The organism is Pseudomonas sp. EggHat1 (genome assembly GCF_014892995.1).
GTDB classification, from domain to species: domain Bacteria; phylum Pseudomonadota; class Gammaproteobacteria; order Pseudomonadales; family Pseudomonadaceae; genus Aquipseudomonas; species Aquipseudomonas chaetocerotis.
The window spans coordinates 1-57671 of sequence record NZ_JACKQK010000013.1; the positions used below are offsets into that span (position 1 = coordinate 1).

The 57671-nt window shown below is 62.9% G+C and carries 45 protein-coding genes and 1 tRNA gene (1 of these 46 running past the window's edge); 19 read left to right on the top strand and 27 right to left on the bottom strand.

The features are described 5' to 3' along the window. Window positions 1-364, bottom strand: a 364-nt coding sequence (locus INS93_RS18870; protein ID WP_192984843.1) for a PAAR domain-containing protein, incomplete at its 3' end; no start/stop codon positions are given. 294 nt (window positions 365-658) lie between these two features. Here INS93_RS18870 and INS93_RS18875 point away from each other — a divergent pair. Continuing rightward, window positions 659-931, top strand: coding sequence for an antitoxin of toxin-antitoxin stability system (locus INS93_RS18875; RefSeq protein ID WP_192984845.1), 273 nt, complete (start codon window positions 659-661; stop codon window positions 929-931). 326 nt (window positions 932-1257) lie between these two features. Here the strand turns inward: INS93_RS18875 and INS93_RS18880 are convergent. From INS93_RS18880 to dapA, 4 genes are all read right to left on the bottom strand, one after another. Further along, window positions 1258-1347: transfer RNA gene (locus INS93_RS18880), tRNA-Ser, on the bottom strand. Between the two features lie 118 nt (window positions 1348-1465). Beyond that, complete coding sequence (locus INS93_RS18885) at window positions 1466-2380, bottom strand: phosphoribosylaminoimidazolesuccinocarboxamide synthase (RefSeq protein ID WP_420707327.1); 915 nt, start codon at window positions 2378-2380, stop codon at window positions 1466-1468. 198 nt (window positions 2381-2578) lie between these two features. Then, window positions 2579-3700 (bottom strand): outer membrane protein assembly factor BamC, encoded by a 1122-nt coding sequence (gene bamC, locus INS93_RS18890; RefSeq protein ID WP_160017543.1) that lies wholly within the window; start codon window positions 3698-3700, stop codon window positions 2579-2581. Window positions 3701-3716: 16 nt separating this feature from the next. Continuing rightward, a complete protein-coding gene (dapA, locus tag INS93_RS18895; RefSeq protein ID WP_160017542.1) occupies window positions 3717-4595 on the bottom strand; it encodes a 4-hydroxy-tetrahydrodipicolinate synthase in 879 nt (292 codons plus the stop codon). Window positions 4596-4842: 247 nt separating this feature from the next. Between dapA and INS93_RS18900 the strand changes: the two genes are divergently transcribed. Beyond that, entirely contained in the window at window positions 4843-5400 is a 558-nt protein-coding gene (locus INS93_RS18900) for a glycine cleavage system protein R (protein ID WP_003460630.1), read from the top strand. Window positions 5401-5422: 22 nt separating this feature from the next. Beyond that, window positions 5423-5896, top strand: a complete 474-nt coding sequence (locus INS93_RS18905) for a peroxiredoxin (RefSeq protein WP_192984847.1) — start codon at window positions 5423-5425, stop codon at window positions 5894-5896. Window positions 5897-6028: 132 nt separating this feature from the next. Here INS93_RS18905 and INS93_RS18910 read toward each other — a convergent pair whose 3' ends face one another. Together INS93_RS18910 and INS93_RS18915 are read right to left on the bottom strand one after the other, a co-directional pair. Beyond that, on the bottom strand, window positions 6029-7084 hold the full coding sequence (locus tag INS93_RS18910) for an AI-2E family transporter (protein WP_160017539.1): 1056 nt from the start codon (window positions 7082-7084) through the stop codon (window positions 6029-6031). A gap of 169 nt (window positions 7085-7253) precedes the next feature. Further along, window positions 7254-7493: a sulfurtransferase TusA family protein gene (locus INS93_RS18915; RefSeq protein WP_160017538.1), complete on the bottom strand. Its 240-nt coding sequence runs from the start codon at window positions 7491-7493 to the stop codon at window positions 7254-7256. Between the two features lie 108 nt (window positions 7494-7601). Between INS93_RS18915 and INS93_RS18920 the strand changes: the two genes are divergently transcribed. Then, the gene (locus INS93_RS18920) at window positions 7602-9035 is read left to right on the top strand and encodes a M48 family metalloprotease (protein WP_160017537.1); all 1434 of its coding nucleotides are present in this window, start codon (window positions 7602-7604) and stop codon (window positions 9033-9035) included. 475 nt (window positions 9036-9510) lie between these two features. On the opposite strand, the gene INS93_RS18925 is transcribed toward INS93_RS18920, so the two are convergent. The 5 genes from INS93_RS18925 to INS93_RS18945 form a co-directional block, all read right to left on the bottom strand. After that, window positions 9511-14352 (bottom strand): NAD-glutamate dehydrogenase, encoded by a 4842-nt coding sequence (locus tag INS93_RS18925; RefSeq protein ID WP_192984849.1) that lies wholly within the window; start codon window positions 14350-14352, stop codon window positions 9511-9513. Between the two features lie 281 nt (window positions 14353-14633). After that, window positions 14634-15938, bottom strand: coding sequence for a TRAP transporter large permease (locus INS93_RS18930; RefSeq protein ID WP_192984851.1), 1305 nt, complete (start codon window positions 15936-15938; stop codon window positions 14634-14636). 58 nt (window positions 15939-15996) lie between these two features. Continuing rightward, complete coding sequence (locus INS93_RS18935; RefSeq protein WP_192984853.1) at window positions 15997-16503, bottom strand: TRAP transporter small permease; 507 nt, start codon at window positions 16501-16503, stop codon at window positions 15997-15999. Window positions 16504-16570: 67 nt separating this feature from the next. Next, window positions 16571-17548 carry a TRAP transporter substrate-binding protein gene (locus INS93_RS18940; protein WP_017679075.1) on the bottom strand — a complete coding sequence of 326 codons (978 nt, stop codon included), beginning with the start codon at window positions 17546-17548 and terminating at the stop codon, window positions 16571-16573. A 210-nt stretch (window positions 17549-17758) separates the two neighbouring features. Continuing rightward, window positions 17759-18703 (bottom strand): LysR family transcriptional regulator, encoded by a 945-nt coding sequence (locus tag INS93_RS18945; protein ID WP_072425356.1) that lies wholly within the window; start codon window positions 18701-18703, stop codon window positions 17759-17761. Window positions 18704-18974: 271 nt separating this feature from the next. Between INS93_RS18945 and INS93_RS18950 the strand changes: the two genes are divergently transcribed. The 11 genes from INS93_RS18950 to INS93_RS19000 all read left to right on the top strand — a co-directional run bounded on the left by INS93_RS18950 (window position 18975) and on the right by INS93_RS19000 (window position 31842). Next, window positions 18975-20198: an OprD family porin gene (locus INS93_RS18950; RefSeq protein ID WP_192984855.1), complete on the top strand. Its 1224-nt coding sequence runs from the start codon at window positions 18975-18977 to the stop codon at window positions 20196-20198. A 138-nt stretch (window positions 20199-20336) separates the two neighbouring features. Beyond that, window positions 20337-22220 (top strand): methyl-accepting chemotaxis protein, encoded by a 1884-nt coding sequence (locus tag INS93_RS18955; RefSeq protein WP_192984857.1) that lies wholly within the window; start codon window positions 20337-20339, stop codon window positions 22218-22220. Window positions 22221-22372: 152 nt separating this feature from the next. Next, window positions 22373-23125, top strand: coding sequence for a 5-oxoprolinase subunit PxpA (locus INS93_RS18960; protein ID WP_192984859.1), 753 nt, complete (start codon window positions 22373-22375; stop codon window positions 23123-23125). Further along, window positions 23122-23835: a 5-oxoprolinase subunit B family protein gene (locus INS93_RS18965; protein ID WP_192984861.1), complete on the top strand. Its 714-nt coding sequence runs from the start codon at window positions 23122-23124 to the stop codon at window positions 23833-23835. The genes INS93_RS18960 and INS93_RS18965 overlap by 4 nt, the downstream gene beginning before the upstream one ends. Then, window positions 23832-24761, top strand: a complete 930-nt coding sequence (locus INS93_RS18970) for a biotin-dependent carboxyltransferase family protein (RefSeq protein ID WP_192984863.1) — start codon at window positions 23832-23834, stop codon at window positions 24759-24761. The genes INS93_RS18965 and INS93_RS18970 overlap by 4 nt, the downstream gene beginning before the upstream one ends. Before the next feature lie 194 nt (window positions 24762-24955). Then, window positions 24956-25915 carry an AAA family ATPase gene (locus INS93_RS18975; RefSeq protein WP_160017528.1) on the top strand — a complete coding sequence of 320 codons (960 nt, stop codon included), beginning with the start codon at window positions 24956-24958 and terminating at the stop codon, window positions 25913-25915. Window positions 25916-26015: 100 nt separating this feature from the next. Then, window positions 26016-26963: a DUF58 domain-containing protein gene (locus INS93_RS18980; protein WP_192984865.1), complete on the top strand. Its 948-nt coding sequence runs from the start codon at window positions 26016-26018 to the stop codon at window positions 26961-26963. Beyond that, window positions 26960-27454, top strand: a complete 495-nt coding sequence (locus tag INS93_RS18985) for a DUF4381 domain-containing protein (RefSeq protein ID WP_192984867.1) — start codon at window positions 26960-26962, stop codon at window positions 27452-27454. The genes INS93_RS18980 and INS93_RS18985 overlap by 4 nt, the downstream gene beginning before the upstream one ends. Continuing rightward, the gene (locus tag INS93_RS18990) at window positions 27447-28451 is read left to right on the top strand and encodes a vWA domain-containing protein (protein WP_192984869.1); all 1005 of its coding nucleotides are present in this window, start codon (window positions 27447-27449) and stop codon (window positions 28449-28451) included. Before INS93_RS18985 ends, INS93_RS18990 begins: the two co-directional genes overlap by 8 nt. After that, complete coding sequence (locus tag INS93_RS18995; RefSeq protein WP_192984871.1) at window positions 28448-30205, top strand: VWA domain-containing protein; 1758 nt, start codon at window positions 28448-28450, stop codon at window positions 30203-30205. The genes INS93_RS18990 and INS93_RS18995 overlap by 4 nt, the downstream gene beginning before the upstream one ends. Further along, complete coding sequence (locus tag INS93_RS19000) at window positions 30202-31842, top strand: BatD family protein (protein ID WP_192984873.1); 1641 nt, start codon at window positions 30202-30204, stop codon at window positions 31840-31842. Before INS93_RS18995 ends, INS93_RS19000 begins: the two co-directional genes overlap by 4 nt. A gap of 419 nt (window positions 31843-32261) precedes the next feature. Here INS93_RS19000 and INS93_RS19005 read toward each other — a convergent pair whose 3' ends face one another. The 10 genes from INS93_RS19005 to INS93_RS19050 form a co-directional block, all read right to left on the bottom strand. Next, complete coding sequence (locus INS93_RS19005; protein ID WP_192984875.1) at window positions 32262-34616, bottom strand: efflux RND transporter permease subunit; 2355 nt, start codon at window positions 34614-34616, stop codon at window positions 32262-32264. Between the two features lie 18 nt (window positions 34617-34634). Then, window positions 34635-35729 carry a YCF48-related protein gene (locus INS93_RS19010; protein WP_420707330.1) on the bottom strand — a complete coding sequence of 365 codons (1095 nt, stop codon included), beginning with the start codon at window positions 35727-35729 and terminating at the stop codon, window positions 34635-34637. A 192-nt stretch (window positions 35730-35921) separates the two neighbouring features. Continuing rightward, complete coding sequence (locus tag INS93_RS19015) at window positions 35922-37292, bottom strand: DUF1329 domain-containing protein (RefSeq protein ID WP_192984877.1); 1371 nt, start codon at window positions 37290-37292, stop codon at window positions 35922-35924. Between the two features lie 208 nt (window positions 37293-37500). Then, window positions 37501-39510: a DUF1302 domain-containing protein gene (locus INS93_RS19020; protein ID WP_192984879.1), complete on the bottom strand. Its 2010-nt coding sequence runs from the start codon at window positions 39508-39510 to the stop codon at window positions 37501-37503. A gap of 626 nt (window positions 39511-40136) precedes the next feature. After that, the gene (gene pepN / locus INS93_RS19025) at window positions 40137-42794 is read right to left on the bottom strand and encodes an aminopeptidase N (RefSeq protein ID WP_192984881.1); all 2658 of its coding nucleotides are present in this window, start codon (window positions 42792-42794) and stop codon (window positions 40137-40139) included. Window positions 42795-42846: 52 nt separating this feature from the next. Continuing rightward, window positions 42847-43683, bottom strand: coding sequence for a DUF2797 domain-containing protein (locus INS93_RS19030; protein WP_192984883.1), 837 nt, complete (start codon window positions 43681-43683; stop codon window positions 42847-42849). Then, the gene (locus INS93_RS19035) at window positions 43683-43946 is read right to left on the bottom strand and encodes a YeaC family protein (RefSeq protein ID WP_074681470.1); all 264 of its coding nucleotides are present in this window, start codon (window positions 43944-43946) and stop codon (window positions 43683-43685) included. Before INS93_RS19035 ends, INS93_RS19030 begins: the two co-directional genes overlap by 1 nt. Before the next feature lie 89 nt (window positions 43947-44035). Continuing rightward, entirely contained in the window at window positions 44036-44896 is an 861-nt protein-coding gene (locus INS93_RS19040; protein WP_192984885.1) for a rhomboid family intramembrane serine protease, read from the bottom strand. After that, window positions 44893-45867, bottom strand: coding sequence for a metallophosphoesterase (locus tag INS93_RS19045; protein WP_192984887.1), 975 nt, complete (start codon window positions 45865-45867; stop codon window positions 44893-44895). Before INS93_RS19045 ends, INS93_RS19040 begins: the two co-directional genes overlap by 4 nt. After that, window positions 45868-46755, bottom strand: coding sequence for an NAD(+) kinase (locus INS93_RS19050; protein ID WP_160017516.1), 888 nt, complete (start codon window positions 46753-46755; stop codon window positions 45868-45870). A 96-nt stretch (window positions 46756-46851) separates the two neighbouring features. Between INS93_RS19050 and INS93_RS19055 the strand changes: the two genes are divergently transcribed. Continuing rightward, the gene (locus tag INS93_RS19055) at window positions 46852-47784 is read left to right on the top strand and encodes a DUF1853 family protein (RefSeq protein ID WP_192984891.1); all 933 of its coding nucleotides are present in this window, start codon (window positions 46852-46854) and stop codon (window positions 47782-47784) included. A 44-nt stretch (window positions 47785-47828) separates the two neighbouring features. Here the strand turns inward: INS93_RS19055 and INS93_RS19060 are convergent, their stop codons facing one another. The 3 genes from INS93_RS19060 to INS93_RS19070 are packed head-to-tail and all read right to left on the bottom strand — an operon-like array spanning window position 47829 to window position 51272. Then, the gene (locus INS93_RS19060) at window positions 47829-48938 is read right to left on the bottom strand and encodes a cyclic nucleotide-binding domain-containing protein (RefSeq protein ID WP_192984893.1); all 1110 of its coding nucleotides are present in this window, start codon (window positions 48936-48938) and stop codon (window positions 47829-47831) included. 22 nt (window positions 48939-48960) lie between these two features. Continuing rightward, on the bottom strand, window positions 48961-49902 hold the full coding sequence (locus tag INS93_RS19065; protein WP_192984895.1) for a 1-aminocyclopropane-1-carboxylate deaminase/D-cysteine desulfhydrase: 942 nt from the start codon (window positions 49900-49902) through the stop codon (window positions 48961-48963). A 2-nt stretch (window positions 49903-49904) separates the two neighbouring features. Beyond that, window positions 49905-51272 (bottom strand): chromosome partitioning protein ParA, encoded by a 1368-nt coding sequence (locus INS93_RS19070; RefSeq protein WP_160017512.1) that lies wholly within the window; start codon window positions 51270-51272, stop codon window positions 49905-49907. 584 nt (window positions 51273-51856) lie between these two features. Between INS93_RS19070 and INS93_RS19075 the strand changes: the two genes are divergently transcribed. Then, on the top strand, window positions 51857-52813 hold the full coding sequence (locus INS93_RS19075) for a TAXI family TRAP transporter solute-binding subunit (protein WP_160017511.1): 957 nt from the start codon (window positions 51857-51859) through the stop codon (window positions 52811-52813). An 8-nt stretch (window positions 52814-52821) separates the two neighbouring features. On the opposite strand, the gene INS93_RS19080 is transcribed toward INS93_RS19075, so the two are convergent. Then, on the bottom strand, window positions 52822-53253 hold the full coding sequence (locus INS93_RS19080; RefSeq protein WP_160017510.1) for a nuclear transport factor 2 family protein: 432 nt from the start codon (window positions 53251-53253) through the stop codon (window positions 52822-52824). A 286-nt stretch (window positions 53254-53539) separates the two neighbouring features. Continuing rightward, entirely contained in the window at window positions 53540-55573 is a 2034-nt protein-coding gene (locus tag INS93_RS19085) for an NADPH-dependent 2,4-dienoyl-CoA reductase (protein WP_192984898.1), read from the bottom strand. Window positions 55574-55774: 201 nt separating this feature from the next. On the opposite strand from INS93_RS19085, the gene INS93_RS19090 reads away from it, so the two are divergent. Beyond that, a complete protein-coding gene (locus INS93_RS19090; protein ID WP_192984900.1) occupies window positions 55775-56797 on the top strand; it encodes a carbon-nitrogen hydrolase family protein in 1023 nt (340 codons plus the stop codon). After that, a protein-coding gene (locus INS93_RS19095; RefSeq protein WP_192984902.1) for an AraC family transcriptional regulator crosses the window boundary here: on the top strand, window positions 56788-57671 show its 5' portion. 160 nt of this gene lie beyond the right edge of the window; only the first 884 of its 1044 coding nucleotides appear in the window; the start codon lies at window positions 56788-56790; its stop codon lies off the right edge, out of view. The genes INS93_RS19090 and INS93_RS19095 overlap by 10 nt, the downstream gene beginning before the upstream one ends.

The window sequence follows — 57671 nt, forward strand, 5'->3', positions numbered from 1 at the left end:
TTAAAGCGGGAGGGACAGTTGGTGCGGTAGGTGCCGGGCCTGAGGAGCGTAAGGAACTGCTTGCCGTTCCTGCCGCGTCTTGGTCGTCAGAGCCGTAACTAGCGGTGAATAGCGACGGTAGAAGCCTGGCTCGGCATGGACAACCACTGATGCTGTGCAGTGTTCCAGCCACGAACCTTCCATGACTGTCGATGAACGGAACACCGCCAAGAATCCGGTAAACCTGGCCATCCTTGCCGCAGGTGACGCGGTCACCTTCACGAGCATGAGCGATACCGAACATCATGACCCGTGAGTCGGCTTCCACCACCGATCCCCCGCACGTAGTTTTGTCACCTAATCGGATGAAATAACCAACTGCCATACCCTTTCCTTGGTTGTAGGAATTGAGCGGTAAGCATGTGCGCACACCACCACTTGGTGGCTATGGGACAAATCTGAATGTCAGGAAGGGCACTCCGTGCATCTGCCCAATCCCTTGCGACCCTTGCCCCAATAACTGCCTGACGCCCCTCCTGGGTCGGCATCATCAGCGCGGCAGATCACAATCACGGGGAGGTGGGTCAGAACCTCAGAAAGGACAAGGCGACAGATTCATTTTCAAGCCAGATATGCTCCAGCAAAGATCTGCCCCGTTTCTTGTCTGAGGTGAAGCAGCATGGCCAAGGAAGCCGTCTTCCACTTGAAGCTGGAGCCCGAGTTACTCGAAGAATTCATGGCTGCCGCTAAAGCAGTACGCCGGCCAGCCTCCCAGGTCATGCAGGACCTAATGGGCGATTTCATCCGCCAACAGCAACAGGCCAAAGAGCATGATGAGTTCGTGCAGCTAAAGGTCGCTGTTGCCAGGGCATCGGTAGAGGCTGGTCGTGGTCGATTCAACGATGACGTCGAAGCAGAATTCGTCGCTCGCCGCGCCAAGGGCTGGGAATGAAGGTTGCCTGGACGGCGAGCCCCTGCAGGATCGACTGGATATCTGATCGTCACCGACAGCCCTCTTAGAGCTCGAGGCACGGGCCAACAAGGAGAGGCTGCCAACTCTCGTGAACCGATCCCTCAGGAGCACTTCGGCCCTGCGTATCGGACCTGAGCGTGACGCCGTCTGGATTCTCGCCCTGGTGCACGTCGCCAGGATGTGGCCACCGGTTCAGAGCTAACTGCAGTCTCCAGCCGCTTTCGACACTTCTTCAACACCTTGCATGCCGCAGATAGCAAAAGCCCCCGAAACTCTAGGAATTTCAGGGGCTTAAGCTTGAGATATGGCGGGAAGATAGGGATTTGAACCCTAGGTGCCATTGCTGACACAACGGATTTCGAATCCGTCCCGTTCGACCACTCCGGCATCTTCCCAAGCGGCGCGAATCATAACAGCTGAATGCGCTTTGGCGAAGCTTATTTTGAAAATTTTTCGTGTTCTATCAGGCGCTTGTGAGAAAGCCGGGGGATGCCCGGCCTTCTCTCGCAAGGTTCAAGCGGTCAGGCGAGTAAGCGCTTCACGGTACTTGTCGGCGGTTTTCTGCGCGACGTCTGCCGGTACGGCCGGGGCCGGAGCTTGCTTGTTCCAGCCGGTGGATTCCAGCCAGTCGCGCACGAACTGCTTGTCGAAGCTCGGCGGGTTGCTGCCTTCGGCGTAGCTGTCGGCCGGCCAGAAGCGGCTGGAGTCCGGGGTCAGCACTTCGTCCATCAGGGTCAGGGTGCCGTCTTCGTCCAGGCCGAATTCGAACTTGGTGTCGGCGATGATGATGCCGCGGGTAGCGGCGTACTCGACAGCCGTGGTGTACAGCTTGATCGCGGTGTCACGCACCTGGGCAGCCAGTTCGGCGCCGATGATGGCCTCACACTGCGCGAAGCTGATGTTCTCGTCATGATCGCCCACAGCGGCCTTGGTCGAGGGGGTGAAGATCGGTTGCGGCAGTTTGGCCGCTTCTTTCAGGCCGGCCGGCAGGGCGATGCCGCAGACGGTGCCGCTCTTCTGGTACTCCTTCCAGCCGGAGCCGACGATGTAGCCACGCACGATGGCCTCAACGGCAACCGGCTTGAGGCGCTTGGCGACGACCGCGCGGCCCTCGACCAGTGGCAGCTCGGCGGCGGACACGACGTCTTCGACCTTGTCACCGGTGAAGTGATTCGGTACCACGCCAGCCAGCTTGTCGAACCAAAAGTTGGAGATGGCGGTGAGGATCTTGCCCTTCTCCGGAATCGGTTGTTCGAGAATGACGTCGAATGCCGACAGACGATCGGTGGCCACCATCAGCATGCGCTTGTCGTCGATTTCGTAGAGGTCGCGGACCTTGCCCGAGTAGATCTTCTTCAGGCTCAGGGTGGTGGGTGTGCTCATGTCGGCATTTCCGTTTCTGGCAAACGGGTATGCCGCGAGAGGCATCCCGAATGATGAAAGCCTTCGCGGCATGCCCTCCCTCATCCGGCGCTTCGCGCCACCTTCTCCCGGAGGGAGAAGGACTGAAGGAAGACGTCGCTGCGCGACTTTCACACTAACAAGGCGAAACCTTTGCGGGTTTCGCCCATCGATTAACGGCTGGAGCGCGCTGCAGGCCGCTTTTCAACGGCCTGCTGGCGCCGGTCAGCCGAGATTATCCTGGATCAGGCTCAGCACGCGGCGCGACACGTCGGCCGGGGCAATGGTGTTGAGGTCTTTTTCCACGGTGACCTGGACACCATCACCAACCGGCGTCAGGCGCACCTGGTAGCGCTCGGCACGGGCTTCGATCTCTTCCTTGCTCGGCTCACTGCCGAACATGCGACCGAAGAAGCCTGGCTTCTCTTCGTTGATCTGAGCGCCCTCGGCCATGTTGATGTAGTACAGGCCAAGGCTGCGGTTGAGGTCGTCGACGCGCACGTTGCCGAGCTCCAGCGAACGGCCGACGCCGGACCAGGCGCGGTCGAAATCGGCGCCGAGGTTGAGCACCGGGTTGCCGTTGCCGTCTTCGCTCAGGCTGACGCGGCTGGGCGCATCGTAGTCGCGCGCGGCGAGCAGCGATACCGAGCCGCCCTGCTCCACGCCACGGGTCATGCTCACCAGCATTTCGTCGAGCAGTGCAGCTTCGAGGCTGGCGTTGCCGCTACGGGCAGCGAAATCGACATCGGCGGTGCTGCCGGCAGGACGCTCGGCGCTGGTGACGAAGACTTCACTGGTGTTGCGCTGTACGCCCGGCTCGATGCGCACGCGCACGCGGGTTTCGGCGTCCGACGCAACGCCGGAAACGCGGCTGCTCAGGCTGCGCGCCATGCTCGTGGAGAGCTCATCGAAACGCTGCCAGGAGGTGATGAATTCGCCGGTTTGCGGACGCTCGCTGGCGATGCGAAAACCGTTGTCTTCGAAGAACTGACGCGCCAGCGGCCAGACTTCGGCCGGCACGCGCTGGGCCACGACCCAGCGCGAGTCGCCACTGCGCTGCAGGCTGAACTCGCGCTCGTCGGCACGTACCTGCAGGCCTTGCGGGCGCGGCACTTCGAATTCGGCCGGAGTCGCAGTGCTGCTGGCAACCTGGGCAGGTATCGGTAGCAACGGGTCGAGGCGCTTGGCCTGGACGTCGGCCGGCAATTGCATCGGTGCGGTCTGGCGTGCTTCCAGGTAATCGCTACCGCGATCACGGAAGTAGCCATTTTCACCCCAGAGCCAGCCACAACCGCTGGTGCTGGAGACGATCAGAGCAAGGGCGGAAAATCCGGCCAGTCGCTTCATGCGTAGAATCCTTGAGTTAAGCCAATACACCGCACTGGCGCATGGCCTGGCGCAGCGGTTCGTGACAGCGCGGGCTGAGCCAGGTCAGCGGCAGACGAATACCGTCGCTCATCAGACCCATTTCGTGCAGCGCCCATTTCACCGGAATCGGGTTGGATTCGAGGAACAGTGCCTTGTGCAGCGGCATCAGACGGTCGTTGATGGCGCGGGCGATGGCCGCCTCGCCACGCATGGCGGCGGCGCACAGGTCGCTCATGGCACGCGGCGCAACGTTGGCGGTGACGGAGATGTTGCCCTTGCCACCCAGCAGCATCAGCTCGACAGCAGTGGCGTCGTCACCGGAGTAGACGAGGAAGTCCTTGCTGACGCGATCCAGTACGTCCTGAGCGCGCTGCAGGTCGCCGGTGGCTTCCTTGATGCCGATGATGTTGTCGATCTTCGACAGGCGCTCGACGGTCTCCGGCAGCATGTCGCACACGGTACGGCCCGGCACGTTGTAGAGAATCTGCGGGATGGATACGGCTTCGGCGATGTGGCGGAAATGCAGGTACAGGCCTTCCTGGGTCGGCTTGTTGTAGTACGGGGTGACCAGCAGAGCGGCATCGGCGCCGACTTCCTGCGCGGCACGAGTCAGCTCGACCGATTCACGGGTGGAGTTGCCACCGGTGCCGGCGATCACCGGGATACGGCCGGCAACCTGCTTGACCACACGCTTGATCACTTCGATGTGCTCGGGCACTTCCAGCGTGGCGGACTCACCGGTGGTACCGACCGCGACGATGGCATTGGTGCCCTCTTGCAGGTGGAAATCCACCAATTTGCTCAGGGCTTCCCAATCCAGACCACCCTGCGCATCCATGGGCGTGACCAGTGCCACCATACTGCCCGCAATCATGCAACCGCTCCTGCCGGAAAAATTGAGCGGTAATGGTACTGGTGCCACCAATCCGGCACAAGCAACGGACACGGGCTTATCAGGTCGTTTGCACACTACCTGCGTTTTTCCACGGCCTGCCAGCGACGCTGGCCATCGTCCGATGCACAAGGCTTCGCCATTCCCCTCGGCGGTGCTTTTCGCTAACCTGCTGTCTTTGGTCTGCGGCTTCTCGTGCGTGGACCGTTCATCGCTTTAGGAAGGCTGCATGTCCACCCCCCTCGTTCGCGAACAATTCCTCGTCATCAGTGCTCTCGGCCGCGACGCCATGGCCCTGACCAATCTGCTCAGCCGCACCAGCCATGAGAACCGTTGTGCGGTTATCAGCACTCGCCTGAGCCGTCACGGTGAATTCAGCGCCCTGGTGCTGCAGGTGTCCGGTAGCTGGGATGCCCTGGCGCGCCTGGAGTCGAGCCTGCCGCTGCTGGCCAAGAAGCATGATTTCAGTGTGGACCTGGCGCGCAGCGCCGCCGCCGAAGTGCGCCCGCAGGCGCTGCCTTATGTGGCTTACGTTAGCGCCGTGTACCGCCCGGACATTCTCAACGAGCTGTGCCAGTTCTTCATCGACCACCGCGTCGAGCTGGAAGCCCTGACCTGCGACACCTACCAGGCGCCGCAGACCGGCGGCACCATGCTCAACGCCACCCTGACCGTGACACTGCCGGCCGGCACACAGATCAGCTGGCTGCGCGATCAGTTCCTGGATTTCGCCGATGCGCTGAATCTGGATGCGCTGATCGAACCTTGGCGCCCGCAGAATCCCTGATAGCCGCATGCAAGGAGTTTCCATGCCCGTAGAACTCGACAAACCCGTTGCCGACTTCCAGGCCGAGGCCACCAGTGGCCAGCAGATCAAGCTGTCCGACCTCAAGGGCCAGCAGGTCGTGCTGTATTTCTATCCGAAGGACGCGACCCCGGGCTGCACCACCGAGGGTATGGACTTCAGTGCTCGCTTCGAGCAGTTCAAGGCAGCCAACACGCTGATCTTCGGTGTGTCGATGGACAGCCTGAAGAAGCACGAAAGCTTCAAGTGCAAGCAAGCGTTCCCCTTCGAGCTGATCAGCGACGAAGAGCATCAGCTGTGCGATCTGTTCGGCGTGTACCAACTGAAGAAGAACTACGGCAAGGAATACATGGGCATCGTGCGCAGCACCTTCCTGATCGACAAGGATGGCGTGTTGCGTGAAGAGTGGCGCAACGTCAAGGTCGCCGGCCATGTAGACAAGGTGCTGGCAGCCGCCGAAGCGCTGCATAAGGGCTAAACGGCGCACCCTACGGCATCGCTGTCAAAGCCTCGTTGTCCTGAAAAAGGCCGCAAATGCGGCCTTTTTCATTGGGCTTGGGTAACTGGTCTTTTGCGTATTTCGCGGCTGAAGCCGCTCCCACAGGCCCGATCAGGCAGGTTCGATACGCGGCCAGGCGTTGATCACAGCCTTGAACAGGGTCGCCAGCGGAATGGCGAAGAACACGCCCCAGAAGCCCCAGAGCCCGCCGAACAGTAGCACCGCGCAAATGATCGCCACCGGATGCAGGTTGACCGCCTCGGAGAACAGCAGCGGTACCAGCACGTTACCGTCGAGCGCCTGGATGATGCCGTAGACCACCATCAGGTAGAGGAACTGATCACTCCAGCCCCACTGGAACAGCCCGATCAGCGCCACCGGCACGGTCACCACCACCGCGCCGATATAAGGCACCACCACCGACAGGCCGACCAGCAGGGCCAACAGGGCCGCGTAGTTGAGCCCCAGGTAGGCGAAGGCGATGTAGGTAACCACGCCGCAGATGATGATCTCGATGAACTTGCCACGGATGTAGTTGGCAATTTGCTGGTTCATCTCCTGCGCGACCTGGGTGATCAGCGCGCGCTCGCGCGGCAGGTAGCTGCGGAACCACTGGCCGATCTGCTCGCGGTCCTTGAGGAAGAAGAACACCAGGATCGGCACCAGCACCAGGTAGATCATCACGCTGACCAGCATCGGCAGGCTGGACAGGGAGAACGACAGTGCCCATTGGCCGAACTTGCCGGCCTCACCGCGCATGCTGTCGATCAGTTGCACGATCTGTGCATCGCTGATCAGGTTCGGATAACGCTCCGGCAGCAGGAGGAACACCGACTGCCACTCGGCCGCCATGCGCGGCAGTTCATTGAACAGCGTGCTCAACTGCTGCCAGAGCAGCGGCATCAACACCAGCATGAACACCGTCAGGCCGCCCATGAACAGGGTAAAAACCAGCCAGACCGCCAGCACCTGCGGCACCTTCAGGCGCTCCAGACCGTTGACCAGGCCCTGCATGAGAAAGGCCAGCACCAGACCGGTCAGCACCGGCGCGAGCATGCCGCCAAGCGTCAGTACCACGGCAAAGCCCAGCACCAGGAGCACTGCCAGCACTACAGCCTGTTCATCGGAGAAGTAGCGATGCAGCCAGTCGCGAATAACCTTGACCATCAATGATCCTTAATCTGCAAAAGAGGCGCGTCCGTAATGCCGATCAGAAACAGCTTTTCGTAGGAGCCAGCCCCGGGGCGCTGCTCCTGCCTATTCGCTGCATCGACGCTCAACTGGTTGACATTGGGCGCGTCCGTTATCTTTCTGGCCCGTCATGACGAGCCGTGGCTCAGGCCTTACGCAACCAGTAACGATAAATACCCGAGTCGACCTCTTCATGCAGCAGCGCATGGCCGGCCAGGCTGGCGAAGGCGCGAAAGTCGCGCTGCGAACCGGCGTCGGTAGCGCTGACCTTGAGCACGGCGCCGCTGGCCAGGCGATTGAGCTCGAGCTTGGCTTTGAGCAAGGGCAACGGGCAGTTCAGCCCGCAGGCGTCGAGTTCGGCATCGAAGGCCGGTACGTCTGTCATCATCTACTCCTGATAGGTCGGCTAGGATACCCAAGCCGCCGCAGCCCTGGCCAGCGCAGTAGCTGGCCGGCTACAGTAACCCCTTTGCCGCCCAAGAGCCCTGAGTGCATGACTTTTCTGCGCCCCACCCTGCTGACGCTGGCCTGCCTGTTCGCCGCCCACACGGGTGCCAGTGATCTGCCGTCGCTAGGCGACGCCAGCTCCTCGATCGTCTCGCCACAACAAGAACACCAGCTCGGCCGTGCCTGGCTCGGCCTGCTGCGTGGCCAGGTTTCGCAACTGGACGACCCGCAACTGAAGGATTTCGTCGAGTCCAGCGTCTATCGCCTGTCGGAAACCAGTCAGCTGCAGGACCGCCGTCTCGAGTTCGTCCTGCTCAACAGCCCGCAGCTCAATGCCTTCGCCGCCCCCGGTGGGATCGTCGGGGTCAACGGCGGTCTGTTCCTCTATGCCCAGACCGAAGCCGAGTACGCCTCGGTCATGGCCCACGAACTGGCGCACTTGTCGCAACGCCACTTCGCCCGTGGCGTCGAGGCCCAGCAACGCATGCAATTGCCGCTGATGGCGGCCATGCTCGCCGGCATTGTCGCCGCGGCGGCCGGCGCCGGCGATGCCGGCATGGCAGCGATCATGTCGACCCAGGCCGCTGCCATTCAGGAACAACGGCGTTTCTCCCGGCAAAACGAACAGGAGGCCGACCGCATCGGCCTGGTCAACCTGGAAAAAGCCGGCTACGACCCACGCGCCATGCCGCTGATGTTCGAACGACTGATGCGCCAGTACCGCTATGACGCCAAGCCGCCGGAGTTTCTGCTGACTCACCCGGTGTCGGAATCACGTATCGCCGACACCCGCAACCGCGCCGAGCAATACCCGGCCACGGGCCGTGAAGACAGCTTGCGCTACCAGTTGATGCGCGCCCGCGTGCAGTTGACCTACGAAGAGACGCCAGGCGTCGCGGCCAAGCGCTTTCGCGCCATGCTCGACGAAAACCCAGGCCTCGATGCAGCGCGCTATGGCCTGGTACTGGCACAGATGAAAACCGGCCAACTCGCCGAGGCTGGTGAGACCCTGGCGCCGCTGCTGGGCAAGACCCCGGACGACATCACCTACAACCTGGCGCAGATCGAGCTGGATATGGCAGCCAATCGCCTGGATGCCGCCGAGCGCAGGCAGAAACGCATGCTCACCCTCTACCCGAGCAACTATCCGCTGCAGCAGACGCGCATCGACCTGCTGCTCAAGCAGCAGCGCGTCGCCGATGCCGAACGTGCGCTGGACGACCTGCTCAAGACCCGCGCCAAGGACCCGGACGTCTGGTACCAGGTTGCCGAGGTTCGCGGCCTGAGCGGCAATACCATCGGCCTGCATCAGGCGCGCGCGGAGTTCTTCGCCCTGGTCGGCGACTACAACCAGGCCATCGAACAGCTGGATTACGCCAAGCGCCGCGCCAGCAACAACTTCCAGCTAGCCTCGCGCATCGATGCCCGTCAGCGCGAGCTTGCCGAGGAGAAACGCCTGGTGGAACAGATGCTGCGCTGATCGGAACCCAATGTTGCGCACGGCGCACCACCACGCTGGGGCCTGGTGCGCTGCGCGCACCGACAATGATGTGGTAGCCCGGATGTAATCCGGGGCAAGAGCGCAAGAATCCCCGGATTGCATCCGGGCTACGCAAGCACAGCAAAACGAACAAGCCCCGCGCCTGGCGTAATGCCGCTCACATAAGGTCCCACGCACCTGCCTCCCCTCTACGAACGCGACCCACTCTGAGGGGCTGGCGGAACCCAGTGCTGCGCACGGCGCACCACCACGCTGGGGCCTGGTGCGCATGGCGCACCCTACTCGTCTTAGGGTGCGCTGCGCGCACCGATAACGATGCGGTAGCCCGGATGTAATCCGGGGCAAGAGCGCAAGAATCCACGAATTGCATCCGGGCTACGCAAGCGTGTGAATACCGCTCAGCAAAACGAAAGAGCCCCGCACTTGGCGGGGCTCTTTTATTTCAGCGGGCGGCTCAGGCGCTTTGTGCCAGGTCCATCAGCTCGCGGTTGGCTACCGCGTACATGGCGTAGTCGGTGCCGGTCGCCGAACGCAGTTCGGCCAGCATCGCCTTCCAGCGGTCGACCAGGCGTTGATGCTGGTCGAGCCACAGCGCCACGCGTGCCTCGACTTCCTGCGGGCCATCGGCCATCTGCAACACCGACACGGTGATCGCACGCTGCTGCCAGTCCAGATCATCCCGGAATGCTTCGCGGGCCAGCGCCTGCCAGTTGTTCTCCACCGGCAGGTTGGTGATCTGCTGCAGGTACCAGGACAGCTCCAGGGAGCCGCCAACGGCAAAGTAGGCAGTCGCCACTTCACTGGCATCCTTGCCGGTCACGTCCGCTGCTTCGATGATCGGCAGCAGGGTGTACAGGTGGCTGGTGCCGGCGACCACACGGGCCAGTTCTTCCGGCGTGCCGGCTTCGACGAAGCTCTGGTAGCGTGCCAGCCATTGCTCGCGAGCCGGGCCTTCGAGCAGTTCGTCCAGGCGACCGACCAGCGCCTCGATACGCGGTGCAAAATGCGCCACGTCGCGCGCGGCATCCAGCTCGTTACGGCGGCTGCGCAGGAACCAGCGGGTAGCGCGACGGCCCAGGCGCATCAGCTCGTCCATCAACTGCAGTTGCAGATCGGCCGATACCTTGTAGTCTAGCGCCTCGATCTGCGACCACCAGTGCGGCAGGCGGAACAGGTCACGCACGATCACATAGGCGCCGGCGACGTTGGCCGCGCTCATGCCGGTGGACTCCTTCAGACGCTGCACGAAGGTGATGCCCATGTGGTTGACCAGGTCGTTGGCGATCTGCGTGCTGACGATCTCGCGCTTGAGGCGGTGACGACGCATGGCGTCGCCGAACTTCTCGGTGAGGATCGCCGGGAAGGCGGTTTCCATCTCGCGCGCCAGGTACTCGTCGTCAGGCACCAGGGACTTGAGCAGCGATTCCTTGAGGTCGATCTTGCTGTAGGAAATCAGCACCGACAGCTCCGGCCGGGTCAGGCCCTGGCCGTTGGTGGCGCGCTCGTTCAGTTCTTCGTCCGAAGGCAGGAATTCCAGGGCGCGGTCCAGCTTGCCGGCGCTTTCCAGCGCATTCATCAGGCGCTTGTACTCGCCGACGCGCTCGCGGGCGCGGCGCTCGGCCAGCGACAGCGCCTGGGTCTGCTTGTAGTTGTTGCCCAGCACCAGTTCGGAGACATCATCGGTCATCTCGGCCAGCAGCTTGTTGCGCTGCTTCTCGGTCATGTCGCCGCCCGAGACGATTTCACCGAGCAGAATCTTGATGTTCACTTCGTGGTCGGAGCAGTCCACACCACCAGCGTTGTCGATGAAGTCAGTGTTGCTGGCGCCGCCATGCAGGCCGAATTCGACGCGGCCGAGCTGGGTCATGCCCAGGTTACCGCCCTCGCCTACCACCTTGGCACGCAGTTCGCGGCCGTCCACGCGCAGGGCGTCGTTGGCCTTGTCGCCGACGTCGCCGTGGCTTTCCTTGCTGGATTTGACGTAGGTGCCGATACCGCCGTTCCACAGCAGATCGACCGGCGCCTTGAGCAGGGCATTGAGCAGCTCGGTGGGCGCCAGCTTGTCGGCGGCGATGTCGAAGCGCGCCTTCATCTGCGGTGTGATGGCGATGCTCTTGGCGCTGCGCAGGAAGATGCCGCCACCGTCGGAAATCAGCTTGGCGTCGTAGTCGGCCCAGCTCGAACGCGGCAGCTCGAACAGACGCTTGCGCTCGACGAAGCTCCTGGCGGCGTCCGGGTTCGGGTCGATGAAGATGTGCATGTGGTTGAAGGCCGCTACCAGCTGCAGGCTTTCCGACAGCAGCAGGCCATTGCCGAACACGTCGCCGGCCATGTCGCCGATACCGATCACGGTGACGTTGTCCTTCTGCACGTCGATGCCGCGCTCGCGGAAGTGGCGTTGCACCGAAACCCAGCCGCCCTTGGCGGTAATACCCATGCCCTTGTGGTCGTAGCCGGCCGAGCCGCCGGAGGCGAAGGCGTCACCGAGCCAGAAGTCATATTCAGCGGCGATGCCGTTGGCGATGTCGGAGAAGGTCGCAGTGCCCTTGTCCGCCGCCACCACCAGGTAGGGGTCATCGGCGTCGTGACGCACCACGTTCTGCGGCGGCACTACCTCGCCGTCCTTGAGGTTGTCGGTGATATCCAGCAGGCCGCTGATGAAGATGCGGTAGCAGGCGATGCCCTCGGCCAGCACCTCGTCACGCGAACCGCCAATCGGCATCCGGCGCGGCACGAAGCCACCCTTGGCGCCCATCGGCACGATCACCGCATTCTTCACCTGCTGCGCCTTGACCAGGCCGAGCACTTCAGTACGGAAGTCCTCTTCACGATCCGACCAGCGCAGGCCGCCGCGGGCGACGTCGCCGAAGCGCAGGTGCACACCCTCGACGCGCGGGCTGTAGACGAAGATCTCGAACTTCGGCACCGGACGCGGAATATCCGGAATCAGACGCGGGCTGAGTTTGAAGCTGAAGTAGGATTTGGCGGCGCCGCTGGCGTCGGTCTGGAAGAAGTTGGTGCGCAGGGTGGCTTTGATGAGGTCCAGGTAGCGACGCAGGATGCGGTCTTCGTTGAGCACGGCGACGTTGTCCAGCGCAGCCAGAATGGCCTGCTCGAGCTTCTGCTGCTTGTCTTCCAGGTCCTCGGCGGTGAGCTTGCGGGCGAGGTAGAAACGGGTGCGGAACAGACGCACCAGTTCCTTGGCGATATCGGTGTGGTTGATCAGGGTCGCAGCGATATAGCTGAGATCGAAGCCAAGGCGGATCTGCTTCAGGTAGCGCGCGTAGGCACGCAGCAGCGCCACTTCACGCCAGGGCATGGCGGCGGTCAGCACCAGGCGGTTGAACGCATCGTTCTCGGCATCGCCGCCGACGATATGAATGAAGGCGTCCTGCAGGGTGTCGTTGAGCTGCTGGATGTCGACGTCCAGGCCTTCGGCATAGGTGAAAGCGAAGTCGTGAATCCAGAACTCGCGGCCGTCATTGCGGCGCAGCTTGTAGGGGAACTCGCCAAGCACGCGCAGGCCGAGGTTCTCCAGAATCGGCAGCACGTCGGACAACGGCAGCGGTGTATCAGCGTGATACAGCTTGCAGTGCAGTTGCTGGCCTGCCTGCGCCAACGGCTGGTAGAAGCTCATCACCAGCGGCTTGTCGTTGCTCAGGCTGAGCAGGTGCTGCATGTCCACCACCGCCGAATGCGGGGCGAAACGCTCGCGGTAGCCGGCCGGGAAGCCGCCGGGGAATTCCGCCAGCACGTTGGTGCCCTGGGCTTCACCGAGGCTTTCGACCATCAGGCTGGCGTAGTCGTCCTTCCACGAACGGCAGGCCTGGATGACTTCCTTCTCCAGACGCACGGGGTCGATCTGGGTCTTGTTCTTCGGGTCGACGCGCAGGATGAACTGCACGCGCGCCAGCACCGATTCGGAGAAGAAGGTCCAGAACTCACAATCGGTGGCCTGCAGACGCTCCATCAGCACCTGCTGGATCTTCATGCGGGTTTCGGTGGAGTACACGTCACGCGGCACATAGGCCAGGCAGTAGCAGAAGCGACCGTAGGGATCGCGGCGCAGGAACACGCGAATCTTGTTGCGCTCCTGGATCTGCACGATGGAAAGCGCCGTGTTGAACAGGTCATCCACCGGGGTCTGGAACAGGTCGTCGCGCGGCAGCACTTCCAGCACCTGGGCCAGTTCCTTGCCCAGGTGAGCACTGCTGTCGAAGCCGGAACGCTGCTTGATCACGTCTACCTTGCGGCGGATGTAGGGGATGTTCCAGACGCTCTCGGCATACACCGAGGTGGTGTACAAGCCCATGAAGCGGCATTCCTTGACCACGTTGCCCTTGGCATCGAGTTCGCGGATGGAGACGAAATCCGGATAGGCCGGACGGTGCACACGGCTCGGTACCGCAGCCTTGGCGAAAGACAGCAACTGCGGCTCGCGCAGGTAGGCCACCGCCTCTGCTTCGATATGCAGCTCCTCGGCCGACAGCCCGGTACGCAGGCGCTTGGACAACCCGAGCAGAGATTTCTCGTCGTAGACCATGCTGCCGCCATCGGCGGTCGGTACGACGGTGAATTCCTCGTAGCCGAGAAAGGTGAAGTGATTGTCCAGCAACCAGTTCAGGTAGACCTTGATTTCATCCAGCTCGGCCTTGTCCACCTTGAGCTTGGCGCGATCCAGCCAGGCCAGCAGCTCGCGCGCCTTGGCCTTCATCGGCTGGAAGTCGGCGACGCTCATGCGCACGTCACCGAAGACTTCGTGAATAGCCCTTTCCAGGGTCTTCAGCTCGGCGGAGGTGGAGCAGCGGTCGATTTCCAGGAACATCAACGCTTCCTGCAGCACGCCCTCGCCCTGGGTGCCGCGCGGCAGGATCTCCAGCAGTTGGCCGTTCTTGTCACGGCGCACGCTGAACACGCTGTTCTGCAGGGTGTGGATGCTGTAGCCGTGGCGATTGAGCTCCATGCGCACCGAGTCGACCAGGAACGGGATGTCGCCATGGAGGATTTCCACCGCTGTATGGGTGGACTGCCAGCCGTGCTTCTCGTAATCGGGGTTGAAGGTGCGTACCTGCGGCTTGGCGTGATCGAACTGCTCCAGCATGCGCCAGGCCGACAGGGTGCAACCGACCAGGTCGGACAGACGTCGCTGGGTCAATTCCTCGAGGGCGATGATGCCGAAAAACTGTTCGGCGAACAGGGCTACTTGTGGCAGCGCCTGCTCACTCACGTGCTGTGCCAGGGCCGCTTGCAGTTGGTGCTGGAAGTCGGCTTTGCTGGCCGCCGTAAAGAACGCCATGGTTTTGCTCCATTAGGCTGGTGGTTCGACAGGAGGTCTGGATCGCTGTCGTGAGGTGTTAGTTCAACGTTAGTCCATGAAGCGACGATGACACTTGCGAGTCGCATGCGGACCGGCGTGAAGAGAGCGACCGATGGGTCACATATAACCAGCGAGCTTAACGAGGGATGGCCTGCAACCGCTTGCGGCGCTGCGACATTTTCTTTCAAGGCTGCACCGGCGCGGTGCAAAAAGAAAAACCATGGCCCGCCACTGGAGCGCGAGCGGGCCATGGCGAGAGGTCAGGCGCCGCGCATCGCCTCGGGCAGCGCCAGCACGATCTGCGGGAACAAGGTGATCAGGATCGCCGCCAGCACCAGCAGGAGGAAGAACGGGAAACTGGCACGCGCCACCGCGCCCAGGTTGCGTCCGGTGAGGTTCTGAATGACGAACAGGTTGAAGCCTACCGGCGGGGTGATCTGCGCCATTTCCACTACCAGGATGACGAAGATGCCGAACCACAGCAGATCGATCCCGGCAGCCTGCACCGCCGGCAGAATCACTGCGGTGGTGAGCAGGATGATCGAGATGCCGTCGAGGAAGCAGCCCAGGGCAATGAAGAACAACGTCAGCGCCAGCAGCAACAGGTACGGCGACAACTGTTTGGCGATGATCCAGTCGGCCAGCGCCGCCGGCAGACCGGTGAAGCTCATGGCCGAGGTCAGGTACGCCGCACCGAGCAGAATGAAGAAGATCATGCACGAGGTGCACACCGCGCCCATCAGGCTGGCCATGAAGGTTTCCCGGGTCAGTGCTCCGGAGCACAGCGCGATCAGCAGCGCACCGACCACGCCAACGGCAGCAGCCTCGGTGGCTGTGGCGATGCCGCCATAGATCGAGCCGATCACCGCGATGATCAGGCCCAGCACCGGAATTAGCAGTTTGGCCTTGCGCAGCTTGTCCATGAACGGCAGACGCTCGCCCTCTTCCGGCAGCTTGCTGCGATTGCAGGCAGACCAGAGCATCAGGTAACCGCTGAAGATCGCCAGCAACAGGAGGCCCGGCAGGATGCCGGCGATGAAAAGGCGCGAGATCGACACCTGCGCCGCCACCCCGTAGACGATCATCATGATCGACGGCGGAATCAGCAAACCGAGCGTACCGGCACCGGCCAGCGAGCCCATGGCGATGGACTCCGGGTAACCGCGCGCTTTCAGCTCGGGCAGGGAGATGCGACCGATGGTGGCCGCCGTGGCTGCGGAAGAGCCGCTGACCGCCGCGAACAGGCCACAGCCGAACACATTGACATGCAGCAGGCGCCCCGGCAGGCCGCGCATCCAGGGCGCCAGACCGTTGAACATGTCTTCGGACAAGCGCGTGCGATATAGAATCTCGCCCATCCAGATGAACAGCGGCAGGGCCGTCAAGGTCCAGCTGGCACTGGACGCCCAACTGGTGGAAGCGAGGATCGAACCGGCCGGCGCACCGCCGAACAGCTCCATGCCGATGATGCCGACGCCAAGCAACGACAGGGCAACCCAGACGCCGCCGCCAAGCAGCACGAACAGCGCCAGCAGCAGGGTGATTGTAATGATTGTGTAGTCCACGGGTTCACTCACGAATGCAGTGCGGCGCTGGCCGCAATTAAGGGTCGAGCCAGCGGGCTCACTCGCTCATCGCCGTACCGGCTTCGACAGCCTCGAAGCGCTTGCCCTGACAGCTCAGCACCAGGCGCTCGGCCATCGCCACCACCAGAATCAGCGTGCCCAGCAGCATCGGCAGCTGTGGCAGCCACATGGGAATCGGCAACAGGCCGGACGACACTTCCTTGAACTCGTAGGACTCCAGCACGAACAACGCGCAGTACCAGGCCATATAGGTGGCGATCCCCAACCCGACCAGCGTGGCCAGTACATCGACTACACGGCGGCCGCCAGCGGGCAGCAGCCGCAACAGCAGCTCCACACGGATGTGCGCGCCGCGCTGCAGGGCGTAGGGCAAGGCGAGAAAGCCCGATGCGGCCATCGCGTAGGCGGCGAACTCATCGGCGGCGGGCACCATGGTGCCCAGTTGGCGGGCGACGATCTGCGCCACGACCAGCACACAGATCAGGACGAGAAACACGCCGGACAACCATCCGGACAGGGTGTAGAGCTTGTGCAGTGGGGTCATGAACAACGGGCTCCCTGGGCAAGCCACGAGAAAAAGCCCGCCGCCAGGATAGCGGCGGGCAGCAGAATCAAGGCTGGTAAGTATCGAGAATCGCCTTGCCATCGGCACCGGCGCGCTTGAGCCACTCATCGGTCATGCTCTGGCCGATCTGCTCGAAGCCGCTCTCCACCGCCGCCGGGGCCTGCTCGGATACCTGCATGCCATTGTCGGCCAGGGTCTTGACCAGCTCACTGGTCTTCTCCTGGGCAATCGCCCAGCCACGTTTTTCGGCACGCTCAGCGGCAGCCAGCACGGCCGCCTGGGTCGCTTCCGGCAGGCGGGCGAAGGCGCGGGCGTTGACGATGACGAAGTTCTTCGGAATGAACGCCTTGACGTCATAGTAGTAAGAAGAGAAATCCCAGGCCTGGGAGTCCACACCTGTGGTCGGCGAGGTGAGCATGCCGTTGATCATGCCGGTACTGAAGGCTTGCGGTATTTCGCCGGTCTGGATCACGGTCGGCACTGCGCCCATCAATTCGGTCATGCGCGAAGTGGCCGGGTTGTAGGCACGAAATTTCATGCCCTTGAAGTCATCCATGCTCGCGATCGGCGTCTTGGTGAAGATGCTCTGCGGCGACCAGGGCATGGCGTACAGCAGCTTGATGCCCTGCTTGGCCAGGCGTTCTTCCACAGCCGGGCGGCTCGCGTCCCACAGGGCCTGAGCCTGCTCGTAATTGCGCACCAGAAACGGCACGCTGTCGATTTCGAAGATCGGATCTTCGTTGCCCAGCACCGACATCAGTACATCACCTACCTGCACCTGGCCGGTCTGTACGGCGCGCTTGACCTCGGGGCGCTTGAACAGCACCGAGTTGGCGTGCACGCGAATAAGCAGTTCGCCGTTACTGGCTTTTTCCACGTCCTGCGCGAACTCCTTGGCCACGGTGGTGATGAAGTTGCCATCGGGGTTCTCGGCGGTCATGTTCCAGCGCTCGGCGGCCTGGGCACCGAAGCCCAGTGCGCAAGCCAGAGCGGTAATGGCGAAACGCGATGCGATGCTTTTCATGGTGCTCTCCTGTTCATTGTTTTTTGTGCGCCGCAAGGCGCGGCTGGAAGACGATTTCGAGTCTCAGCGCATCGCCCTGCCCTGTCCAACTAGAAAAACCGGAGGCGCATGATCGGAAATCGTTATGGGATGAAAAGGGGCGTTTTCGCGACAAATGCACCAGCAGCGGGCAGCCGTTTCCGGGCCCGCAGACCAGCGAATGGAGATTAATCAGGCGCTTTGCTGTTCCGGCGCTGGTGCGACCCGTGCCATGCAGGCCTCGCCCATTTCCTCGGCGTAGACGTCCAGCGCTTCGCAGGCCAGGGCGATGATGTCCTCGCTGAGCTCGAGACCCACGCCCGTGCGCCAGGTGGCAACCACCGGCAAGGGCGGCGGCTCGGGCACTTCGTCGAGAATGCTCAGCAGGCCTTGCTTGAGTTCGTCATGTACCAGCGCTGGCGGCAGCGCGCCGATACCGAAACCGTCGCGCACCAGACGCGTCATTGCGGCAATGGAATTGACGCAGTTGATACGTGGCGCGCTGACGCTGCCGGCATGCAGCAGGTTGAGAATGTCCTGATGCGGCCGCGAATTCTTCGAGAAGGTGATGATGCGCTCGCGTGCAAGCTCCTCCATCGAGGCATAGCTGCGGTGGTACAGCGAACCGGTCGGAACGATCCAACGCACCGGAAAGGCAGCCAGTTCCAGGTTGCGCACACTGTCGCCGTTGACCATGTCGGTCTGGAACACGATATCCAGATAGCCCTTGAGCAATTGCTCGTTGAGGTTGCGCGCGGTGTCGGCGGTCAGCTCGATCTCTACTGCAGGGTAGCGCTCCATCACCCGTGTTACGAACGGACTCAACCAGGTGTGAATGACGGTATCCATCGCCCCGACGCGAATACGCCCCTGTATGTTGCCGGTGTCGCTGATCGACTGCTTCAAGGCCTGCATGGTGTCGATCATGCGCTCGGCATATTCGAGCACCTTCTGCCCTTCCGGGGTCAGCGATACGCCCTTGGAATCACGCAGAAAAAGACGGGTGCCGAGTTCATCCTCGAGCGCGGCGATGCGGCTGGAAATGGACGCCTGGGTGCTGAACAGCTTCTCGGCTGTCAGGCGGAAGCTCTTGAGCCGTGCCACCCAGACGAAGGTCTCGAGAAATCTCAGATTCATGCCGTACCGCCTCTTCGCAATGTTCTTCTCAGGGGCTGATTTGCAGCGCCCACGCAGCCTCAGGCGTAGCAGGTTGTATGCCAGAGGTTTTTCGCACAGCCGATGAATTTTCCTATCGCTGGCCCCCTGTTTTTTCTCGTTGGACGCAGCCGAACAACGCTTTGAAGAATGGCGCCGCGCTCTGCGCAGACCACAACAACATCATTCAAAACGCGCTCTGCCAAGCAGCCGCTCTCGTCGGCTGCGCGCTCCCAACAGGAGACACTGCACCATGAAACCCCATTACTCATTGGCATCCGCGCTGTTGCTCGGCGGCGGCCTGCCAACCCTCGCGCATGCCGATTTCATCGCTGACAGCAAGGCCAGCGTCGAGATGCGCAACTTCTACTTCAACCGTGATTTCCGTCAGAGCGGCGCCCGTGACAAGGCCGAGGAATGGGCGCAAGGCTTTCTGCTGCGCATGGAGTCCGGCTACACCGAGGGCACCGTCGGCTTTGGTATCGATGCATTGGGGATGCTCGGTGTGAAGCTCGACTCCGGTGACGGCACCGCTGGCAGCGGCCTGCTCCCGGCCGATGGCTCCGGCGGCTCGCAGGATGAGTATTCCAAGCTCGGCCTGACCGCCAAAGTGAAGGTCTCCAACAGCACACTGAAAGCTGGCGCCCTGCACTTTCGCAGCCCGATCGTCTCGGCCAACGACTCGCGCCTGCTGCCGCAGACCTTCCAGGGCGCGCTGCTCAACGTACAGGAAGTCGACAACCTGACGTTGCAGGGCGGCAAGATCAACCGCATCAAGGCCAACAGCTCCACCGACTACACCGAGATGACCGGCAACCGCATCGGCGGCAGCAGCGATTCCTTCGTGTTCGGCGGCGGCGAGTACAAGCTCACCCCGCAACTGACCGCCGGCCTGCACTACGGCACCCTCGAGGATATCTACCAGCAGTACTACGGCACGCTAGTGCACGTACTGCCGCTGGGCGATGGCCAGTCGTTCAAAACCGACCTGCGCTACTCGCAAAGCCGTGAGGACGGCAACTTCCGTGACCTCGACAACAAGGCCTTCGGCGCCATGTTCACCTACAGCCTGGGCGGCCACGCCGTCGGCGCCGGCTACCAGCGCATGAGCGGTGACGATCCGTTCCCGTACATCGCCAGCAGCGACCCGTTCCTGGTCAACTTCGTGCAGATCAACGACTTCGCCAACGTCGAGGAGCGTTCCTGGCAGGTACGCTACGACTACAACTTCGCCAGCATCGGCATCCCCGGGCTGACCTTCATGACCCGCTATATCTCCGGTGACAACGTCGAAGTGGCGGGCCGCAGCAGCGAAGGCAAGGAATGGGAACGCAATACCGATATCGCCTACGTGGTACAGAACGGTCCGCTGAAGAACCTGGGGCTGAAATGGCGTAATGCCACCGTTCGCTCCAATTTCGGCAACGATCTTGACGAGAACCGCCTGATTCTCAGCTACACCCTGGCGCTTTGGTAAGCATTCAACTCATCACGGGGCCCTTGCGGCCCCGTTCGCATTTCTCGGGAAACAACACGGCCATAGACTTTTAATCAAGTTGTATGACAACTTGCCGATTCCTGAGCATCATCCCGAAGAAGATGGCGAGGCGTTAACGTGAGCTTTTTACTGTCCTGGCAACAAAAATTCCGCGCCCTTGTCGCGCTCACCCTGATCAGCCTGATTCTGATGGCGGCCGCCTCGTTATGGGCCAACCATCGCGTCAGCAGTGCATTGCAGGCAAGGGAGCAGGCGGCAGCCTATGCCAGCGCCAGTACCCAGCTGATGAACCGCTGGTGGCAACAGAACGCACTGCGCCAGCAGATCACGCCTGACCTGCAGGCAGAGTTCGACAGCGGCCTCAATGAGCTGCAAGAACTCATCGGACAACTGTTGACGCAAGCCCAAGCGCTGGAAGACGGCGCGACCTTGCAACACGCCCAGCAGATCCAGGCCGTGCTGCTCGAGGAACTGGCCCAGCAGCGCCAGTGGCTGAGCTTCAATCAGGCTCTGGGGCTGACCCCCTTCGAAGGCCAGCGCAAGACGTTGACGGAGAAAGGCAAGGCCCTGGAGGCGATCAGTTTCGACCTGATCAAACCCTTCATTAGCAGTGCCCTGAGCAGCCAGCGTGACTACCTGTCGACCTTCGACCCGGCGTTCGCCCAGATTGCCCTGACGGCCATCGGCAAATTGCAGGAACAGATCGCAGACCTTGAATGGCAGGACACGCCGATTGGCAAGAACGTGCAGGGCTATGCCCAGGCGTTCACGGATATCCATGGCAACATCGAGCGCATCAACGCGACCAATCAGCGCCTGCGACAGTTGGGCGAGCAGTTGCAGACGCGTATCGAAGAGCAGGCACAAGCGCTGCAGAGCGGCCTGTTGCTGCGCCGCACGCAGGAAGCCGAGCAGGCCCGCCTGTCCGCACTGTGGATGATGGGGCTGAGCTTCCTCGCCGTTGCCGCCCTGCTCTGCTTCACCTTGCTGCAGGCGTCACGCACCTTGGTCAGCCGCCTGCGCAACGTCATTCAGTTGCTCACTCAGGTCGCCTCCGGCGATCTCACCGGCAAACTGCCGGTGGGCAGCAACCCGCATGACGAATTCAATCAACTGGCCGACGCCGCCAACCGCATGATCCAGGGCATCGGCGGTATCGTTGCCGACGTGGTGCGCGCCAACGGCGAGCTGAGCCGTCTGCACCATCACCTGGGCGATGCCATGCGTCAGTTGGGTGATAACAGCACCCAGGTGGAAATGCAGACCGAGCAGGCCGCCTCGGCCTCGCATCAGATCAGCGCCACCCTCAACGACATGGCGCAGCGCACGGCGCAAGTCGGCACCGCCACCACCAGCGCCTACGATGCGGCACGTAACGGCGGCGAAGTGATCGCCGCCAGTGTCGACAGCATGAGTCGCCTGGCGCAGCTGATTCAGGACACACACAGCCAGGTCGATGCCCTCGGACACAGCAGCGCGCGGGTCAACGGTATCGTCGATGTGATCAACAGTCTCGCCGACCAGACCAATCTGCTCGCCCTCAACGCGGCTATCGAGGCGGCCCGGGCTGGCGATGCCGGACGCGGCTTCTCGGTGGTGGCCGATGAGGTGCGCTCGCTGGCGCAGAAAACGGTCTCGGCAACCACCGACATCAGCGCCATCGTCGGCGAGTTCCAGCAACAGACCCGGCACATGCATCAGTTGATGAGCAACGGCCTGAACCTGGCTGCCGACAGCGAGCGACATGCCGCTCAGGTGGCCGACGCCATCAGCGCCATCACCTCGGCGATGGAGCGCCTGACCGGCGAAATGAACCAGGTCGTGGTGGCCATCGAGGAAGTCTCCACCACCACCGAGGACATCGCCGACAAGATGGAAACCATCAACGTGCATACCGGGCAGAGCAAGGACCTGCGCCATACCCTGGGCGGCCATACCGAGGGCTTGTCATCCCAGGTCGATGCACTGGGACGTAGCGCCAGGCAGTTCCGCCTGGCCTGAGCCTCATCGACTTTTCCTATATCGGGCGCACGCTTTAATTAGTTGGACGCCTCCGGCAGGCCGTTGAAAAATGACAGCCATGGATGACGGCTACGGCCGTCGCAAGCCGCGCCAGCACCGGCTTACCGGCTGCCTGCCTGAGGAGCTCCCGCGTGAACGATCTGCTTCTGAACTGTGACATCGGCGAAAGCTTCGGCGCCTGGACCATGGGCCTGGACGCCGAGGTAATGCCCTACATCGACTGCGCCAACATCGCCTGCGGTTTCCATGCCTCGGACCCCAGCGTGATGCGTAAGACCGTGGCCCTGGCCGTGGCCCATGACGTACGCATCGGCGCGCACACCGCCTATCAGGACCTGGTCGGCTTCGGCCGTCGCTCGATGGACTGCACGCCGCAGGAAGTCGAAGACCTGATGCTCTACCAGATCGGTGCGCTGGAAGGCATCTGCCGCAGCCAGGGCACGCGTGTCAGCTACGTCAAACCGCACGGCGCGCTGTATCAGGACATGATGCGCAAACCCGCCACCCTGCGCGCGGTGATGAGCGCCGTGGCCAGGTACGACCGCCAGCTGCCGCTGATGCTGATGTGTACCCGCGACAACAGTGCCGCCCAGGCGCTGGGCGACGAATTCGGCCTGACCCTGTGGTTCGAGGCTTTCGCCGACCGCGCCTATGATGCCGCCGGTTTCCTGGTCAGCCGCAGCCTGCCGGGTGCCGTGCATCACGACAGCGAGGTGATCGTCAGCCAGGCGCTGACCCTGGCGCGTGGCGAGGCCCTGCAGGCCAGCGACGGCAGCGCACTGCACCTGGCCGCGCAGACGCTGTGCGTGCATGGCGACAACGCCAGTTCGGTCGCCGCCGTCAGGCGCATCCGCCAGGCCTTCGACAGCCTGGTTCAGGCATGAAGGCGCCCAACGCCAGGCTGGAAGTGGCCGGCATCGACAGCCTGATCCTGCGCCTGTTCGACGTTATCGATGAGGCCAACATGCCGTGGATGCTGGCGGCACGCACGCGCCTGCAGGACGCATTCGGCGACGCGCTGATCGACCTGGTGCCCTCCTATACCACGCTGCTGCTGCACTACGACCTGTGCCAACTCGACAGCGAGCAGGCGCGCGCGAAGGTCACCGAAGCACTCGATGGCTTGCAGCCTGCCGATCTGCAAGGCGGCCGCGAGCATCAGTTGCCCACCTGGTACGACCGCAGCGTCGGCCCTGAGCTGCAACTGCTGGCACGGCGCAGCGGGCTCAGTGAGGCCGAGGTGATCGCCCGGCACAGCGGTCATGCCTATCAGGTATTCGCCCTGGGTTTCGCGCCCGGCTTCGCCTTCATGGGCCTGGTCGAGGAAATCCTCGCCGCGCCGCGCCTGAGCACGCCGCGCAAGCGCATCGCCGCCGGCAGCGTCGGCATCGCCGAACGGCAGACGGCCGCCTACCCGGTGGTTTCGCCCGGTGGCTGGAACCTGATCGGGCGCACGCCGAGTCGCCTGTTCGGCAGCGACATCGAAGGCTACAGCCTGCTGCAACCCGGTGACCGAGTGCGTTTCGTACCCATCGAGCGCGCCGAATTCATCCGCCTGGGCGGCGACGACAGTCCGCTGGAGACCGGTCAATGAGTGCTATCGATGGCGGCCTGCGCGTATTGCGCAGCAGCCCTTTCATTCAACTGCAGGATGCTGGCCGTTTCGGCGTGCGCCACCTCGGCGTGACCCAGTGCGGAGCCCTGGACTGGATCGCCCATCGCTGGGCCAACTGGCTGCTGGGCAACCCGCTGACTGCCGCTGTGGTGGAGATCACCCTGGGCAATGCCGATTTCGAATGCAGCCGCGACGCCACCCTGGCACTGACCGGTGCCGACCTCGGTGCGCGGCTGGACGACCAGCCGCTGGCGCCCTGGCGCAGCTTCGAAGTGCGCAAGGGCCAGCGCCTGAGTTTCGCTCAGCCGCGCCAGGGCGCGCGCGCCTATCTCGCAGCGCCAGGTGGATTTGAGGCGCCGCTGGTGCTGGGCAGCTGCGCCAGCATGCTGCGCGAAGGCCTTGGTGGCCTGCAGGGCGATGGCCGCGCCATCGCTGTCGGCGACTCGCTGGCCTGGACCGGCAGAACCCGCGCAACGCGGCAGATGCCCACCGAGTTCATCCCCGAGTACCGAGATGCGCCACGTCTGCAGTTGGTGTTGGGTGCACAGATCGGCGACTTCCGCGGCCAGAGTCTGTTCGATGCCTTCAACAGCCAATGGCTGATCGACCAGCGTGCCGACCGCATGGGCATTCGTCTCAACGGCCCGCAGCTGCAATGCCAACGCAGTTCGATGATCTCCGAAGGCATCCCGCTGGGCGCCGTGCAGGTGCCGCCGGATGGCCAACCGATCATCCTGCTCAACGACCGCCAGACCATCGGTGGCTACCCGCGCCTCGGCGCCCTGACGCCGCAGGCCGTGGCTCAGCTGGCACAATGCCTGCCGGGGCAGAGCGTACAGTTTGCGCCCACCACGCAGGACAGCGCCCTGCTCGCCCAGCGCCGGCTCCTGGCGCAGTGGCAATAGCGTCGCCCCCGGCTATATGACCCGCCCTCGCCAAGGGCGGGCATTTCAGCGTTGGCGACGTCCCTCGCATTTCTGTTGCCAGACTGTTCATGACCCGCGCCGCAGATAGCGGCTGAAGCCGCAAATGCATTAAAGTCGGCGGTCTGCACGCGCGGCCGTGAAAAGCCCCGCCCATCCGCCAGAAGAGCCCGACGATGGAACACCGTGAAGCGCTGCTCGCGTTACGCCAATTTCTCTCCACTCAGATTCTCGGCCAGGAAAGGCTCATCGAGCGTTTGCTGATCGCGCTGCTCGCCGACGGCCATTTGCTGGTCGAGGGCGCCCCCGGTCTGGCCAAGACCAAGGCGATCAAGGAGCTGGCCGAGGGTATCGAGGGCGAGTTCCATCGCATCCAGTTCACCCCCGACCTGTTGCCGGCGGACATCACCGGCACTGAGATCTATCGCCCGGAAACCGGCAGCTTCGTGTTCCAGCAGGGGCCGATCTTTCACAACCTGGTACTGGCCGACGAGATCAACCGCGCCCCGGCCAAGGTGCAATCGGCGCTGCTCGAAGCCATGGCCGAGCGCCAGGTCTCGGTAGGCCGCAGCACCTACGACCTGTCGCCGCTGTTTCTGGTCATGGCCACGCAGAACCCCATCGAACAGGAAGGCACCTACCCGCTGCCGGAAGCGCAGCTCGACCGCTTCCTGATGCACGTGAAGATCGGTTTTCCCGATGCGGCAGTGGAGCGCAAGATCCTCGCCCAGGCCCGTGGCGATGCGCTCAACGGTGAGGCCAAGCCCGAGCACCGGGTCAGCCAGCAGGCGGTGTTCGCCGCGCGCAAGGAAATCCTCGGCCTGTACATGGCCGATGCCGTGGAGGAATACCTGGTGCAACTGGTCATGGCCAGCCGCACGCCGGCCAAGTTCGATGCCGAGCTGGCCGACTGGATCGCCTATGGCGCCAGCCCGCGCGGCTCCATTGCCCTCGACCGCTGCGCACGCGCCCACGCCTGGCTGGCCGGACGCGACTTCGTCAGCCCCGAGGATATCCAGGCGGTGCTGTTCGACGTGCTGCGCCATCGCATCATCCTGTCCTTCGAGGCCGAGGCCTCGGGCGTCGATCAGGACCGCGTGATCCAGCGCATCCTCGACGTGGTGGCGGTGGCTTGATGCAGCCGCGCCCCATGCGCCTGTCCCACGTAGCCCGGATGCAATCCGGGGCTGATCACGCTGCCTCCCCGGATTGCATCCGGGCTACGGGCTGAAGCCCATGCAAAACCCCGCCAGCCAACCCGGCATCCATATCGCCCTCGGCGAGCTGATCGACATGCGCCACAAGGTGCATGAGGTGCCGCTGTTCTCGACACCTGCCCGGCGCAGCCCGTTGATCGGCCTGCACCACTCCAAGCTGCGCGGTCGCGGCGTGGACTTCGACCAGGTGCGCGTTTACCAGCCGGGCGACGACGTGCGCACCATCGACTGGCGCGTCACCGCACGCACCCAGGAGCCGCACACCAAGCTGTTCCACGAAGAGCGCGAACGCCCCATCTTCATCATCACCGAGCAGAGCCAGCGCCTGTTCTTCGGCTCCGGCCAGTGCTTCAAGTCAGTGCTGGCCGCACGCGCCGCAGCGCTGATCGGCTGGGCCGCGCTGGGCCATAACGACCGCATCGGCGGCCTGGTGTTCGCCGATAACGACCATCACGAAGTCAAACCACGGCGCAGCAAGCAGAGTCTGCTGCAACTGCTCAACCTGCTGGCCCGCGCCAACCAGGCGCTCGGCCCGGAGAGCCAGGCCAACACCGGCCGCGACAACTTCGGCCTGGCCCTGCGTCGCGCTCGCGAAGTCCTGCGCCCGGGTAGCCTGGTGATCGTGCTGTGCGATGAGCGCGCCCTCAGCGATAACGCCGAACAGCAGTTGACCCTGCTCGCGCGCCATACCGATCTGTTGCTGCTGCCGCTGTCCGACCCGCTCGATCACGCCCTGCCGGCCGCCGGCCTGCTGCGCTTTACCCAGAACGGCGCACAGCTGGAGCTCGACAGCCATAATGCTGACCTGCGCCAGGCCTATCGCGCCCAGGCCCAGGCCCGTGAAGCACGCTGGCAGCGCCTGACGCAGAAGCTCGGTGTGCCGCTGCTGCCGCTGAGCACCCAGTTCGAACTGGTCGAGCAATTGCAGGAACAGCTCAGCACCCTGCATTCGAGAAAGTCGCTATGAACCCCATCGACCAGTTGCAGCCGCTGATCGATCCGCCCGCCGTACTCTGGTGGCCGCCGGCTCCGGGCTGGTGGTTGCTGGCCGTGCTGCTGCCACTGCTCGGCTGGGGACTGTGGCGTTTGCTGCGCAACTGGCGCCGACGCGCACCCAAGGAGGCTACGCAGCAGCCACTCGACCCGCTGCGCCAGGCGGCGCTCGATGAACTGTCGCGCTTGAGCAAACCTTATGACGGCGCCCCGGCTGGCCCCTGGCTGCAGCAGCTCAACGCCCTGCTCAAGCGCCTGTGCCGCGAACGCTATCCCGAGAGCGCCAGCCACACCCTAAGCAGCCGCGCCTGGCTGGCGTTTCTCGATAACCGCTGCCCAGCGGCGGGCCTGACCCGCTGGATGATCCTGGTCGATGGCGGCTACAGGCCACAGTGCACCCTGAGCGACAAAGCCATCGTGGAGCTCGATCAGGCCATCGCCATCTGGATTCGCAAGCATGTTTGAGTTCGCCTGGCCCTGGGTCTTTCTGCTCGCGCCGCTGCCCTGGCTGCTGCGCCTGCTGCTGCCGCCAGCCGACAGTGGCGACGCAGCGCTGCGCGTCGGTTTTCTCGACGAGCTGCAGGCCCTGAGCGGGCGCCGCGCCCGCGCCGCTCTGCCCAGCTGGCGTCAGCAAGCCCCGCTGGTGCTGCTCTGGTGCCTGCTGCTGTGCGCCGCTGCCCGGCCGCAGTGGGTCGGCGCCCCCCTGCCACTGCCCGCCAGCGGCCGCGACCTGCTGCTGGCGGTGGATGTCTCCGGCTCCATGGATTACGCCGACATGCAGTGGGACGACGAGCCCATCAGCCGCCTGGAACTGGTCAAACGCCTGCTCGGCGATTTTATCGAAGGCCGCCGTGGTGATCGGGTCGGCCTGATCCTGTTCGGCAGCCAGGCTTATCTGCAGGCACCGCTGACCTTCGACCGCCATACGGTACGCACCTGGCTGGACGAAGCCATGATCGGCATCGCCGGCAAGAACACCGCCATCGGCGATGCCATCGGCCTGGCAGTGAAACGCCTGCGCCAGCGCCCGGCGCAAAGCCGCGTGCTGGTGCTGATCACCGACGGCGCCAATAACGGTGGCGAGATCGATCCGATGGTGGCCGCGCAACTGGCCGCCGATGAAGGCGTGCGCATCTATGCCATCGGCATCGGCGCCGATCCGCAGCAAAGCGGTGCCTTCGGCAGCTTCGGCTTCAGCGCCCTGGATCTGGACGAAACCAGCCTGCGCGCGATCACTGACGTCACGGGTGGGGAGTATTTCCGCGCGCGCGATCAGGCCGAGCTGCAGCAGATCGAACTGACCCTCGACCGCCTCGAGCCGGTCGCCCAGCAACCGACCCTAGCCCGCCCGGCCCTGGCGCTCTATGCCTGGCCGCTGGCGCTGGCGCTACTGGGCTCGCTGTTACTGGTCGGCCAGATACTGTGGCCTGACCTGCTGCAGCGGCTGCGGAGGCGTGCATGAGCCTGCTCTGGCCTGAGTGGCTGCGCCCACTGTGGCTGCTGGCCGTGCCGTTGCTGGCCTGGTTGCTCTGGCGCCTGTGGCATCGCGAGCGTCAGAGCGGACGCTGGCAACTGCTGTTGCCGGCGGCGTTCCATCAGGTGCTGCTCAAGGGGGGCAGCGGCCGCTCCAGCAAGCTGCCCTGGCTGGCGCTCGGCCTGGCCTGGCTGCTGGCCGTACTGGCGCTGCTCGGGCCCAGCTGGCAGCGCGTCGAGCAGAGCAACCAGAAACCTGCCGACCCACTGTTGATAGTGCTCGAACTGACACCGCAGATGCTCGCCACCGACGGCCGCCCCAATCGACTGGAGCAGGCCCGGCGCAAAGTGTTCGACCTGCTCGAAGCGCGTCGCGATACGCAGACGGCGATCATCGTCTACGCCGGCAGCGCGCACAGCCTGGTGCCACTGTCCGATGACCTGGCCACCAGCCGTAACCTGCTGGAGGCACTGAAACCCTCACTGATGCCGGAGCCGGGGCGGCGCGCCGATCTGGCTGTGGCCCGCGCACTGCAACTGCTCGACCAGGCGCAACTGGGCCAGGGTCGCCTGCTGCTGATTACCAGCGCACTTGATGAAGAGGAACGCAGCGGCATCCAGCAAGCGCTGGAGAAACGCTCGGTACCGCTGCTGATTCTCGGCGTGGGCAGTCGCGAAGGCGCGCCGGTGGTGCAGGAAGACGGCAGCTTCCTCAAGGATTCGCGCGGCGCCATCCTGATTCCACGCCTCGATGCGCGCGGCCTGCGGGAAACCGCTGAAGCCCATGGCGGCCGCTATGCGCCGATCCGCCTGGACGACGATGACCTGCGCCGCCTGGGCCTGCTCGACGGCCCGCAGGCCATGCGCGCAGCGGGTGAGCCGACACAGCTCGACAGTCATGTCGACCAGGGCTACTGGTTCCTGCTGCCACTGCTGTTGCTCGCCGCCTGCGCCGGTCGTCGCGGCTGGCTGTTCTGCCTGCCATTACTGCTGATGCTGCCGCCACAGAGCAGCCATGCCTTCGAATTCGACGACCTCTGGCTGCGCCCTGATCAGCAGGGCCAGCGCCTGCTGCAGACGCAACGTCCGGCCGAGGCCGCGCAACGCTTCGTCGATCCGCAGTGGCAAGGCAAGGCGCTTTACGAGGCCGAGGATTATGCCGCCGCCGCAGAGCGTTTCGCCAAGGGCGACAGCGCAGCCGATCATTACAATCGTGGCAATGCCCTGGCCAAGGCCGGCGAACTGGAGGCCGCGCTGGATGCCTATGAGCAGGCCCTGGAGCGCCAGCCGGAGCTGGCCGCGGCACAGCAAAACAAGGCGTTGGTGGAGCAAGCGCTGCGTCAGCGCGAAAATCAGCAGCAATCCGGCGAGGATGATTCGGCCGAGCAGCCGGAACAAGCCAACGAGCAATCGCAGCCGAATGAATCGTCGGCCGGCCAGCCCGCCGAGAGTACTGCCACGCAGCCCAGCCAACCAGGCAGTGTTGGCGAGAACAGTGAAAACAGCGAAGTACAGGGCAGCGCCAATGGCGCCGGGGAAGACACCCAACCCAGCACCAGCAGTGAACCCCCAGGCGACGCCAAGCCCGTTGAGCAACCCCTAACGGAAGCCGATCTGGGCACGGCGGCCGAACGCCGACAAGCGCTGGAACAATGGCTGCGGCAGATCCCGGATGACCCGGCCGAACTGCTGCGGCGCAAATTCTGGTATGAACAGCAACAGCGTCAGGACTCGAATCGATGAAGCGTCTGGTCTTCCTGCTTCTTCTAGTGCTCGCGGGGCAGGCCCATGCCGAAGCCTTTTTCGCCAGCGTCGACCGCACACGCCTGAGTGAAGGCGAAACCGTGGTGCTGACGCTGGAATCGACCGACCCGACCCGCTTCGGCCGCCCCGACCTGAAGCCGCTGGAGGAAGACTTCGAGGTGCTTGGCAGCCGCCAGGTCAATCGCCTGAGCAGCATCGGCGATACGCCGCGCGCCAGCACTCGCTGGATCCTGACCCTGCAGCCACGGCGCAACGGCGAAGTGACGATCCCTGCGATCCGCCTGGAAGACGCCGAAACCCTGCCGATCACGCTGACCGTCGAGGCAGCCGTCAGTGCCGGCAATGGCGAACAGCTGGCACCGGTATTCATCGATGCCAGCCTCGATCAGGAGGATGTCTACGTTCAGGCCCAGGCCGTGCTGACCCTGCGCATCTACCACTCGGTGTCCATGTACGACGACAGCAGCCTGACGCCCCTGCGCATAGCGGATGCGCGTGTCGAACAACTGGGCGAACCCCGCACCTACGAGAAGAGCATCGGTGGCGTGCTGCACGGCGTGATCGAACTGCAGTACGCCATCTATCCGCAGCGCAGCGGCCAACTGCTGATCCCGGGCCAGACCTTCAGCGCGACCCTGGTCGACCGCTCGCGCAACAACGACTTCCTGCCTTTCGGACCGCGCGCGGGCAAGGTCTCGCGAGTCAAATCACCGGACATTCCTCTACAGGTCAAACCCAAGCCGGCGGACTACCCGGCTGACGTGCCCTGGCTACCGGCGCGCGCCCTGGGCCTGGCGGAAACCTGGAACCCGCAACCGGAGCAGAGCCAGGTCGGCGATTCCCTGACCCGCCGCCTGATTCTCAAGGTCGATGGCCTCTCCAGCGCTCAACTGCCGCCATTACCGGCGACCCAGGTCGACGGCCTGCGGCGCTACCCAGATCAGCCGCAGATGAGCGACCAGAAGAGTGAGAACGGCATCATCGGCACCCGCGAAGAACGCGAGGCGCTGGTGCCCAATCGCAGCGGCAGTTTCGATCTGCCGCCGCTGGAAGTGATGTGGTGGAACACCCAGACCGACACGCTGGAGCGCACCACCCTCTCCGCCCGTACGCTGCAGGTCGCGGAGAACCCGCAACTGCACAACGACGAGCAACCCAACACGCCGATGGTAACGACCCAGGTCATCGAGGGGCCGCAACTGTGGCCATGGCAGCTGGCCTGCGCTGTGCTGAGCCTGACCACGCTGCTCGGCTTCGGCTTGTGGTGGCATGCCCGCAGGCAACCGGCGATCCAGCGCGCGGCGCAGAACGGCCCCAGCCCACGCACGCTGCTCGACGACATCAAGCGCGCCTGCCAGGCCGGCGATGCCCAGGCCACTCGTCATGCACTCGACGCCTGGGCTCGCCAACAGCCGGAAACCCTCGCCGATATGGCCGCGCGCTACGTACCGCTGTCGGACGCGCTGGACGGTCTCAACGGCGCGCTGTACAGCGAAGTTGGCCAGCAATGGCAAGGCGAGGAGCTGTGGAAGGCGATTCGCAACCTGCCTGCCGCACAGGAGCCAAGCGCAGCGCCGCAGGAAAGCAGCGCGCTGCCGCCGCTGTACCCGCGCTAGGCGCGCGATGGGCTTGCAGGATACGCAGTTCGAGGCGTGCAAGTGGTAGGGTGGGCTTTAGCCCACCAATAGCGGCTGACCTTGGTGGGCTGAAACGGATCGCCGCCCGGCCCACCCTACGTACTGCCGACGAAGCCCCGGACTTCATCCGGGCTACAGACTGATTGACCTCCTCACCCCCGGTGCGCATGGCGCACCGCCCTATCGGGACATGAGACTGGATCGGGCAAGAACGCTCAACGAAACAGTCTGATTGACCTCCTCATCCCCGGTGCGCATGGCGCACCCTACGAGGGGTGAGATGGGACCTGCCGTGCACACCCACCGCGTACGACGACGAGACACTCTCGTCACCGCCAGAGCCATAAAACAAAAAACCGCGGCCCGAGGGCCGCGGTTTTCGTTCTACGCGACAGGCATCAAGCCTTGGTGCGCATTTTCTCGGCGTTGATCAGGAAACGAGCCAGGGCCGGCAGCAACCAGATCGCACCAATCATGTTCCAGAGGAACATGAAGGTCAGCATCAGGCCCATATCGGCCTGGAACTTGATCGCCGAGAAGATCCAGGTCGCCACGCCGATCGCCAGGCAGACGCCGGTGAACAGCACCGCCTTACCGGTAGACTTGAGCGTCTCGTAGTAGGCTTCCTGCAGCGACATACCCTGGCGCAGATAGGTCTCCAGGCGGCTGTAGATGTAGATGCCGTAGTCGACACCGATACCCACCCCCAGCGCGATCACCGGCAGGGTAGCGACCTTGACGCCGATGCCCATGAACGCCATCAGTGCGTTGCCCAGCACCGACGTCAGCACCAGCGGCAGGATCACGCACAGGGTCGCAGCCAGGGAACGGAAGGTCAGCAGGCACATGATGCTCACTGCCGCGTACACCGCGATCAGCATGGTGGTCTCGGACGCCGCGATCACTTCGTTGGTAGCCGCCTCGATACCGGCATTACCGGCAGCCAGCACGACCTGCAGCTCGTCAGTGGTGTGCTGCGCGGCGAACGCTTCGGCAGCAGCCACGGCGCGCGACAGCGTCTCGGCCTTGTGATCCTCGAGGAACACCAGCACCGGTGCCACCGAGCAGTCGGCGTTGTACAGGCCGTCGGCGCGGGCGATCGAGTTGTTCAGTACGTCCTGATTGCGCGACAGGGTTTCCCATTTCAGGTTGCCCTCGTTCATGCCCTTGATCACCTGCTTGGACACGGTGACCATGGAAATCGCCGACTGCACACCCTCGGTGTTCTCCATCTTCCACATCAGCTCGTCCATGGCGGCCAGGCTGTCATAGGTAGAGCAGCCTTCAGGGCCGGTCTTGATCATGACTACCAGTACGTCGGAACTGGTCGAGTAGTTACGGATGACGAAGTCGTTGTCCAGGTTGTAGCGCGAGTCCGAGTGCAACTCCGGTGCGCCCTGATCGAGGTCGCCGATCTTCAGGTTCTGGCCGTACCAGACACCACCGGCCAGCGCCACCACGGCAACGACAACGGAGATCGGTGCAACCATCGGGTGAGCGCAGTTGGAAATGGCGCGCCAGAATGGATGGTCCTTGGCGGCCTCCTCGCGACTCTTCTTCACCGCACGGTTGCCAATACCGATATAGGAAATCACCACCGGCAGCAGAATCAGGTTGGTGAGGATGATCACCGCCACGCCCATCGATGCGCCGATGGCCAACTCGCGGATCACGCCGATGTCGATCAGCAACAAGGTCACGAAGCCAACCGCGTCGGACAGCAACGCCACCAGACCCGGGATGAACAGCTGACGGAAGGCCATACGCGCGGCAGACAGGGCGTCGGTCGCCTCACCCGATGCCATGGCGATCCCGTTGATCTTCTGCACACCGTGAGAGATACCGATGGCAAACACCAGGAAAGGCACCAGCATCGAGTAGGGGTCGAGACCAAAGCCCAGTGTATGCAGCAGACCAAGCTGCCAGATCACCGCGATCAGCGTGGTGATCACAACCGCCATGGTGCTCTTGAAGCAGTGGGTGAACCACAGCAGCAGCACGAAGGTAATGCCAATGGCCACGGCGAAGAACAGCGCCACACCGATCAGACCATCGATGAGATCACCGACCTTCTTGGCGAAGCCGATGATGTGCACCTTGACCTTGGGATTCTGCGCTTCGTATTTCTCGCGAATCTTCTCTTCCAGCTCGTGAGAGAACTTCTGGTAGTCCAGCTTGATCAGCTTGCTCTGATCATTCGGGTCCGGGTAGGACTCGAGCAGCGGAATATCGACGATGCTGGACTTGAAGTTGTTCGCCACCAGGCGCCCGATCTGACCCGACTTGAGGATGTTGCTGCGCAGATCCTCGAGACTGTCGGTGGAACCGTCGTAGGTCTGCGGGATCACTTCACCGCCGGCGAAACCTTCTTCGGTCACTTCGGTCCAGCGCACGCTCGGACTCCACAGCGACTTCAGACCGGAACGGTCGACGCCTGGAATGTAGAACGCCTCGTCATGGATCTGCCGCAGCGTTTCCATGTATTCCTTGCTGAAGATGTCACCGTCGGTGGCTTCCACCGAGATGCGCACCGTATTGCCCAGGTTGGCCAGGTCGTTACGGTGTTCGAGCATCTTCTGAATATAGGGGTGCCCCAGCGGAATCATCTTCTCGAAGCTGGTCTGCGGGCGTACCTGAGCAGCCTGATAGAACAGGAAGATGCTGATCAGCAGGCAGATCAGGATAACCGCCGGGCGATTGTTGAAAATCAGCCGCTCGAGGAAGGAAGCAGGCTGTTGTTGATGCTTGGTCATGCAAAGGCTCCCGGCTTGTTATTGTTGGCCCAGATCGGCGCCAGTCGAGGCGGCGAGGTGAACGCCGCCCTGCCCCACCAGGATCAGGTTGCCGTTATCCAGTGCAGCTACCCCGGCCAGAGAGAGGCGGTCGGGACGGTTGATCAGGCTGAAGGTCTGGCCGTGATCCTTGCTGCGCAGCACAGTGCCACCGTGCCCGACGACCGCGACGCTGCCATCGTTGAGCAGCGCGCCATCGGCCAGACCGAATTCCAGCGGACCATTGTTCGGGGTGTTGAGCGTGATCTGCTGCCAACTGTCACCGAAATCGGTGGAGCGGAACAGGTGGCCGCGCAGACCATAGGCCAACAGAGTGGCTGGCTGGTCGGTACCGATCACACCGAACAGCGAACCCTCGTAGGGCAGATCCTCGATACGCTCCCAGGTCTGCCCCCAGTCTGCGGAGCGGAACATCAGACCCAGCTCACCGACGATGAACAGACCGGAGTCCTTCACGGCGGCAATGGCGTTGAGGTGATAGGCGTCTTCGTTGTCGAGACGGTCGCTGACGTCTTCCCAGTTCTGGCCACCATCGGTGGTCTCCAGAAGCGCGCCATAAGCGCCCACGGCGTAACCGGTCTGAAGATCCTTGAACCAGATATCCAGCAGCGGCGCTTCGAGCTCGAGGTCCTCGTACTGCTTGGTCCAGGTCAGGCCGCCATCGGTGGTCGCGAGAATCTGCGCATCGTGACCGACCACCCAGCCATGCTGGGCATCGACGAAGAACAGCGACGTCATCATCTGGCGGGTCGGCACCTTGGCCTGCTGCCAGCTCTGCCCCTGGTCGTTGGAATAGAGAATGTGGCCACGGTCGCCAACGGCAACCAGGCGCTCACCGGTATTGGCCACATCGAGCAACAGGCTGTCCACGGCCTTGGGAGACTCGATGGCGTAGCCAGCATCAGCCGCAGCCGAGGTCTCGGCCTGCAAGGGTGCGGCAGCGAAAGCCAGAATGGAAAGCACACTGCACAGCGAGAGCGCTTTAGCCAGCGGCGAATGGACACGGAGCGCCGATTTGCGCGCCAGGATGGGCGCCAGACCGGACTGGGTGCGCCGCATGACGGGCTCACTCATATACCTTCCCCCTTTCTTGTTATAGGCGGTACTACTGATCACGCCCATCCTAGCGAGCTTCGGAAAGCCCTGACAATTGGCGCGACGTTATGTTTTGTTAAGGCAAAACCCGCGTGATAGAAGCCTATTCGCCAAGCTGATACGAAAAGGCCGCTACTACTGTAGCGGCCTTCGCATGAGACTACACGACTATTATCGCGTGCCGCGGCGACGCAGGGCGGCCGGTTTGAAATAACCGTCGTCGGGAGTGGCCTGGGTGAAGTCGATGGTGTTGCTCTCTTCGTTGTCCAGGTTCTGCACGTGGTAACGACGCGCCTGCAGGTCATGGAACACATCGAGTGCAGACCAGGTGGTCGGCAGGTCGTAGTAGTTCTTCAGGTAGGCGATGGAAACGCGCCACAGCTCACCACGACCGTCGTACTGATCCACCACAGCTGCCTGCCAGCTGTCCTCGTCGAGGAACAGGGTACGCTTGGAGTAGATATGGCGGGCGCCGGACTTCAGCGTGCCCTCGACGACCCACACACGGTGCAGCTCGTTACGAGTCAGAGCCGGGTTGAGGTGACCGACCTGCAGCAGATCCTTGTACTTAACGTCAGGGCTGGTGACCTTGTAGTTGTTGTACGGGATGTAGATTTCCTTCTTGCCCACCAGTTTCCAGTCATAGCGATCCGGGGCACCGTTGAACATGTCGGTGTCGTCGGCGGTACGCAGACCGTCAGCCGCAGCGATCGGGGTGTCGTAGGCCAGGTTCGGTGCACGACGCACACGGCGCTGACCAGCGTTGTAGCCCCAGGCCTGACGAGGTTCCTTGACCTGATCCAGAGTCTCGTGAACCAGTACTGCACCACCGGCAAGGCGCGCCGGGCTGGTGGTGAAGGACAGGTAGTAGAACATGATGTTGTTCAGGTCGGCGAAGGAGCCGTTCTGCAGGTAGTACTTGAACAGCGCTTCCTGCTGCGAAGTGACCAGCGAGTAGGCGCCATTGCGCTGTACTGCCACTTCCGAGGCACGACGCACGATGTAGGTACCGCGGTAGCGGGCGATGTGGTTCCACAGCGCCTCGACACCATTTTGCGGAATCGGGAACGGGATACCGCCGTAGGCATCGGAGAAGCCGTTGCCGCCATCGACCAGCTTGGCGCTGGTGGCGTTCTTCACGGTGTTGTCATAGACCCACTGCGGCGCGGAGCCGGAGCGGCGGGTCTGGTACACCGGCATCTGATAGGTTTCCGGGTAAGCCTTGAACATGGCGATCTGACCCGGCGTCAGATTGGCCTCGTACTGGCTCAGGTTGGCCGCGGTGATGGTGAACAGCGGCTTGTCTTCCGGGTACGGATTGACGTGGTGCTGGCCCGAGCGAGTGTAGCCAGCCGGTGCCTGGGTGATGCCACCGGTCCAGGCCGGAATGGTGCCGGCAGCGTTGCCAGCCTTCTCGGCGCCGAAGGGAGTCAGGGTATCGCCGAGCTTGGCGGCTTCCTGCGGGGAAACGGCAGCCAGCGCGGAACCGGCAGAAAACGCCAGCGCAACGGCTACGGCCATCAGCCTGTGCTTGTTCAGCATGGGTAATTCTCCGTGAAGAGTATTGTCGGGCGCCCGAGGGCGCCCGGCGTGTTTCTGGTTATAGGTACAGAGGGTGTTTACAAAGCAGCGAGCGAAGGCCAGGCAAGACGAAACCAGTCGAAAAAGCGGCGTGTACGAGCAGTACATGAGCATTTTGAGGCTGGTTCCAACGCAGCATGGCCGAGCGCAGCAATTTGTAGACGTCCTCTTAGAAGGAGTACTTGACGTTGAGCCCGATGTTGTCGCGATCACGCGCACCGTTGTTCTGACCAGCGCCATAGAACTCGGTGTACTGGATCTCGGCTTCCAGGCTGTTCAGGTAGCTGGCGCGCATACCGAGGGTGTACGCCTTGCGCCCTTCGATGAAGTTGCCGGTCTGGTGCGAGTTGCCTTCGAAGTCATGCTTGAACACGGCGAACGGCGACAGGTTCACGCCAGCGTAAACGTCGTTCCAGGTGCCGGAGAGCACCAGGGTGTAGCCGTAGGCGTTCTTGTTGATCTGATCGTCGCGGTCGTAGCCAGAGATATAGGAACCGTTAGCGCGGCCAGAGTAATAGCGCACGTTACCCTGGAAATCTGTGTACTTCAGATTGCTGCCACGAATATGCTCAGAACCGAGTTCAGCAACACCAAAAAGGGAGTCGAAACCCAGCGACGGCCCAAAGTTGTAGATGGTACCAACGGAAGTATTGAAAGCCTCAACACGCTCGTAGTTGCTCAAGCGACGGTTAGCAAGGCTTACCGTCTGACCACCAACTTGTACCTGTTGCCCCAACGCAATCTGTGGCGCTTGCTGGAGCACTTGCCCCAATAGGTCGTTAGTGGTGGCGATACCAATCGGCAAATTAGGGCGATAGGAGAACTCACCAAACACCGAAGCGTTTCCTACGGTAGTGTTGAAGCTAAGCCCCATCATCCGGACATCTTCGGCGTATTGCCGGCTTGCCTGAATCTGATCAGCCAAGTCTACCGAGACCAGACCACCTGCAATTTGCTGAGCAATAGCAGCCACAGCAGCGGGACTACCTGCAACCCCTGCTGCTGCTGCAGCCTGCAACGCTGCCCCCTGAACAGGTGCGCTACCAACCAGAGCGCCGAACTGCCCTGCGGTCATACCGCCATAAGCGTCGTCAAGCTGAGCATAAATCGCAGGCTCTTTAGCGTGGTAGTTAACAAAGTAGAAGCCAAACTCAGTGGAGTTTAACTCTTCCGCAATGTAGCGGAACGCCACGCCAAACTGCCCATCATTCTTAGCGTTGAGATCATTCTTGATCGAAGCGACCTTAAAAGCGTCAGGCGTGGCAAACGAACTGCCATTCAATCCGTGGGCAGGGTTCAAAACCGAGGCTTGATAGAGAGAGAGACCGCCAAGCAGAGGGTTTGGTGTGAGTGCACCGGCCAAAGCACCACTCTGGTTGTAAGCGGTATGGCCACCATCGGCAAACAAATCGGTCTCAGAGAAGTATGTGCCGACCGGATCGATAGCAGTCTCTTTCCAGTTGAACTGGTAGAAGGTTTCCATCGAGAGATTATCGGTCAAGCCGATGTTGAAACTCAGTGCCTCGACCGGCACCAGAACTTCCTTCACTTCCGCGCCGGGGAGGCGGAACTTGGCAGCATCGACCGGGTTGGTGGTGTTGATACCGCCGCGGTAGAACAGACCCTCGCCCCAGTTGAATACCTGCTTACCGAAACGACCAGAGACCGGCATATCGGCCACGTCCCAGTTGCCATAGACATAGGCGTCGAGAATCTGCGCATCGCGGCCGGCCTTGTGGCGGGTTTCACGAGTGAAGGTGTTGTCGCGCGGATAGCTTTGGCTGGGCTGAGCCGGAGTATTTGCGTCGTAGTAGTCGTTGCGCTTGTCCATGATCTGGGTGTCATAGAAAGCGGTGCCACGCACGAAAACACCGTAGTTCTGGTAGGAAGCTTCCAGATCGGTGGTGATCTTGAACACTTCGGAAACCAGGCCGGTATCGAAATTGCGATTGCCGTCGTTGGTGTTGATGTCGTTGTTGGTCTTGTCCTGACCCTGTACGCGCCACAGCTGGCCGTAGGAGACGGTGGTGTCGATGGAACCGGTGATTTCGTTGTCGGCGAAGCTGAACTCCACCGCTTGAGCCTGGGCGGCGACCAGCAAAGGCAGAACGCCAGCGAACGCAAAGCCGGCCTTGGCCGGGGCAAAACGTAGAACGGGCTTGCGGGACTTAATTTCCATCGAGACTCACTCCGTGGACAGATCATTCTTTTGGGCGATCCCGTATCCGGGTCGCGATTGCCGTACTGACGACGGCTTCTGTTTTTATTTGCAGCGACATGTTCCAGCGACCAGCGCGCGCTCGCACGCGGTCAGATCCAGCTCGGTACTGCAACCATGGTGCCAATTCAAACAGGTGTATCAGCGCAAACAGGCTTGGAAGAGCTGTTGGCCAGTTTCTTTTCGTGACTGATCAGCCACTGACCAATACGTCAGAAAAACTGGCGCACTTTGTCCTACGATCCGACGCTTTATGCCACTTACCACGCGCCTTGCGGCGCAGCAGAGGGACGAAGATCACCGCGCTGTCAAGCGACGAAGCCCGAACTTAAGTGTGCAAAGGCATAACGAATTGCATGCATATTTCATTGGGTAACAAAAAAGTGTTACCAACCAGAGATCGGTAACACTTTTTTATGGAGCAAAACCCGTTTCAGGCCTGTTGCCATTCACTCAGGCGTCGACACACCGAATCTGTAGGAGCGGCGCCCCGCCGCGAACCGGCGAGAGGGACTAAAAGTGCTTCGCCCCGAAGCGGGGGCTCCTACCAGGCCTACTTCGAGAGCTCTACCTGAACAGCATCAGCCTCAGGCCAGGCTTTTACTCACCACTTCATAGACATCGCTGGACAGCTCACCGGAGGCGAGGATGCGTTCCAGCTCGGCCTTCATCAGTGCCTGACGCGCCGAACCGTACTTGCGCCAGCGGGTCAGCGGCGCCAGCAGGCGCGAAGCGATCTGCGGATTGAGGGCATTGAGGGTGATTACCTGATCGGCGAGAAAACGATAGCCCGCCCCGTCCGCATGGTGGAAGTTGATCAGGTTCTGGTTGGCGAAGGCACCGATCAGCGCACGCACCTTGTTCGGGTTCTTCAGGGTGAAGGCTTCGTGCTGCATCAGCGCATGCACACGCTCCAGACCACCCGGCAGCGGGCAGCCAGCCTGCACGCTGAACCACTGATCCATGACCAGCGGGTTGTCCTTGAAGAAGTCGGCGAACATGGCCAGGGCCTTGCTCTGCTCCTCCTGGAACGGCGAGTTGACCAGCACGGCCAGGGCCGCCAGGCGCTCGGTCATGTTGTCGGCGTTGTCGAACTGATCGACGCAGGCCGCCAGCACTTCAGGCTTCTCGCTGAGCATCAGGTAGGACAACGCGATGTTCTGCAGGCTGCGGCGGGCGAAGTGCGCCGCCTCGGCCACGTAAGGCGTGGCCTTGGAGACTTCGCGATTGGCCTGGTAGCGCGCCCACAGCGGCGCGAACAGCACGTCGGCCAGTTCCTTGCGAGCGAACTCGCGGGCAGCGTGGATGGCTTCGACATCCGCCACCTCACTGATCTCGGTGAGATAGGCCTCGCCTGGCAGCGAGAGCATCTCCGCGACCATGGCCTGATCCAGCGACTCGTCTTCGAGCAGGGTGCGCAGCGCGGTGACCAGGCGCTGATCCAGCACCAGGGCTTCGCCACGTTGGTGCTGGCCGATCAGTTCCTGCAGGACCTGCACAGAAAGCTGCTGGCCAGCTTCCCAGCGGTTGAAGCCATCCGAATCGTGCTGCATGAGGAACATCAGCTGGTCACGGCTGTAGGGGAAGCTGAGCTTGACCGGCGCACTGAAGCCACGCAGCAGCGACGGCAGCGGCTTCTCGGCAATAGCCTCGAAGGTGAAGGTCTGCTCGGCTTCGGTCACCGACAGCACGCGACTGGTGCCCTGCGCCGCGCTTTCGCCCTGCAGGCGCAGCGGCAGCTCAAAGCCTTGGGCATCGAGCAGGCCGAGCGCCACCGGAATCACGAACGGCAGCTTCTCGCTCTGCCCCGGCGTGGACGGGCAGCTCTGGCGGAAGCTCAGGTTGTAGCGCTGCGCAGCGGAGTCATAGGCCTCGCTGATTTCCAGACGCGGCGTGCCGGCCTGGGTATACCAGCGCTTGAACTGGGTCAGATCGATACCGCTGGCATCCTCCATGGCCTTGACGAAATCGTCGCAGGTCACGGCCTGGCCGTCGTGGCGCTCGAAGTACAGGTCCGAGCCTTTGCGGAACAGCTCCGGCCCGAGCAGGGTGTGAATCATGCGCAGCACTTCCGAACCCTTCTCGTAGATGGTCAGGGTGTAGAAGTTGGAAATTTCCATGTACGCGTCCGGGCGAACCGGGTGGGCCATTGGGCCGGCGTCCTCGGCGAACTGGTGGGTGCGCAGGTAGGCCACGTCCTCGATGCGCTTGACGGTGCGCGAGTGGGTGTCTGCAGAGAACTCGCTGTCGCGGAATACGGTGAAGCCTTCCTTGAGCGACAGCTGGAACCAGTCGCGGCAGGTCACGCGGTTGCCCGACCAGTTGTGGAAATATTCGTGTGCCACCACGGCTTCGACGCGCTGATGCGCGGCGTCGGTGGCAGTCTCGGCCTTGGCCAGCACACAACTGGAGTTGAAGATGTTGAGGCCCTTGTTCTCCATGGCGCCCATGTTGAAGTCGTTGACCGCGACGATCATGAAGATGTCCAGGTCGTACTCGCGGCCGTAGACCTCCTCGTCCCACTTCATCGAGCGCTTGAGGCTGTCCATCGCGTGCTGCACCTTGTCGATGTTCTCCGGCTCGACGTAGATGCGCAGCGCCACCTCACGGCTGCTCATGGTGGTGAAGCTGTCTTCCACGCACCAGAGGTCACCGGCGACCAGGGCGAACAGGTAGGCCGGCTTCTTGAACGGGTCTTCCCAGGTTGCCCAATGACGACCGCCCTCCTCGCTGCCGCTGGCGACCGGGTTGCCGTTGGACAGCAGCACCGGGTAGGCATGCTGCTCGGCGCTGACCGTGGTGGTGAATTTGCTCATCACGTCCGGGCGGTCGAGGTAGAAGGTGATCTTGCGAAAGCCCTCGGCTTCGCACTGGGTGCAGAACATCGTGCCGGACTTGTACAGGCCCTCCAGCGCAGTGTTGCTTTCCGGGTGAATGCGCACGCTGCTGTCGACCACGAAACGTTCCTGGGTCGGCTGCAAGGTCAGGTGGCTGTCGGTGAGGCTGTAATCGCCCGCGCCCAGCTCACGGTCATCGAGCTTGAGCTCCAGCAGTTCAAGCTGCTGGCCATCCAGCACGAGCTTCGGCAGGCCAGCGCCAGCTTCGGGGTTGCGCCGCATGATGAGCTGCGCGTGCACCAGGCTGTGATCCTCGAACAACTCGAAGGTCAGGTGGGTCTCGTCGATCAGGTAGTCGGGAACCTGATAGTCCTTGAGGTAGATGGTCTTGGATTGTTCGGTGCGCATGGCTCTTGGCCTCTCATCTGCGGCGCCCCTGGGCGCCGGTGGCAATCGGGGGTCAGGCGGCGATCTCGTGGACGGCCAACTGATAGGCGGTGTACTTGCGGATATTGATCACGCCGGTGTCGAACATCAGGTACTGGCCCTTGATGCCGAGCAGAGTACCTTCGGCCAGGGGCTGCTTGTCCAGATTGAAACTGGTGATCTTGGCCGGATAGGCCTCGATGGGATAACGAATCTCCAGCACGTCGGCTGCGCTCAGCGGCTGGATGGCTTGCAGGCCGAAGCGCTGCTGCAGCTCGGTGATGCCCGAACCGCAGCTATCGAACAACTGCTCGCGAATAGCCAGCAGATCGACCGGCACGGCGTCGCCCTTGAGCAGCGCGCGCCAGTTGGTCTTGTCCGCCACCTGGCTACGCAACAGGTCCTCGACGAAACCGGACTGCTGCCGGGTGGCCACGCGCAGGATGGGCAACGCCTGGGTCGCACCCTGGTCGATCCAGCGCGTCGGCACCTGGCTGGCACGGGTGATGCCGACCTTCACACCACTGGAGTTGGCCAGGTAGACGATGTGATCGGTCATGCAGAACTGCTCGCCCCAGCTCGGCTCGCGGCAGGTGCCTGCGTCGTAATGACACTTCTCCGGACTCATGATGCAGACGTCGCATTGCGCCAGCTTCTGCATGCAGGGGTAGCAATAACCCTGGCTGAAGCTGGTCTTGGTCTTGCGCCCGCAGTGCGTGCAATGGATGGCGCCAAGGTATTCCAGGCGCAGATGCTTGCCCACCAGCGGGTTGACCGGTACTTCTTCGTCGCCAAGACGGAAGGCGTATTGCACCGGTGCGCCCAGGTGCGCCTTCATCTTGCTCAGCGAGCCACGTCCAAGTTCGGCCATCAGTGCAAGGTATCCGAGGACTTGAACAGCAGGTTCGGCACCGGCTCGGACTTGCTGCTGCACTCCTGTGGGCCCATGTAGCCGGTGCGCTCTTCCTCCGGCAGGTTCTGCACTTCCCAGGCGATCATCGCCTGCAGGCTCAACTCCTTCTGCTCCTGGGTCAGCTTGCGGCCGTCTGGCCATTTGCCGATTTCCACGGCCAGCTTGAGGCTCTCGTAGATTTCCGGGGTGATGTTCTCAATCGCATCGAGAAAGGACGACATACAGCTCTCCATTGAATCGTAGGGCGGGTGAAACCCGCCGAAACACCGCATTGGCGGGTTGCACCCGCCCTACAGGTCAAAAAGTCGAATCAAGCGCCACGTCGGGCCAGCATACCGCCAAGCAGCCCGGTCAGGCAGCCGGTGAGCAAGCCGCCGACATGCGCGGCATTGGCGATGGCGCCGAACTGCAATAACTCGAAGATGCCGGTCATGCAGATCAGCAGCCAGGCCAGCATCATCACCAGCACGCCAGGCGGTAGCCGATAGGCAGCGTTCGGTGCCAGACGCTGGTAGATCCAGCAATGCCCTAGCAGGCCATAAAGTACGCCGGACAAGCCACCGAACAACGACGGCCCGGCCCACCAGTATTGGGCGAAGTTCGATGCCAGGCCGAACAGCAGGGTCAGCCCCAGCAGGCCGATGGCGCCCTGGCGAAATTCGATGCGCCGCCCCAGCTCCCAGTACCACAGGCTGTTCATCGCCAGATGCAGCCAGCCGAAGTGGATCAGCATCGGCGTGATCAGGCGCCACCATTGACCGCTACCCAAGGTGGCATCCAGATAGGTCAGATAGATGTGCTCACCGTCGAGGCGAAAATCGACGAAGCTCAGCCAGCGAATGGTGGAAAAGTTCTCGCCCGCCAGGGTCACCGCGAAGACGATGAAGGTGGTCAGCAGCACCAGCGCCGTGACCGGGCTGCGCCGTAGCTGAGTAGCGAAACTCTCGCGTACAGGGGCGACGCTTGGGGGCAGCTCTCCGGCATCATCGCCCTGCGGGTGACGCGCGTACAGTTCACGCACCTGCTCCGCAAGCTCCTGCCCCTGCACCCATAGCACCTGCTCACCGCCCTCTTCCGCCACCCGGTGCGGTACACGCAAACGCTGCAGCAGAGCGACAAAACCGCTCAAATCGCGATCCAGCGGCAAGCGCAACACAACCACAGCCGTCATCGCGGCGCCTCCTGAGGGTCGACATCGACCCAGACGAATTTACCCGCATCCAGGCGCGTTTCCTGATCCAGACGATAAGCCACCAGGCGACCGCCAACCACCGCGCTGTAATCCAGGCAGGCCAGGTTGGGCCTGATCGGCGCCGGTTTGCCACGCCGCCAGTAATGACCGACGAACAGCAGCGGCTCGTGCGCGCCATACCTGAGCAGCTCATCCTTCTGCAGCTCGGTTAGCGGCGTCTGCGCAGCCATCTCCGGCAACGCATCGGGCTGGAAGACGATATCGCCGTAGGTCTGCGGATCCTCTTCCCAGAATTTGGTGCGAAAGTACGAGCGGGTGAAGCCGTCACCGCTGGTGAGCGTCAAGCCATGAGGCAACCGCATGTCGGTACCGCGCAGCAGGCGATCGAGTGCCATGTTGGCGAAGCTGCCGGGCACGGCAGAGGCCTGCAGGAAGTGTTCGTCGATGCAGCCATCGGGAAATTGCGCCTTGAGCGGAGTGATGAGCTCGTCATCCCAGCAGGCGTGAACGACGCGAAAGCGTCCGGCATCGATGAACAACGGCATCTCGTAGAACCAGCGCAGGAATTCGCGCCACTCCTGCGAATGATCCTCGAACTGCGCCAATGTCTCGCGCATCAGGCGCTGGTGCCGTGGGTTGTGCTCGCGCACGTACTGACGGCCACTGCCCGGCGGGGCAGGCGTGCTCCAACCCAACGCATTGAACTCGTGGTTGCCCATGATGCACAGCGCCTGACCGGCACGCACCATGTCGTGCACCAGGTGCAGGGCCTCGCGAATGCCGGGGCCGCGGTCGACCAGGTCTCCGAGGAAGATCACCATGCGCGTCGGGTGGCGCCATACGCCGCTTTGCCGGCTGTAACCCAGGCGTTCGAGCAGGCGTTCGAGGGTGCGCGCACAACCGTGGATATCACCGATCAGGTCATAGCCACGATGGGGGTCGAGGGACATTCAGTCCTGCCCTCCCAGGCGGCTGCCCCATCCGAGCTTGGTGCGGCAGACTTCATAGTAGTTGTGATCCAGCGGATGGATCAGGCGCAACTTCTGCGCCTTCTTGGCCACATGCAAGGTATCGCCCGGTGCACAGGTGAAGTGGTTCTGGCCGTCGCAGGAGACTTGCGGATAAATGGTCATGTCCGAGGACACCACCACCTTCAGCTCACTGTTGCCGTCGACCACGATGGGGCGGCTGGACAGCGTATGCGGGTACATCGGCACCACCACGATGGCATCGAGCTTGGGATGCATGATCGGCCCGCCAGCGGACAGCGCATAGGCGGTCGAACCCGTGGGTGTGGCGACGATCAGGCCGTCGGCCTTCTGGCTGCAGACGAACTGACCGTCTATATACAGCTCGAACTCGATCATTCGCGTCGACTTGCCGGGGTGCAGCACCACGTCGTTGAGCGCGTCGCCCTGGCCGATGGCTTCGCCCTGGCGGCGCACCTCAGCTTCGAGCAAAAAGCGATTCTCGGTCAGGTACTGGCCTTCAAGCACCTGTGCCACCTTGAGCTCCAGCTCGTCAGGGCGAATATCGGTGAGAAAGCCCAGGCTGCCACGGTTGATGCCCAGCACCGGCACCTTGTGCCGGGCCAGGGCGCGGGCGGCGCCGAGCATGCTGCCGTCACCACCGACGACGATCACCAGGTCGCAGACCTCGCCAAGCATCTTGCGCGAGGAGGTTTGCAGGCCGTGTCCCGGCAGCACGTCGGCGATGGTGTCCTCGAGGATCACATGCAGGTGGCGGTCGATCAGAAAGCGCTTGAGTCGCCGCACGGTTTCCAGCACCCGCGTACTACCCAGGCGTCCGATGATGCCGACATTGCGAAATTGCTCCATGGGACTCCCGCCAGACAGATAAGAAACGAAGAGGGATTATCGGCCAAAGGCCCGGGCGGCAGCAAACCAGCACTGTTACTGGGCTATGCTCGGCTCATGCACACAACCGACTCGCTCCATGATCTGCTGCTTGGCTTGCGTACCCCGGCCGTGCGTGACCTGGCCTGGGCGCTGTTCTCCCCCCCCATGCTGGGTGAGACCACGAAAGTCCAGCGTCATCCGCTACAGGCCAGTTGCTGGACACGGCAACCGCAGCGGCTGGCTGACTGGCTCGTTCAGCAGGACAACGACGCCGGCGACCTGCACGCCTGGCTGGCCGCAAAACCGGTACGCCGCCTCGGCCTCTATTATGAACGCCTGTGGCAGTTCGCCCTGCATGCTGCGCCAGATGTCGAGGTAATCGCCGCCAACCTGCCGATCCGCCAGAACGGCCAGACCCTGGGCGAGCTGGACCTGCTGCTGCGTGACGACGAAGGTGAACACCATCTTGAATTGGCGGTGAAGTTCTATCTCGGCACGGACGGCAGCGATGCCGCTGACTGGCTCGGCCCGGGCAGTCATGATCGGCTCGATCTGAAGCTGAGTCATCTCGCACAGCATCAGCTACCCCTTTCTTCGCGCCGCGAGGCACGGGGAGCGCTGAACGACCTGCAACTGGGCGAAACCCGATCCGCCTTCTGGCTCGGCGGCTACCTGTTCTATCCCTGGCCCGACGACTCCTCCCCGCCTCGCGGCGCCACGCCCGAACACTGCCGGGGGCGCTGGCTGCATCAGCGCGACTGGAATGACTTCGTCGCGACGAAGCCAGGCGCGCACTGGCAGCCGCTACCGAGATTGGCCTGGCTGGCGCCGGCGCTGGTGAATGTCGATGAGGTCTGGTCCGATGAAATGCTGAAACAGTGGCTGAGCACGTTGCGCCCGGATGCTCAGGCGCAGTTGCTGGTACGACTGGAGGAGGATCATGCCGGGGATTGGCGAGAGGCGGAGCGGATCTTTCTGGTCAACGATCAGTGGCCGACGCACTCGTAGCCCGGATTTCATCTGGGCTAGGCTTGCCCCAGAGCCTGCGCCGATCAACGGCTGCGTTCGGTACGCCCGCCGGAACGTGCCAGATACCCTGCACCGCTTTCACAGAGCAGCGCATCGCGTTGCACCGCCGGCAGGGCATCCAGACCACCGCGCAAGGCGTAAACGCTGTACCCCAGCTGCGAGAGCAGAAACACCGCGCCGCTACTGCGCTTGCCGCTGTCGCAGTAGCACAGGTAGGTGCGTGACCGGTCCAGCAGGCGCGCCTTCAGACGCAACAGCTGCAGCGGCATATGCAGCGCTTGCGGCGCATGCGCCTTTTCGTACTCTTCCAGCAGCCGCACATCCAGCCATTGCGCGCCCTGCGTCAGCAGCCTGGCGCCCTCACCCAGCGATACCTCAGCTACCACCGGCGCCTTGAGCAAGGCAAAGAAATCCTGACGATCCAGACGCAGCACACTACCGGCCTCGACCATGGTCACCGTGGCATTTCGCGGCCGATCGGCAAGCAGTGCCTCCTCGCCGAAGCAGGCGCCAACCTCCAGCTCCGCCAGCACCTGGTGCTCGCTACCAGCGCCCCGGATCACCTCGGCGCGGCCGCTTTCCAGGAAATAGCAGCAATCGCCAGTGGCACCCTCTTCGATAATCTGGCTGCCAGCCGCCAGTTCGACTTTCTGCAGGCGAGCGAGCATGTTCTGCACGTTGGCCGGCGGCACCTTGGCAAACAGAGGGTTTTCCAGCAGCCGCTCAAGCCACTCGACATCGGCACCACTCTGCTGCAGCGCCAGCAACAGGTCCTGATGCGCAAGGCGCCAGGTCAGCAGGCGATCGAGCGTGGCACTGTCGATCATCAACACGCTGACATCGCTCAAGGCACGGGCGTCATGCAATCTGGGCAGGCCGGGTGACAGGGGATGGCAACTGATCTCGCTGCCGGCCTGCACCTTCTGCGTCCTGCCCTCGGCATCCTGCAGCTGCAACTCGCCGGCCAGCAGATAGCAGGTCAGACGCGCCTGATCGCCCTGGCGAAACAGCAGTTGCCCGGCCAGCAGGGGCTGCGGCACCAACTGGCTACGCAACTCGCGCCACTGCTGCTCGGAGAGCGCGTTGAGCGGCGTCAGGCTGCGCAGTTGTTCGGGGGTAAGGGGTTCGCTCATGAGGATTTCCAGGCTCCGCTGGTCAGACCTGAGTGTAGTCGGCGCTGGCGCCCATCAACACCCGCCGCCCTTGCAAGCCGCCAGTATGAATGAATATCAGCCTACTGCCGCGCGCAAGTTGACCACTCTTGCAGAAATCGCGTAGCGCCATGAGCGCCTTGCCGGTATACACGGGATCCAGCGGTACACCGCTGGCCTGCTCGGTTTCCAGAATGAACTGGCGCAGTGGCTCGTCGAGGCGCGCAAAACCGCCGCGCGCGGCGTTAATCAGTTGGTAGCGACGCTCCGACGCCCCGGCCTCGTCCAGCAGCCCGGCGACCTGAGTGGCGACGCCGTGGTCGCTCGGTACGGCCTGCGCGCCGAACACGCTGCGCCGAACATCACCCAGCAGCACACCGGCCAGGGTGGTGCCGGTCCCCGTAGCCAGCCACCAGGCATCGAAATCAGACCAGCCGATATCTGCCAACTGCGCTTCGGCCATCGTCACCAGGCAGCTGCAACCTCTGGCGCCCTGAAGACCCAGACCGCCCTCGCCGACCGCCTGGAACCCCGGATAGCGGGCGAGCCAGGGCGCCCAGAAGTCCGGCTGATGGCGCGCACGGTAACCGCCGTAACCCAGCCAGTGCAGCGCCATGCCCATGCGCTGCAGATCATCGACGGTCGGGGTCTGGTGCGGTTCACCACGCAACAGACCGACGGTGGCGAAGCCGAAACGCCGGCCAGCCGCTGCCAGCGCATGCAAATGATTGGAGTGTGCACCACCCAGACTGATCATCCCCTGCGCTCCGGCCGCAGCGGCCTGTTCAAGATAGGGCGCGAGCTTGAACCACTTGTTGCCAGACACCAGTGGATCGACAAGATCCAGGCGCAGACAGGCGAGCTCGACGCCAGCGGCCTCGAGCCAGTCCAGTTGCAGAGGTTGTAGTGGCGCCTGAGGGCGCCAGGGGGGAATGCGTATGGGCAAAATCAGCCGACAGTTCGCAGACGGCTACTGGCCTTGTGCCGCGCGCAGCAGTTCGAATCACCCAAAGTGAAACGGCTGGGCGTATCGACGCGGTCGATGGGAATGGCGCAGCGCTCCCCACTGGGCAAGGATGCGTCGCAGCTGGGCTGCTGATAATGCGCCAACCAGTGACGATACTGCTCTTCGGAAACGAAGCATTTGCCAGCGGCGTAGGCCATGGGGTTGTCCTGATAGCGGGCGACATCCTGCAGGGGAATGGTCAGGTGCCCGGCGCCGGGATGGTACACCACGAACACCACGCCAAGCTTGGCCAGACGATCCAGCACCTGGTCACCGCCCTGACTGGCGAATGCATCGCGCTCACGCTTGAGGCGTTCGATTTCCGCTTGCAACTGGGCATCCAGCTCGTTGCGATAGGCCAGTTCGACGTCGCGTATGGCGATCTGTTCCTTGTACTCCGCCACGGCCGCAGCGACTTTGGCGCGCATTTCACCCTCGTACTGCGCACGCAGGATATCGCCCTCGGTACGACCGTGACGCTCGAGGGCACGCAGTTGTTGAGTCATGTCCTCACGGCTGCTCTGGAAGCTTTCGGCCTGGGCGGCCAGTTGCGCCTTGAGGTTGGCATTGAGCTCCTCCTGCTGGCGCAGCGCCTGATGCAACCCATGGATCTGCGCCTGCAGATGCTTGCTCTGCTCCTCGCTGGCCAGTTTGAACTTGGCCAGTTCCTCTTCATGCTGCTGGGTCAGGCTGGTGATACGCAGGCGCTGCTGCTGAATCAGCTGCGCGGTCTTGGCACGATGTTCATGATCCATCTTCTGCGCCAGTTGCTCGGCCACTTCCTTGGCCGGATCGGGCGCATACCATTTGTCTTCGGAAGCCACCTGCAAACGCTCGGTAACCACCGACTGGGCACTGTCGTCTTCGATCAAGAGCCCGAGTTGATTGCGTTTGACTGCATCGCGCAGCAATACCAGATCGTTTTGCCCCGGCGCCAGGCTGGGGTCCCACAGGTGCATCTGGTGCCAGGACACCGGGCACTGACTGCGACAAGCCAGACGAATCGGCCCGGCGCCGAGGTCCGGGCCGCGGCCAGCACGTTCGGCCAGGTGCTGCAGAGGAATGTTCCAACCCTTGTCGGGGCGACCGTCCTCGTCGAAATCCAGGAAGAAGAATACCGCCGCCCTGACCAGCAGGCGCGGGTTGATCACCACGAATACCGCGCGCATCTGTTCGTCAGCGAACTCGGGCATGTTCACCACACCATCGAGCAAGGCTTCGAACTCAGGGAACATCATCTGTTTGCAGATACCGCGTTCACTGAAGAACATCACGGCTTCCACCATCTGCGGCTTGTTCTGCATGCTCATTGAGGACCCTCTGGACCAACCGGGAATACGCGCGCGCATAGTCGCGTGCCGGAGCAGCGCATACTCCGGCACTGATATCGTCCTTGATATCTGAGGCAAGTCTAGGGGAAAACCCGACCACAGCAATGTGACTGGGTTGGCACTCACTCTGCGATCCAGGCCGAATAGACCACCGCTTAGCGCAAAAATGTGACAAGGCCGAAAAGTACGAAAGCGGCCAGCGACCCGATCCAGCGGGATGAGCCCTCGCCTGCCAAGCACGGCAAGACCGGCGGATTCTTGCTTTTTATCCCCACCACATAAGCGGATTTTCGCCTACTTCAGTCAGCATGATTGGATCCGCCCGCTCTAAACCGGTAGTCCGACAACCTGGCACGTCACCTGCTCTGAGACATGCAAGCCCACGTGCATGTCGCGTGGGCGGACTGATAAAAAAGACAAGAGGTCAGCCATGTTCCGTCATTACTTCACTGCCAACCCTCATCCCTCAATCCGCTTCGCGGGTGCCTCTCCCGGCACCAGAAAACTGCCTGCGCATCACTGACGCAGTCTTAGCCAAAAAATAACAATAACGGAGAATCCCCATGCACTTAGCCAAGCGCCTTGGCCTGCTTGCCGCTGCCGCGATTTTGGCCAATAGCCCCAACGCTCACGCCGATCCGACCTCGATCAACATCCTCACCGGCGGCACCAGCGGCGTTTACTACCCGCTGGGCATGAGCCTGTCCGACCTTTACAGCGAGCGCATCGCAGACTCGACCGCCAGCGTGCGGGCCACCAAGGCCTCGGTGGAGAACCTCAACCTGCTACAGATCGCCCGTGGCCAGTTGGCCTTCGCCCTGGGCGACTCCGTTGCCGATGCTTGGAAAGGCGATGAAGAAGCCGGCTTCAGAGCCCCGCGTGACCGCCTGCGCGCCATCGCCGGGATCTACCCGAACTACATCCAGATCGTCGCCAGCAAGGCATCGGGGATCACCAGCCTGGAAGATCTGCGCGGCAAACGTATTTCCGTCGGGGCGCCGCGCTCGGGCACCGAGCTCAACGCCAGGGCCATCTTCAAGGCTGCGGGTCTCAGCTACGCGGATATGGGCCACGTCGAATTCAAGCCCTACGCTGAATCGGTCGAGCTGATCGAGAAAGGCCAACTGGACGCCACCCTGCAGTCGGCCGGCCTGGGCATGGCGGCGATTCGCGACCTGGCCGAACGCGTGCCAATCACCTTCGTCGCCATTCCAGAGCAAGTGGTGTCACGTATCGGCAGCAGCGCCTATCAGTCAGGCACCATTCCTGCTGGCACTTACAAGGGCCAGGCCAACGACGTGACGACGGCGACCATCACCAACGTTCTGGTCAGCCAGACCAGCGTTTCCGACGCCGTGGCCTATCAAATGACCAAATTGCTCTTCGAGAACCTCGACAGACTGGCCGAAGCGCATCCAGCCGCCAGGGACATCAGACTGGAACGGGCGACCAGCGGCCTGCCGATTCCGCTGCATCCCGGCGCGGAGCGCTTCTATCGTGAGGTGGGCGTTCTCAAGTAGAGCGCCCCTCAGCCCTTGGCGGCTGCGAGAAAGGGCGCCAGGCGCTGCGCCATTTCCGCGCCGAGCGCCTGCAGCCCGCTCATCGGGCGCACCATCACCTCGAACTCGACGATTCGTCCCGAGTCGTCGAAGCGAATCATGTCGATGCCCTTCAATTCGCGCCCGCCTACCTTCGCGGAAAACTCCAGCACCACGCTGAGGCCGTCGGCAGTAGCCAGTTCGCGGTGATAGGCGAAATCCTCGAACACCTTGAGCACGGTATTGAGGATCAGATTGACCGCCTGCGCGCCCGGATACGGGGTGTGCGCCATGGGCGAACGGAATACGGCCTGAGGGTGCAGCAACTCGGGCAAGGCGCTCAGGTCCTTGGCGGCAACGAACTGGTGCCAGCGTTCGAGACTGGTCGCAGCGGCAGGGTGTAGCTGGGCATTGAGAGACATCGGCTTCTCCTTGTTATTGTCAGGCCAGATAGCAAACGCCCCGCACTGGGCGTAATGCTTTTCACTTAGGGCTGTACGCGTTTGGCTCCCCTCTCCCATTTATTGGGGGCACGCCTAGTGGAGAGGGGCTGGGGGAGAGGGCTGAAAACATCGCAAAACTGCCAGTTTTCCCCTCTCCGAACGCGGCCCGCCCTAACCCTGTCCCCAAAGGGGCGAGGGGACTGATCGCGCTCGACCGTTTATTGAGTGAACAGTATTACCCGCACTAAGCGGGGCGTTGCGTCGATCAGAGCTCAGCCGCCAGGCGCGAGCCCTGGTTGATCGCCCGCTTGGCATCGAGCTCGGCAGCGACATCCGCGCCGCCGACCAGATGCACGCGCTGACCGGCGCTCTCCAGGCCTTCCTGCAGCTCGCGCAGCGGGTCCTGACCGGCGCAGACGATCACGGTATCGACCGGCAGCACCTGCTGCTCGCCGCCGGCGATGCGGATATGCAGGCCGGCATCGTCGATCTGCACGTACTCGACGCTGTTGAGCATCTGCACGTTCTTGTTCTTCAGACCGGTGCGATGAATCCAGCCGGTGGTCTTGCCCAGGCCATCGCCGACCTTGGACTTCTTGCGCTGCAGCAGGAACACCTGGCGCGCCGCCGGATGCGGATGCGCCTCGACGCCCGCCACGCCACCACGCGCCTCAAGCGCGGTATCGATGCCCCACTCCTTCCAGAACTCATCACGGTCGAGGCTGGTGGCCTTGCCCTGGTGAGTGATGAATTCGGACACATCGAAACCGATACCGCCGGCACCGATCACCGCCACCTTCTGCCCGACCGGCTTGCGCTCGAGAATCGCGTCCAGGTAGCTGATCACCTTGGCATGCTCGATCCCCGGGATCTCCGGCGTACGCGGGGCGATACCGGTGGCCAGGATGATTTCGTCGAAGCCGCCCTTGAGCAGATCGTCCACCGACACACGGGTGTTCAGGCGCACGTCGACGCCGGTGGTTTCCAGCTTGCGCTTGAAGTAGCGCAGGGTCTCGAAGAACTCCTCCTTGCCCGGCACGCGCTTGGCCACGTTGAACTGCCCACCGATCTCGTTGGCCGAATCGAACAGGGTCACGCTGTGGCCGCGCTCGGCGGCGACGGTGGAAGCCGCCAGCCCGGCCGGGCCGGCACCGACCACGGCGATCTTCTTCACCGCGGCGGTGGGGATGTAGTTGAGCTCGGTCTCGTGGCAGGCGCGCGGGTTGACCAGGCAACTGGTCAGCTTGCCGCCGAAGGTGTGGTCCAGACAGGCCTGGTTGCAGCCGATGCAGGTGTTGATCTCATCCGCGCGGCCTTCTGCCGCCTTGTTGACGAAGTCCGGGTCAGCAAGGAACGGGCGCGCCATCGACACCATGTCGGCATCGCCCTCGGCCAGCACCTGCTCGGCGACTTCCGGGGTGTTGATGCGGTTGGTGGTGATCAGCGGGATCGACACCTCGCCCTTGAGCTTGGCGGTGACCTTGGTGAAAGCCGCACGCGGCACCTTGGTGGCGATGGTCGGGATACGCGCCTCGTGCCAGCCGATACCGGTGTTGATGATCGTCGCGCCAGCCTTTTCGATGGCCTTGGCCAGTAGCACGATTTCGTCCCAGGTGCTGCCGCCCTCGACCAGATCGAGCATCGACAGGCGGTAGATGATGATGAAGTTCGGCCCAACCGCCTCGCGCACGCGACGCACGATCTCCACCGGCAGGCGCATGCGGTTCTCGTAGCTGCCGCCCCAGCGGTCGGTGCGCTGGTTGGTGTGGGCGACCAGGAACTGATTGATGAAATAGCCTTCCGAACCCATGATCTCGACGCCGTCATAACCAGCCTGCTGGGCAAGCGCGGCGCAGTTGACGAAGTCCTGGATCTGCTTCTCGATGCCTTCCTCGTCCAGCTCGCGCGGCTTGAACGGGTTGATCGGTGCCTGGATGGCGCTCGGCGCCACGGACTTGGGGCTGTAGGCATAACGCCCGGCATGCAGGATCTGCATGCAGATCTTGCCGCCCGCCTCGTGCACGGCCTGGGTAACGATCTTGTGCTTCTCGGCCTCTTCCACCGTGCTCAGCTTGGCCGCGCCGGAATACACGCCGCCCTCCTCGTTCGGGCCGATGCCACCGGTGACCATCAGACCGACGCCGCCACGGGCGCGCTCGGCGAAGTAGGCCGCCATGCGCTCGAAGCCGCCCGGCTTCTCTTCCAGGCCAGTGTGCATGGAACCCATCAGCGTGCGGTTGCTCAGCGTGGTGAAGCCGAGGTCGAGCGGGGCCAGCAGGTGCGGGTAACGAGCAGTCATGGAATTCTCCACATCGCGGTGCAGTTCACGGATTGCCGCGGTCTCATGGTCACGCGGTCGGTTATGGAGCCAGACGATAAAGAGGCTGCCAGCCATGCTCAATGATCGAAACTAACAAGATAATGATCAAAACTAGCAATAGATCTTGGCAGCGCGGCTCGACCGACCTAACCTGCACCGCAATCAAACCGAAAAGAACCAATGCGCCTACTGATCACCCTCCTGCTCGCGCTCGCCCTGCTGACCGGTCTCGGCAGCTACGCCCACTGGCTCGCGCAGCGCCCCACCAGTCATTACCTGTCCGACCTGCGCAGCCAGGTTGCGCTCGATATCGGCCAACCCGGCCCGCGCGGCAATCTGCTGGGTATCCAGCCGGAACTGTTCGCCGCCGACTACCAGAGCCTCGCGCGCCTGCGCCTGAAGCTAGCCGCCTATCTGGACCACGCCCGCGACCTGGGCATGCTCAACGCACGCACCGTCGTCGTGCTGCCCGAACATATCGGCACCTGGCTGCTCGCCGTCGGCGAGAAGGAAGAGCTTTATCGTGCCGCCGAGCGCCGTCAGGCCATGCACTGGCTGGCGGCGAGCAATCCGCTGGACTTTCTCGGTGCGCTGTTCAGTGCTGCAGGCGACGCACGCCTGGACGACGCCATGTTGCGCACCAAGGCCAAGACCATGGCGCGTGACTACCAACAGCTGTTTGGCGATCTGGCCCGCGATTACCAGATCACCCTGGTTGCAGGCTCCATCGTTCTGCCCGAGCCCCGCGTGGAACGGGGTCACCTCGAAGTCGGCTGCGGCCCGCTTTACAACGTCAGCCTGGTATTCGATCGGGCCGGCAACCCGCAGGGCCAGCCACAACGCCACGCCTTCAGTGCCGGCGCACTCGCCACCGAGGCGCCAGACGCCCTGCAGGTACTGGAGACTCCGGCAGGCCGGCTTGGCGTACTGCTAGGCGGCACTCTCGACCAATTCCAGGCGAAGGCAATCGATGGCGAGGCAGTAGAGCTGCTGGCCATGCCCAGCGACCTGGATGGCCAGACGGACGACGTCGACTTCACCGAACAGTTGCAGGCCCACGGCATTCGTGCGGGAGTGAAAGTCCACCTGCGCGGCCGATTGTGGGAGCGTAGCGGTCAGCCCCAGGCAATGGTGTTCGATGCCGGACGCAGCGAACGAGCCGCCAGCGAGCGCGGCGCGCAACTGATCAATCTATGGCTATAAAAGCATCACGCGTTCGCCTCGGCGATCTCTCCGTCGGCTTCACTCAGGCGCTGGCCGACGCACTGCGCGAACAGGGTCAGCGCCCCGAACCCCTCTTCGAGCAATTTGGTCTGGATGCCGCACGCCTGAGCGAGCCGCGCGCACGCCTGTCGATTCCACGCTTCATGCGCCTTGGCCATAGCGCCATTGCCCTGTGCAACAATCCCGCGCTGGGGCTGGAAATGGGGCGGCACAGCCACCTCAGCCAGGTTGGCCTGGCCGGCATCTGCGCCGCGCAGGCGCCTGATCTGCGCGAAGCAGCACGCACCCTGACCCGCTTCGAGCCGCTTTACGCCGCCAACTATCGTGGTCGCTCGGACTTGCGCGAAGATGCCCGCGGCGCCTGGCTGCATTTCTATTCCATCAGTCCGTACAACGCCTACAACCGTTTCGTGGTGGATTCGGTGCTGGCCGGCTGGCAGACCAACCTGAGCCAGGTGGTCGACCGATCCATCACCCCGGAAAAGGTCGAGATCGAATTTCCTGCACCGGACTACGGCGAACGCTACGAAGCGCTGTTCGGCTGCCCCGTGGAGTTCAGCGCTGGCGCCAATCGCCTGCGCCTTAGCAGCGAAACCCTGGCCCTGCGCAACCCACAACATTGCCCTGGCACCTGGCGGCACCTACTGGAGCTGTGCGAACGCGAACTGGAGCAACTGACCCGCACACGCAGCCTGCGCGAACGGGTCATCCAACTGCTCGGCCCGCTATTGCACGGCCACGAGCCGGATCTGCAGGAAGTAGCGCGCAGCCTGCAGCTGCCGAGCTGGACACTGCGGCGCAAGCTGGCCGAGGAAGGCACGCAGTTTCGCACCATCCTCAACGACACCCGCCG

Bases quoted from the DNA above. Each gene is read 5' to 3' on its own strand.
- INS93_RS19050 (WP_160017516.1), bottom strand. From the start codon at position 46,755: ATGGAGCAATTTCGCAATGTCGGCATCATCGGACGCCTGGGTAGTACG.
- INS93_RS18900 (WP_003460630.1), top strand. From the start codon at position 4,843: ATGTCCACCCCCCTCGTTCGCGAACAATTCCTCGTCATCAGTGCTCTC.
- INS93_RS19070 (WP_160017512.1), bottom strand. From the start codon at position 51,272: ATGAGCATGCAGAACAAGCCGCAGATGGTGGAAGCCGTGATGTTCTTC.
- INS93_RS18910 (WP_160017539.1), bottom strand. From the start codon at position 7,084: ATGGTCAAGGTTATTCGCGACTGGCTGCATCGCTACTTCTCCGATGAA.
- INS93_RS18905 (WP_192984847.1), top strand. From the start codon at position 5,423: ATGCCCGTAGAACTCGACAAACCCGTTGCCGACTTCCAGGCCGAGGCC.
- pepN (WP_192984881.1), bottom strand. From the start codon at position 42,794: ATGCGCACCGAACAATCCAAGACCATCTACCTCAAGGACTATCAGGTT.
- INS93_RS18995 (WP_192984871.1), top strand. From the start codon at position 28,448: ATGAGCCTGCTCTGGCCTGAGTGGCTGCGCCCACTGTGGCTGCTGGCC.
- INS93_RS18920 (WP_160017537.1), top strand. From the start codon at position 7,602: ATGACTTTTCTGCGCCCCACCCTGCTGACGCTGGCCTGCCTGTTCGCC.
- INS93_RS18950 (WP_192984855.1), top strand. From the start codon at position 18,975: ATGAAACCCCATTACTCATTGGCATCCGCGCTGTTGCTCGGCGGCGGC.
- INS93_RS18965 (WP_192984861.1), top strand. From the start codon at position 23,122: ATGAAGGCGCCCAACGCCAGGCTGGAAGTGGCCGGCATCGACAGCCTG.
- INS93_RS18935 (WP_192984853.1), bottom strand. From the start codon at position 16,503: ATGACCCCACTGCACAAGCTCTACACCCTGTCCGGATGGTTGTCCGGC.
- INS93_RS19035 (WP_074681470.1), bottom strand. From the start codon at position 43,946: ATGTCGTCCTTTCTCGATGCGATTGAGAACATCACCCCGGAAATCTAC.
- INS93_RS18915 (WP_160017538.1), bottom strand. From the start codon at position 7,493: ATGACAGACGTACCGGCCTTCGATGCCGAACTCGACGCCTGCGGGCTG.
- INS93_RS19055 (WP_192984891.1), top strand. From the start codon at position 46,852: ATGCACACAACCGACTCGCTCCATGATCTGCTGCTTGGCTTGCGTACC.
- INS93_RS18985 (WP_192984867.1), top strand. From the start codon at position 26,960: ATGAACCCCATCGACCAGTTGCAGCCGCTGATCGATCCGCCCGCCGTA.
- INS93_RS19020 (WP_192984879.1), bottom strand. From the start codon at position 39,510: ATGGAAATTAAGTCCCGCAAGCCCGTTCTACGTTTTGCCCCGGCCAAG.
- INS93_RS19080 (WP_160017510.1), bottom strand. From the start codon at position 53,253: ATGTCTCTCAATGCCCAGCTACACCCTGCCGCTGCGACCAGTCTCGAA.
- INS93_RS19075 (WP_160017511.1), top strand. From the start codon at position 51,857: ATGCACTTAGCCAAGCGCCTTGGCCTGCTTGCCGCTGCCGCGATTTTG.
- INS93_RS18975 (WP_160017528.1), top strand. From the start codon at position 24,956: ATGGAACACCGTGAAGCGCTGCTCGCGTTACGCCAATTTCTCTCCACT.
- INS93_RS19010 (WP_420707330.1), bottom strand. From the start codon at position 35,729: ATGAGTGAGCCCGTCATGCGGCGCACCCAGTCCGGTCTGGCGCCCATC.
- dapA (WP_160017542.1), bottom strand. From the start codon at position 4,595: ATGATTGCGGGCAGTATGGTGGCACTGGTCACGCCCATGGATGCGCAG.
- INS93_RS18990 (WP_192984869.1), top strand. From the start codon at position 27,447: ATGTTTGAGTTCGCCTGGCCCTGGGTCTTTCTGCTCGCGCCGCTGCCC.
- INS93_RS18875 (WP_192984845.1), top strand. From the start codon at position 659: ATGGCCAAGGAAGCCGTCTTCCACTTGAAGCTGGAGCCCGAGTTACTC.
- INS93_RS19005 (WP_192984875.1), bottom strand. From the start codon at position 34,616: ATGACCAAGCATCAACAACAGCCTGCTTCCTTCCTCGAGCGGCTGATT.
- INS93_RS18925 (WP_192984849.1), bottom strand. From the start codon at position 14,352: ATGGCGTTCTTTACGGCGGCCAGCAAAGCCGACTTCCAGCACCAACTG.
- INS93_RS18980 (WP_192984865.1), top strand. From the start codon at position 26,016: ATGCAAAACCCCGCCAGCCAACCCGGCATCCATATCGCCCTCGGCGAG.
- INS93_RS18940 (WP_017679075.1), bottom strand. From the start codon at position 17,548: ATGAAAAGCATCGCATCGCGTTTCGCCATTACCGCTCTGGCTTGCGCA.
- INS93_RS18945 (WP_072425356.1), bottom strand. From the start codon at position 18,703: ATGAATCTGAGATTTCTCGAGACCTTCGTCTGGGTGGCACGGCTCAAG.
- INS93_RS18970 (WP_192984863.1), top strand. From the start codon at position 23,832: ATGAGTGCTATCGATGGCGGCCTGCGCGTATTGCGCAGCAGCCCTTTC.
- INS93_RS19045 (WP_192984887.1), bottom strand. From the start codon at position 45,867: ATGTCCCTCGACCCCCATCGTGGCTATGACCTGATCGGTGATATCCAC.
- INS93_RS19090 (WP_192984900.1), top strand. From the start codon at position 55,775: ATGCGCCTACTGATCACCCTCCTGCTCGCGCTCGCCCTGCTGACCGGT.
- bamC (WP_160017543.1), bottom strand. From the start codon at position 3,700: ATGAAGCGACTGGCCGGATTTTCCGCCCTTGCTCTGATCGTCTCCAGC.
- INS93_RS19015 (WP_192984877.1), bottom strand. From the start codon at position 37,292: ATGCTGAACAAGCACAGGCTGATGGCCGTAGCCGTTGCGCTGGCGTTT.
- INS93_RS19040 (WP_192984885.1), bottom strand. From the start codon at position 44,896: ATGACGGCTGTGGTTGTGTTGCGCTTGCCGCTGGATCGCGATTTGAGC.
- INS93_RS19085 (WP_192984898.1), bottom strand. From the start codon at position 55,573: ATGACTGCTCGTTACCCGCACCTGCTGGCCCCGCTCGACCTCGGCTTC.
- INS93_RS19000 (WP_192984873.1), top strand. From the start codon at position 30,202: ATGAAGCGTCTGGTCTTCCTGCTTCTTCTAGTGCTCGCGGGGCAGGCC.
- INS93_RS18885 (WP_420707327.1), bottom strand. From the start codon at position 2,380: ATGCCTCTCGCGGCATACCCGTTTGCCAGAAACGGAAATGCCGACATG.
- INS93_RS19030 (WP_192984883.1), bottom strand. From the start codon at position 43,683: ATGGCCGAACTTGGACGTGGCTCGCTGAGCAAGATGAAGGCGCACCTG.
- INS93_RS19060 (WP_192984893.1), bottom strand. From the start codon at position 48,938: ATGAGCGAACCCCTTACCCCCGAACAACTGCGCAGCCTGACGCCGCTC.